Origin of the sequence: Nocardia sp. BSTN01, assembly GCF_015354405.1 — a bacterium.
GTDB lineage: Bacteria > Actinomycetota > Actinomycetes > Mycobacteriales > Mycobacteriaceae > Nocardia.
In genome coordinates this window covers 1-56148 of sequence record NZ_JADKYP010000030.1, presented here as the reverse complement: position 1 = coordinate 56148, position 56148 = coordinate 1, and the positions used below count along the sequence as shown (strand labels likewise).

Genomic DNA, 56148 nt, shown 5'->3' with positions numbered 1-56148 from the left:
GCGCCGACGCCCCGTTCGGCGGCTACAAGCAGTCCGGCATCGGCCGCGAACTCGGTGTGGCCGGATTCGAGGAGTACCTCGAAACCAAGCTGATCGCCACCGCGCAGAAATAGACAGCACGCGACCTCGTCGCGAATTATCGACAGGAGAAGACAACTCATGGCTCGTTTCACCGATCGCGTCGCGATCGTCACCGGCGCGGCGCAGGGCATCGGCGCCGAATACGCGAAAGCACTGGCCGGCGAGGGCGCCACCGTCGTCGTCGCGGATCTCAACGCGGACAAGGGAAAACAGGTCGCCGAGGAGATCAGCAGCGGCGGCGGCACCGCGGTCTTCCATCCTGTCGACGTCTCCGATCCGGAATCGGTCACCACGCTGGCCGACTACACGCGGAACGAATTCGGCTCGATCAACCATCTGGTCAACAACGCCGCCATCTACGGCGGGATGAAGCTGGACCTGCTGCTGACCGTGCCGTGGGACTACTACAAGAAGTTCATGAGCGTGAATCTCGACGGCGCGCTGAACATGACCCGCGCGGTGTGGCAGCACATGTCGAAGGGTGGCGGCGGGTCCATCGTGAACCAGTCCTCCACCGCCGCATGGGTGTATTCGAACTTCTACGGCCTCGCCAAGGCCGGGGTCAACAGCCTCACCCAGCAGCTGGCGGTCGAACTCGGCGGATCCAACATCCGGATCAACGCCATCGCGCCGGGGCCGATCAACACCGAGGCGACGCAGACCGTCACCCCCGGCTCGATCGTGAACGACATGGTGAATCGCCTGCCGCTCAAGCGGATCGGCACGCCGCAGGATCTGGTGGGTGCGTGCCTGTATCTGCTGTCCGACGACGCGGCGTGGGTCACCGGGCACATCCTCAACGTCGACGGGGGGCAGATCATCCGGTAGCGAGCGCTAGCGACGCCCGTCCCGCCACGGGACGGGCGTTTGCGCAGAAGTGTGGTGAACCGGGCTCGGCCGCAGCGCCTTCCGCGCTCAGAGGTCGGCGCCGTCGCGCCGGACGGTGACCGGTTCGGCCAGACGATTCTCGTCGCAGAGCAGCTGCAGGGTCTCCAGGGTTTCGTCCAGCCCTGGTCCCAGCCGCCGGCCGGGTGTGAACGTGGCCGGTAGGTGGCGCATCCCCTGGATCACGCCGATCGTGTCGTAATGCACCGCGCCGCCGGGATCACACCGGAAATCCGGCAGCCGATCGAGCACCGCGACCAGCATGCGCTTGAATACGGTGCGCGCCACATTGGATCCGATACAGCGGTGCACGCCCAGGCCGAAGCTGAAGTGGCGGTTGCCTTTCCGGTCCAGATCGAGGGTGTTGGGATCCGGGAACAATTCCGGATCGCGATTGGCCATCGCCCACGACAGCCACAGCCGCTCCCCCTCCTCGAGCCGGATGCCCGCGTATTCGCAATCCGCGGCGATGGTGCGGCCGTCGCCGGGTGCGGGAGTGAAGTAGCGGAGGAATTCCTCGGTCGCCGAGTTCAACAGCACCTCGCGTTCGGTGCTCATGATCGCCCGCTGATCCGGATGGTCCGAGAGCCATTCCAGCGCATGGGCGGTCAGCGCGGTGGTGGTGTCGAAACCGCCACCGATCAGCAGGCCCAGCATGCCCAGCAGTTCGATATCCGGCGGCGCGGTCCCGTCGAGCTCGAGCCGGGTCAGCGCCTCGATGATTCCCGGACGCGGATTCTCCCGCACCTCCGTGAGATTGATCAGCAGATCCAGCCCCATCGCCTCGTGCTGACGCCGAACCCGTTCGATATCAGGAGAATTGGGCGGGGTGTAGACCGAGGCGTGCGCGGGTTCGCAGTACAGCTGCCATTTGCGCAGCGGTATGCCGAGCATCGCCAGGGTGAGGACGGCGGGCACGATATTGGCCAGATCGTCGACGAAATCGATCCGCCCGCTCTCGATCCGATCGTCGAGGCTCGCCCGGACCACCTCGTCGACGAACGGCACCCAGCGCTGCACCGCGGCCGGTGACAGATAGGGATTGAGCGCTTGGCGCCACAACCGCTGTTCGGGCGGATCCATTTCGAGGATGCCGTTGCGGATGGCATTCCCGGTCTCGGGAAACGGAATGGTGATACCGCGATAGCCGCGGCGCTCCCCGTTCGGATCATGATCGCTCGACACGTTTTCCGACCGCGCGAGGCTGAACACCTCCCGGCTGCCGGCCGCCACCCAGTGCCCGCCGTAGGTCGGCGACCAGGCCAGCGGGCACCGCCGGTGCATGTCGGTGGTGATCGCGTCGAAGTTGTCGCGGTACTGCGGCGCATGGCGATCGAAGTCGTAGCGCGGCTGTCTGTGGTCGTCGGCGTGCACGGTCACGATGCTGTCCTCTCGGGCGTCCCCGGTCTCAGGCTCCGACTTATCAGAATAGTGGCGACGGCAATATTGCTCTCCAAATCCGAGAATGCTATTTCGGGCAAACTTGACGTCATAGGTATGCGCTACAGTGGCTCGCCGATACGATTCACAGCAGGGACGGGGGCACGGTCGATGTCGATGCCGACCACGACACAGCGCATTTCGACGAGCCGGGCGCGGTAGGCGATGGCCGCCGACGATCGCCCGGATTCCCCGCAGCAGCCACCGTCGGGCGAGTCGGGCCCGCCACCGGCGCCGCCGACCCGGGCCTACCCCGGTGGCGTGCCGGATCCCGGCGCGCAGCCCGGCGGCCCCGCACCCCAGCAACCGGCGCCGCCCACCCAGGCCTATCCGGGACAACCCGCCCCGCCGACGCAGGCCTACCCCGGACAGCAGGCGCCGCCGACCCAGGCGTATCCCGGTGGACATCCGGGCCCGCCGCCCGGGTCCGAGGATCCCACCGTCCATGCGGGACAGGGGTATCCCGCCGGGGTGCCGTATCCGGGCGATCCGAATCAGCCCCCGATGTATGGGCAGGCATATCCGCCGGGCGGCTATCCCGAAGGCGGATATCCGGGCGGGCAACCGTATGCGCAGCCGTATCCGGACCCGCAGTACGGTGGGCAGCCCTACCCGTATCCCGGTGCGCCGCAGCAGAATTCGGGTGGCGGCAAGGTGCTGGCGATCGTCGCGGCAGTGGTCGCGGCGGTCCTCGTGCTGGGCGCGGTCGTCGCGGTGATCGTGGTGCACAACCACAACAAGAACAGCGATACCGATGCGGCCGGCCAGCAGTCGACGACCACCCGCCCCTCGCCGACGTATTCGACCTCGACCGCACCCACCACCCGCGAGACCACCCGCTACGCTCCCCCGCCTCCGGCCACACCGGCCGACGTCTGGATCGCCGCAGGCTACGACGCCGACACCGGCAAGGTGACCTGGGCGCGCAGCACGGTCAGCTCCGACGACGCCACCAACCAGGTCCAAACCCGTTGCCCCGGTTGCGCACAGCCGGCGGCGTGGGCGCGCAACGCCTGCGTCGCGGTGGTCGTCGGCCAGAACAACGGCTGGGCCTCCACCTGGGGCACCACCGCGGAAGAGGCCGAATCCAAAGCCGTCACCAGCGCGCAGGACAACTACGGGGTATCGGGACCGTTCAACAAATGGTCCAAGTGCGCGACGGAGTAGGCGCGGCGCGGATCTCTTCCCAGCGTCGGGAGTAGAGCCTTCCGACGCCACCCTTATGCTTCCGGCAGTGATGTCGGTGGGACCACCGGGTCGGCGTCGGCGGCGCACACGACGTGTCGCCGAAGGTCGACGACCTCCCCCGTTCCGGGAAGTCCGGTCACCGACGCGTGTCGACTCTGCCTGGTTGAGAGCGAGGCCCCGATGAGCTCCGATGGCACCAGCCGACTGGGCGATCTGCACGAGCTCCCGGACTGTGCGCCGGCGGGCTTGAAAGCGCTTTTCAGCGCCGCGGAAGGGGTTATCCAAGAACAGGTTCGGCTGCTCGGTTCGGGCACGCCGTCGAAGGCACCCGACCTGCGCGGAATGTTGCGCGGCCAGGGAATCGCCGATCCCGAGGACGAGTCGGCGATGATCGACAAGTACAGCGATCACAAGAGCCAGATGCACACGGCGACGTCCGGCATCCAGCGCAAGGACGCGGGCATCGTGGTGCGAACCGCGGGCATCGGCGATGCCGTGACCGAGGCCTACGGGGCCGTCGATACCGCGGTGGGAGAACTCAACACGAAGATCGACGCGTCCTTCAAATCCGTGCGGACGGTGAAGGACAAGGACGGCACCTCCCACAAGGAATTACCCAGAGACATCATCGACGGCCTGTTCAAGGGCGTGTGGGAGACCGTCGGCACGACATACGACAAAGTCCACGGTGTCTCCGACCAGGCCGCGGCCGCGGCGCTGAAGATCAAGGGCGACGCCCCGCCGTCCTCCACCGGCAATCCGATACCGGCTGTGTCGCCCGGTTCGAGTCCCTCCGCGGGAGCCACTCCGGCGGGATACAACGGAAGCACTCCGTGGAGCGGCCAGTCCGGATCCATGGGTACCGCGATCATTCCGACCACGGAAAAGCCCACCGCGATGGCGATGATGAAGTACCTCATCGATACCTACCACTTCACACCGGCGCAGGCCGCCGGCATCGTCGCCAACGCGAAATTCGAGTCGGGATTCGATGTTTCCGCCACCGGCGACAACGGATCGGCGAAGGGCCTGTTCCAGTGGCGTTTCAACCGGCTTTCCGGCCTCCAGGCATTCGCGCAGAGGCCCGGTGAGAATATCGGCGACTGGCATACCCATCTGGATTACATGGTTCAGGAACTGCGCGGTGGCGACTATCAGCAGGCGAACAACGCCGTCACCGCGAACCCCAACGACGCCCGGACCGTGGCCGAGGCCTTCGACAGGTACTACGAGAAGAGCGCGGGCCTTTCGACCAACGACCGGCGCAATTACGCGGCAGGGCTACTCGAGGAGTACAACAAGTCGGCGCTCGCCGTGTGAGTCCGGCGGCGGGGCGCGGCCGAGAGGCGATCAGGCGACGATGACGGCGCGGCCGCGCAGGGTGCCCGCCGCGAGCCTGCGGTATGCCTCGGGACCGTCGTCGAGGATGAAACGTTCGACAGCGATATCGAGGACACCCTCGTGCGCCAGGTCGACGAGTTCGTTTGGGCACCTTCCTCCGGTACCTGACAGCGCACCGCGATCGCGCGGACGACCTCGGGCGACGCCGCGCGATCGAGGTGACCGCGGGGCGACCGCTGTCCTATTCCGCAGTCCGGATGCGCAGCGGCAGGGCGGTGTGGCGGCGGACGAGGATGCTCGGGGTCCACCGCGGGGGTGCGGAGAGCGCGATGTCGGTGCTGCGGTCGAGAAGGGCCGTGATCGCGGTGCGGGCTTCCAGTTTCGCCAGGGCAGAGCCGACGCAGAAATGCAGCCCACGGCCGAAGGCGGTGTGCGACTTGATGTTCGGACGGTTCAGCTCGACGGTGGCGGGTTCCGGGAAGATCGCCGGGTCGCGATTGGCCGCGCCCCACAGCAGCAGGAGGTGGCTTCCGGCGGGCAAGGAGACATCCCCGAGAACGGTGTCGGTGGTGACATGGCGATAGTGGCCGCGGAAGGGCGATTCGAGGCGGAGCACCTCGTCGAGGAAGGCGGGAATCAGGTGCGGGCCGGTGCGGAGCCGGTGCTGAATATCGCGGTGTGTGGCGAGGATTCGGGCCGCCGAGGCGATCAGGCCGGCGGTGGATTCGCCCCCGGCGCCGACCAGCTGGACGAGAATCAAGACCGCGACCTCCTCGGTGAGAGTGCCGGTACGGCACGCACGGGCCAGCGCGTCGAGCACGGTTCGCGGCGGGCCGTCGGGCATGCCCGCGCCCAGCGTCCGGCGCAGTTGTTCGTGGAGGTACCCGGCGAGCAGCGCTGCCGAATGCACCAGTCGCGGAAGACGTTGCGCGTCCACCACGGCGCCGAGCATTTCGGTGCTGTCGTAGGCCCACTCGAGCAGCTGGGGCACATCGTCGCCGGGCACACCGACCACCGCCGCGACCACGGCCAGCGGCAGCCGGTCGGCCATATCGGCGGCCCAGTCGATACGGCCGTCGCGGACGTGCTGCGACCAGAGTCGATCCACCAGATCCTCGACCGCAGGGCCGAGTTCCCGGATGCGCCCGGCCAGCACACTCGAGACGAGTTTGCGGTGGACGGCGTGGGACGGATCGTCGGCCGTGGCGAGAACATGGACCGCGTGACCGCCGCCGTCGAGGTCGAAGGCGGTCGGGGCGGCGCCCGGATGACGCAGCAGCACCGCGGTGAGGTGGGAGGAGAACTCGGCGGTGCGGGCAGCCGCTTCGGTGACGAGTTCCCAGGACGACACGAGGTGAAAGTCGGTACCGGGCACCCGGTAGACCGGAGCCCCGCCGCGCAGGCGGTCGTAGAGCGGATACGGGTCGTCGAGATGAGCGGACAGGAACAGTTCCGATCCGTCCGGCACGGTCGTGGTCATCGGTGAACTCCCTCGGGGAACGGGTGCGCTCACCGTGCGCGGGCCGGAGACGTGTGTCAATCGGCGTCGCATCATGAGACAGAAGGGAGACCTTGCTCATACACCGAGCTCTCCCCGGCGGATCGAGGCAGCGCTGTTTGCCCACTTGGAGGGCGTATACAAGCGGAGCCGCTCGTGAGACAATTTCGCTGTTTCGTCTCGGGACGAGACACCACAGACCGAAGGGACCATGTCCTGCGATGCGAACCACCGACGTCGATTGGCTTGCGGGAGGGGTGCGGCGCACCGTCGCTCGCTCGCGCATCGAAGCGGCAGCGGCCGACCTGTTCCTGGAACGCGGAATCGACCGGGTGAGCATCGACGATGTGGCCGAACGCGTGGGCTGCTCCCGGGCCACCGTGTACCGGCACGTCGGCGGGAAGCCGGAGCTGGTCCGGATCGTGACGGTGTCGGCGGCGCGAGATATCGCCGAACGGGTGGCCGCGACCGTGGCACCGTTGCGCGGCCCGCGGCGCGTGGTGGAGGCCGTCCTCGCCTCGCTCGCGGCGATCCGCGCCGAACCCACGCTGTCGGCGTTCCTGGCGGGGGCGGGCGCCACCGGCGACCACGTGGTGGCCATGCCCGAACTGCGCGGCATCGCCACCGCGCTCACCGGAATCGCCGGAGACGACGACGCGGCGGAGTGGATCGTGCGGGTGGTGTTGTCGCTGCTCACCTGGCCGCTGCCCGATGCCGCCGCAGAACGCCGGACGGTGGAGCGGTTCGTCGCCCCGCTCCTGATGCGTCCGGCCGGACCGGCACGGAAGGGATGAGAATGAGCGTCCCGCTGTTCGTCGGCCTCACCACCGTCGACCTCTCCTACGCCGTCGACGCCTATCCGGTCGAGGACACCAAAACCCGTGCGCGCGACCAATTTCTGGGCGCCGGTGGACCGGCCGCCAATGCCGCGGTGGCCTGCGCGATACTGACCGGCGGTGCCCGGCTGCTCACCGCCGTCGGTCAGCATCCGCTCACCGCGCTGATCCGCGACGATCTACGGTCCCACGGTGTCGAACTCGTCGACACGACGGCGCGGCGTACCGACCCGCCGCCGATCTCGTCCATCGTCGTCGCGGCCGGTGCCGGGACGCGAACCGTTGTCTCGCTGGACGGTTCGGGCATCGAGGTGTCCTTCGACGACGAATTCGCGGCCCTCGTCCGGGACGCCTCGGTGGTGCTCGTCGACGGACATCACCTCGAACTCGCCCTCGGCATCGCGCGGGTGGCGCGCGACGCGGGAATTCCGGTGGTGCTCGACGGGGGCCGCTGGAAGCCGGAACACGCGGAGTTGCTGCCGCTGGTCGACATCGCCATCTGCTCGGCCTCGTTCGCGCCGCCGGACTCCCGGGACGTGTTCGCCCACCTGCACCGGATCGGGGTCCACGCGGTCGCCGTCACGCGCGGGCAGCAACCGATCATGTACTCCGCCGACGGTGTTCGGGGCGAGATCACGGTGGAGGACGTGGACGGCGCGGATACGCTCGGCGCCGGGGACATCCTGCACGGCGCGTTCTGCGCGTACCACTCCCGCGGCCACGACTTCGTCGACGCGCTCACCCGCGCCGCCGCGGTCGCCACCCTGTCGTGCCGGTTCTTCGGTACCCGCGCGTGGGGCGACCGGCTCGGTGAATGGGCCGAATGAGGTGACCGCGCCGCGCATCGCGCCGGGACGGGCTGGAGTCGCACTAACGAATCAGCCGGTCAGATGCACGCCGTACCGGCTCACCGAACCGGGCGGATACGGTAGCCGCCGGGGACCGCGCGCAGCACGAGATCGGCCCGGTCCGCGGTCCGCGCGATGAGACGGGCATTCGCCAGGTCACTGCCGGCGACCATGGCCTGCGCGCGATCCGGTGATTTACCGCCGCGCCGATGCCGGCGCAGCAGGCGCTGTTCGATGACCGATTCCTCGGCATCGAGGTACCAGACCTCGTCGAGATATACCCGCACCTCACGCCACCCCGGCCGATCCAGCAGAAGGTAGTTCCCTTCCACGATCGCGACCCGTTCGCCGGTGAAGGTCACCGCATCGGGGATCGGGTCGTGGCGGGCTCGATCGTAGACCGGCCACGGCACCGGCACGCCGATCGCACTGTCGCGCAGCGTCCGAAGCCGCGCGACGAACGCCGCCACCTCGAAGGTATCGGGCTGCCCTTTGCGACCGAGCGCGCCGGAGTCACGCAGCTCTGCCGAGGTCCGATGAAATCCGTCCATCCCCGCCACCTCGGCGGACACCCCCCGACTCCGCACCGCCTCCGCCAAACCCTGTGCCAGCGTGGACTTTCCGGCTCCCGGCGGTCCGGCGACCCCGATCAGGTACCGGCGCCCGCCCGCACCCTCCGCGGCCCGCACGATCCGCGCCGCCAGCTCACCCGGGCCCATCACCTGCGCCGACACCGGACACCTCCTTCACCGCGCGGTCGATCTCACTTCCTGTCGGCGAGTACCGATCGACCATGATCCACGCATGACGTTCCCGCCGCTTCCGCACTGTGCCGGAGTCGATGACGGCCGCCCATCCGGAGATGTACCACGATCAGCCATCGGCCGCCTACACCCTGCCGATCCACGCGGCCGGTCCCTGATCGCAGGCCAGGCGTCCTGCCCTCGTCCGTGACAGCGGAAGGGAAGGCGGTTCGGGCTGTTCTCACTCCACCAGGATCACGAGCAATCGCCTGGGCCCGTGCACACCCTGCACGCGGGTCATCTCGATATCCACGGTGGCCGACGGACCGCTGATCCAGGTGGTCGGGCGGCGCGGGTCGAGACGCGGAACGACCTCCGGCAGTGCGGTTTTCACCTGTTCGGCGTGGACCACGCAGACGTGACAGTCCGGGACGAGGGTGGGCGCGCGGCGGCCCTGTCCGGCGTCGCCGTCCAGGACGATCGTGCCCGATTGCGCGATCGCCGCGGCGCAGGTGGTCACGACCGCGTCGACCGCGTCCAGTTCGAGCGTCGTCAGCGGCGGATCGTCGGTCACGACGCGGTGCTCGGAGCGGTCCGCCCACAGGGCCGTCCAGATGTCCGGCAGTCCGGGCGGCGTCAGCACCACCCGCGCCGACGCGTTCCGCAGCTCCCGGTCCACGGTCGCGGCGACCCCGGCCAGGGTGGTCCGACGCACTTGAGCGCCATAGCGTTCCAGTCGCTGTTCGAACAGCTCCAGGATCGCGCCACGATCGTCTGGGTCGACTCCCGGCGCGGTCCGCAGATAGTCGCGCGGCACGGCGACCGCGTCCACCGGTTCGCCGATGGCCTCGCGGACGCGTCGCAGAATCGTCTCGCGCGCATTCACGAGCCGCCCCCCTCGTCGTTGGCGCTCTCGTCGTCGTGGCGGCCGCCGTCGGTGCGCGCCCACCAGCGGCGAAACGATTCGGCGGGGATGTCGGGGACCCGCCGGCTGTCGGTCCACCCGCCCAGCGGACCGGGCAGATGCCGCTTCGGGACCGCGACGCCGATGCGCGCCGCCGAACGCACGGCCGCACCCCACAGCGCCGGATGGCTCATGAATCCCGCCATCGCGTCGAAGGCCGCCCGCTCGACCCGATGCTTCACCGCCGCCTCACCCTCGGCCACCCGATGGCGCAGGGCCAGCAGATTCCCGGTGATATCGATACGGACCGGGCAGACGTCGTCGCAGGCCCCGCACAGCGCCGACGCATACGGCAGCGAGGCGGTCTGCGGATCGTCGGCGCCCTTCAGCAACGGGTTGAGAATGGCACCGATCGGCCCCGGATAGACCGAACCGTAAGCCTGTCCGCCGGTGCGTTCGTAGACCGGGCAGATATTCATGCAGGCGCCACAGCGGATGCAGCGCAACGCTTCCCGCCCGAGCTCGTCGCGCAGCGCGCGGGTTCGGCCGTTGTCCACCAGGACCAGGTGGAAGACCGAGGGACCGTCCTGGGCGGTGACGCCGGTCCAGGTCGACACATACGGCGACATCCGCTCCCCCGTCGCGCTGCGGGCCAGCAACTCCAGATAGATCTCCAGATCGCGCCAGCTCGGAATCACCTTCTCGATGCCGGCCACCGTGATCAGCGTCTCGGGCAGGGTCAGGCACATCCGCCCGTTACCCTCCGACTCCACCATCACCACCGTTCCGCTCTCGGCGACAAGGAAATTCGCGCCGGTGATGCCGACCTTCGCGCGCAGGAACTTCTCCCGCAGATGCAGCCGCGACGCATCGGCGAGCGCCTGCGGATCGTCGGTCAGATCGTCCGGCGCGGGACGGCCGTGCTTGCCCATCTCGCGGCGGAAGATGTCGCGAATCTGGCTGCGGTTCAGGTGCATCGACGGCACCACGATATGAGAGGGCAGATCGTCGCCCAATTGCAGGATGATCTCGGCGAGATCGGTTTCGCGGGTGTCGATTCCGGCCGCCGTCAGCGCCTCGTCCAGGCCGATCTCCTCCGACAGCATGGATTTGGCCTTGACGATCTCCTTCTCGCCGGTCGCCCGGACCAGTGCGGTGACGACGGCGTTGGCCTCGGCGGCATCGGTTGCCCAATGGACCACTCCCCCAGCGCCTTCCACCGCACCGGCCAGTCGCTCCAGATAGATGTCGAGACGGCGCAGCACCTCGTCCTTGACCGCGGCCGCGGCGGTGCGCAGTTCCTCCCAGTCCGGTCGTTCGGCCACCAGGGCGTCGCGCTTGGCGCGGATGGTGTGGGTGGCACGGTGCACATTGGCGCGCAACCGGTCGTCCGCGGTCGCGGTCCGCGCGGCCTGCGGGAACGGCGGCCAGCCGACGAAACTCTTGCTCACGAGCGGGCTCCCGCGGCCACCGGCAGCCCGGGCATCGGCCCGTCGGCCTTCGTGCGCGCCAGGATTTCCACCAGATGCAGATCGCGCACCGCGGTCGCGTCGGCGGCCAGACGCCCGCCGATGTTCATCAGGCACGAATTGTCCACGGCGGTCACCACACTCGCGCCCGTCTCGCGCACGTGCGCCGCCTTGTCGGCGTTCATCGCGCCGGAGGCGGCGGCATTCTTCACCGAGAAGGTGCCGCCGAATCCGCAGCATTCGTCGGCCGCGGGCAATTCGACCAGATCGAGCCCGGCCACCGCGCGCAACAATCGGTAGGGGCGGTCGCCGATGCGTTGCACGCGTAGCGAATGGCAGGTCGGATGATAGGTCACCCGATGCGGGAAATAGGCGCCCACATCGACGACACCCAGATCGTCGGTGAGGAATTCGGTCAGCTCCCGGATTCTGGGCAGCAGCGCCTCGGCATCGCGGGCCAGCGCGTCGTCGCCGACCTGCTCGGCCACCACCCGGTAGAACTCGCCGGGCGCCGCGCCACACGAGGCCGACGGCACGACGATCCGGTCGTAGTCACCGAACACCGAGACGAAATGCCGGGCCATCTTCGCGGTGTCGGCCCGGTAGCCGGTGTTGGCATGCATTTGGCCGCAACAACTCTGGGCCATCGGAAAGTCGACCTCGACGCCGAGCCGGCGCAGCAACGCCACCGCCGCCCGGCCGGTTCCCGGATACATGACGTCGTTGACACAGGTGATGAACAATGCCGTACGCGCCGACATGCGGCCCCTCTCGTCACCGATGCCGCGGGCCGGGCACTGTTCTCGAGCGGCACCTCGATACGGATACTGGCGGACGATCCCGGCCAGAATACGCCGCACGCACCGCGGCGAGGCGGATCTACGGGCCGTGTGGGCCGCGGATCCGCCTCGCCGGCGGCATGCGTCAACTCACCGCATCCGCCCCGGTGAGCGGCGGCGGTTCGGAATCGAGTTCGGCCACTTCGGCATCGGTGAGCAGCCGGGACCGGATCAGGAACCGCACCCCCTCGGGAGCTTCGAGCGAGAACCCGCTCCCCCGCCCGGGAACCACGTCGACGGTCAGATAGGTGTGCTTCCAGTACTCGTACTGATCGGCGCTCATCCAGAACGGGGTATCGGCGCCGACCCGGTCGAGCAGTACATCCGAGGCGCCCACGCGGAATTCCCCGCGCGGGAAGCACATCGGCGCGCTGCCGTCACAACACCCGCCGGACTGATGGAACATGACCGGCCCGTGCTGACGAATCAGATCGTCCAGCAATGTCTGCGCGGCCTCGGTCAGGTCGACGCGGGTACCCATCAGAAGAAGCCGAGTTTGTTCGGCGAGTAGCTCACCAGCAGGTTCTTGGTCTGCTGGTAGTGATCGAGCATCATGCGGTGGTTCTCGCGGCCGATACCGGACTTCTTGTAGCCGCCGAAGGCCGCGTGCGCCGGGTAGGCGTGGTAGCAGTTGGTCCACACCCGGCCGGCCTTGATGCCGCGGCCCAGGCGGTAGGCGGTGTTGCCGTCGCGGCTCCACACGCCCGCGCCGAGGCCGTAGAGGGTGTCGTTGGCGATCGCGAGCGCCTCCTCGGTCGAATCGAAGGTGGTCACCGCGACGACCGGCCCGAAGATCTCCTCCTGGAACACCCGCATGTCGTTGGTGCCCTTCAGCACCGTCGGCTCGACGTAGAAACCGTTCGGCAGGCCGTCGACCTTGCGCTGGCTACCGCCGGTGAGCACCTCGGCGCCTTCTTTGCGCCCGATGTCGATGTAGGACAGGATCTTTTCGTACTGGTCGTTGCTCGCCTGCGCGCCGATCATGGTCTCGCTGTCGAGCGGATTGCCGCTGACGATCGCCTTGGTCCGCTCCAGGCAGCGCGCCATGAACTCGTCGTAGATGGAGGAGTGGATCAGCGCGCGCGACGGGCAGGTGCACACCTCGCCCTGGTTCAGCGCGAACATCACGAAGCCCTCGACCGCCTTGTCCAGGAACGCGTCGTCGGCGGCCATCACATCGGGCAGGAAGATGTTGGGGCTCTTGCCGCCCAGCTCGAGGGTGACGGGGATGATGTTCTCGCTGGCGTACTGCATGATCAGCCGGCCGGTGGTCGTCTCACCGGTGAACGCCACCTTCGCCACCCGCGGGCTCGACGCCAGCGGCTTACCGGTTTCGACGCCGAAACCGTTGACCACGTTGAGAACTCCCGGCGGAAGCAGATCGGCGATCAGCTCGACCACCTTCATGATGGAGGCCGGGGTCTGCTCGGCGGGCTTGAGCACCACCGCGTTTCCCGCGGCCAGCGCCGGCGCCAGCTTCCAGGTCGCCATCAGGATCGGGAAGTTCCACGGGATGATCTGACCGACCACACCCAGCGGCTCGTGGAAGTGGTAGGCGATGGTGTCGGCGTCGATCTCGCTGACGCCACCTTCCTGGGCGCGAATGGCCCCGGCGAAGTAGCGGAAGTGGTCGACGGCCAGCGGCAGGTCGGCGGCCAGGGTTTCACGCACCGGCTTGCCGTTGTCCCAGGTTTCGGCGACGGCCAGCTGGTCGAGATTCGCCTCGATCCGGTCGGCGATCTTGTTCAGGATGTTGGCGCGATCGGCGGCCGAGGTCGCACCCCACGCGTCGGCGGCACCGTGCGCGGCATCCAACGCCGATTCCACGTCCGCGGCCGAGGATCGCGCCACCTCACAGAAGGTTTCCCCGTCGACCGGCGACGGATTCTCGAAGTATCTGCCCTCGACCGGTGCCGTCCATTCGCCACCGATGAAGTTGTCGTAGCGGTCGGCGTAGGAGACGATGCTGCCTTCGGCGCCGGGCTTGGCGTAGATCATGACGGGTGCTCCTCGATGAGTCACGAAGGGTCGCATCACGACAGGGCTCGCCGTGATGTGGACCACTATGGGCCGCGAGGGTTGGCACAAGGTTGAACGCGGCGGGCGCGTCGCGATCAGCTTCGCAGCGCCCGATCGACTTCGCAGCGCCGATCAGCTGCGCAGTGCGCTGTGCAAACGCGCGGCGGCCACCGCGCGGCGCGCGTCGCGGGCGGGTAGCAGCCGCAGCGCGTGTTCGTGGATCTCGATGTCACCGGGCGCTTTCGCGCCGTAGTCCAGGGCGTATTCGGCCTCACCGGCCGACAGGACCGCGGTGCGGATACCGACTTCGAGGTGTTCGCGCCATTCGACGATGCCCGGTGTCTGCGAGCCCGGCAGCAGCGGGCCGCGATACAGCCGCACGGCGGTGGCGGTGTCCCCGGTCGCCAGGGCGGCGAGCATATCGGTGGCATCGCAGGACACCGGTGTGGTCAGCCGATAGACCCGATTGCTGATATCGCCGCCGGTGGCGCGGCGCAGATGTGAGACGTCGGCCTTGAGCGTGCTGGAACCGGTGGGCCGGTCGCCGTAGACGGCCAGCTGCAACCGTTCCGGGGTGTAGCCGTCGGGTTCGAGGGCCAGCAGGGTCAGGATTTCGAGCAGCCGGCGGCGCAACCGCAGCGGCCGCCCGCCCCTGGTCAGTCCGGCGGCGCCGAGACATTCCAGCCGCACGCCCGCGGCCGTATTCGCCACGCCGCCTTGCAGTTTCGCCTCCACCGCGGCGGTGAGCGACAACACCGTGGACATGGCCAGCGGATGCGAACGATCCCAGGTGGTGGACAGATCCAGCACGCCGAGCTGCCGGCCGCCCGCGTCCCGGATCGGCGCGCAGTAGCAGACCCAGCCGTGCAACGCTTCGACCAGATGTTCGGCGGAGAACACACTGCTCGGGCGCCCGGTGTGCAATGCCAGCGACAGCGCGTTGGTGCCCATGTGGTTCTCGTCCCAGCGACCGCCGGGGGTGAAGCCGACCCGCTCGGCACGCCGTCGCATCACCTGACCGCCGTCGGACCACAGGATGGTTCCCGCTTCGTCGGTGACGGCGGCGACGAATCCGGCGTCGTGGGTGATGCTGTGCAGTTGATCGGAGAGTTCGGCGATCGGTCCGCGCAGCGGCGAATCGGCCCATTTCGACGCGACATCGCCGGCCACGGCGGGCGCGCAGTCGGTGGCCGGATCGACGAACGCGCGCGATCGCACCCAGGACTGCGCCACATCGGCCCGGGGCTGCGCCGCATCGGCATCGGGAGCATCGAGAGAACACACGGCCGGGGTCGCCGGGAGCTCGCGCGGGCTCGGAACCCAACGCGCCCACTGCCGTTCCAGTGCCGCGCGTCGCCGCAGCAGAGCACTGTCCTGTCCTGATCGCATCCGCATCTCACCCGTCGCCGCTCGGTCCGCGCCATGCGTTCCGGCGGTACCTGGGGCCGGGCCGCACATCGTCGGCTCGGCCCCATTGTCCAGCAGGCCGCCCCGCCGCGGGAGCGAAACCGGCCGGTGCGCACCGTCGAACTCGGCTCAGATGGGCGTCAATTCGAACAGCCGGAACCGGCGCGTGCCCGCCAGACGCTGTTCCATGGTGTATCCGGGCCAATAGGCCACCGCGCGAGCCCAGGCGTCCTCACGCTCGGATCCGCTCAGCTGCCGGACCCGCACCTTGATTCGCCTTCCGCCACTGTGTATTTCGGCGTCGGAGGCGGCGGCCAGATTCGCCGACCAGGACGGATGTTCCGGCCGCCCCCAGTTGGACCCGATCAGCAGATATCGCTCGGGCCCGTCCGGCACGTACAGCAGCGACACCGTCCGTGGCAACCCGGATTTACGTCCGCGCACCGTCAGCTCCATCGACGGCAGACCCGCCAGGTCGAGTACGCCGTGCCGGCCGCCGGTGAGCCGGCGGATGACGCGTTCCAGCACGATCACGACCGGACCGGTGCGCATCACCCACGGGATGCGGGCGATCGCGCGTCCCAGGGCCGACAGTGGATTGCCGATACGTGAGCGACGAGTGCGGTCCGACATGCCGGCCTACTGCGGGGTCGCGGCGCGCTTGGGCAGTTTCCAGCCCGGCCGGGGGAAGTGGCAGGTGTAGCCGTTCGGATAACGCTGCAGGTAGTCCTGGTGCTCCGGTTCGGCCTCCCAGAAATCGGACGCCGGGGTCACCTCGGTGACCACCTTGCCCGGCCACAGCCCGGAGGCGTCCACATCGGCGATCGTGTCCAGCGCGACCGCCTTCTGCTCGTCGTCGAGATAGAAGATCGCGGACCGATAGCTGCTGCCGACGTCGTTGCCCTGGCGATCCTTCGTCGACGGATCGTGGATCTGGAAGAAGAACTCGAGCAGGGCCCGGTAGTCGGTGCGCGCGGGGTCGTAGACGATCTCCACGGCCTCGGCATGGCCCGGATGGTTGCGGTAGGTGGGGTGATCGTTGCGCCCGCCGGTGTATCCGACGCGCGTGGAAATCACACCCGGCTGCTTGCGGATCAGCTCCTCCATACCCCAGAAGCATCCGCCTGCCAGAATCGCCGTGCGCGTGTCGGTCACGCTTCCTCCTTCGAATCGGGTCCCCGCCCCAAGTCTCGCACCGGTACAACCCCGGTGGGGGCCCGAAAAATCCCGCCGCGGCGCCCGCCTCGCCCGCCTTCTGCCTACCGCATACCCGCTCGCCGCGGGTATTAACGGACTACCCCCGGTCGTACCCCGCGGTCGACTCGGAACCCGTTGGCGCCGAGACTATTTCGGTGTGCATCGCGACGCGGGTGCCGTCGGCGCCGGTGGTGATCTCGACATCGCGCACCAGAGCGCGCATGATCGACAGTCCCCGCCCGCGCACCGGATCCGGAACCTCCGCGCGAGGTTCCCAGCTGCCGTGGTCGACGATGGTCAGGTACAGGTCCGACCCGCTGATCTCCCCGCGCAGACCCACCATGCCGGCACCCTGGCGGTAGCCGTGCTCCACGGCATTCGTGCAGGCCTCGTCCACCGCCAGCAACAGATCGTAGATCTGTTCCGAGCCGATTCCCCCGCGCTCGAGCCAGGCCCGCAGATCGTGGCGCACCTCGGCGATCCGGTCGGCCTGCGACGGGAAATTCGCCTCGAAGGGGGCCACCCGTAGCGGGTGCGGCTCGCGTATCGCGGGCCCTGGGGCGGGGTCGCCCGGGGGATCTGGAAATCCGCTCATGTCCTCATTCCGATCGCAACCGATGATCTCCACTCGATGATCTCCTCGGCATCCGCGATACCCCCTTTCCCGCACGCCATGCGACGCCGTCGGCCTACCTCAGTCGCGCAGCGCTTTCTCGCGCAGCTGTTTGAGCGTTCTCGTCAGGATCCGCGACACCTGCATCTGGGAACAGCCGAGTTCCCGCGCGATCTGCTCCTGCGTCATTCCGCCGAAGAAACGCATGGTCAGCACGTACCGCTCCTTCTCCGGCAGGGCATCGATAAGCGGCTTCACCGTCAGAGTGTCGTCGATCGAGCCGAAAGTCGGATCCACGTCACCCAGCGTGTCGAGGATCGCATTCCCGGAACGGCTGTCGTCCTCCGAGGTAGGCGTGTCCAGCGATTGGGTCTGATAGGCGTTGCGGGCGATCAGCGCCTGCGTCACCTCACCCAGATCGGCGTCCATCTCCTCGGCGATCTCCCGCGCCCGCGGCATCCGGCCCAGCCGTTGCGACAGCGTCTCCACGGTCGGTCCCAGCGCGGTCTGGATCTCCTTGATCCGCCGGGGCACCCGCAGCGCCCAGGTGTGATCGCGGAAGTGGCGGCGCACCTCGCCCATCACCGTCGGCACCGCGAAGGCCAGGAACGGCGACCCCTGCGTGGGATCGAACCGGTCGACGGCCGCGACCAGGCCCACTCGGGCGATCTGCAGGAGATCCTCGAAGTTCTCGCCGCGCCCGCTGAACTTGCGCGCGATGTGCTCGGCCAGCGGCAGACACCGGTTGATGATGCGTTCGCGCAGCCGGTCGTGCTCCGGGTCGTCCTCGGGCAGGGCGGCGAGCTCGACGAACAGCGGGGCGACGTCGTCGTAACCGTCGGGATGGCGCGCGGTGCCCGAACCGTTCTCAGTCGACATCGGTTCCGCCACGTGCCCAGCGGAACTCGACGACGGTCGGGTGCCCGCCCACGGATGCGTCGTAGTCCGAACTCTCGGTCTTCACCCACTGGGTCAGCGTCGAGACGATATGCCAGCCGAAGCTGTTGGTATCCGGGCTGCCCGCGGTCGTGGTGACGGCGGCTACGCGCACGTCCATGGTGGTTTCGGTCGCGGTGAATGTGCAATCGATCACCGATTCGGCGGCCGCGTCCACGATCAGCGCGCTGACCACCTCGTCGACGGCCAGACGGATATCGGTGGCCTCATCGATACCGAAATCGGCGACCAGAGCGACGGTTTCGGTCAATGCCCGGACCATCATCAATTGCGCCGCATCGGCCGGTACCTGGAATCCGACCGCAGTGGTCCCCGCGTCCGGGGACACTTTCTCGACCATGCCCATTCGTTGCTCCCAAATATCGTGCCGCGAAACGATTTCACAGCGTACGCGAGCGCCCGCCCGGCGCCCTCCGATCGAAGTGAAGGCCCCCGTTCGGATCGCGCCGAAACGGGTATGTTGGTCAGCGGCGAATCGTCGCCACGCCGCGGACAGCGGCGCAGATCGAAATACGCCGGAGGTATCGAAGTGGCGAAATGCGGTACGAATCGCCTCGCGCTGGGGTCGACCCGATGAGCGGCGAACGGGTGTCGCCGCTGCTGCGCACCGAGCAGCGCACGGAAGGTTCGGCCGTGGTCGTGACCGTGGCCGGTGAAGTGGACATGAACTCCGCGCCGGAGCTGCAATCGGCCCTCGACCAGGCGCTGCAGGCCGAGCCCACGACCGTGGTGCTGGACATGACCGAGGTCGGCTTCCTCGGGTCGGCCGGGCTGAGCGTACTGCTCGCCACTTCGCAGTCCACCGCGACGGGAGGCCTGAGGGTGGTCGCGTCGCCCGCGGTGCGGCGCCCGATCGAGGTGACGGCGCTGGACGCGTTGCTGCGGCTGTTCCCGACGGTCGCGGACGCCCTGGCCGCGCCGGAGCAGACCACCTCGGCCTGATCCGGCGCCCATCCGGCGCGTTTCTCGCCGCCGGCTTCATCGCTGGCGTGGCAACCGGACGACCTGAACGAAGAATTCGTCGATGTGCTTGATCGCGGCGATGAATTGATCCAGGTCGACCGGTTTGGTCACATAGGCGTTCGCGTGCAGCCGATAACTGCGCAGAATGTCCTCCTCGGCCGCCGACGTGGTGAGCACCACCACCGGAATATGGCTGAGGTCCGGATCGGATTTGATCTTTTCCAGAACCTGGCGGCCGTCGTATTTCGGCAGGTTCAGATCGAGCAGAATCAGATCGGGCCGCGGCGCCTGCGCGAATTCCCCCTGCCGGTACAGGAAGTCGAGCGCCTCCTGGCCGTCGCGGGCGACGTGCAATGTATTGCCGATCTTGTTGTCCTCGAACGCCTCCCGGGTCATCAGCTCGTCGCCGGGATCGTCCTCCACGAGCAGGATGTCGATGGGCTGGCTCACCGGTGCGGTCATGCGTCGGCTCCTTCGGATACGAGTTCGGTGGATGCGGGTCCGGCGGCCTGCGTCGCCATGGTGAAGCGGAATCGGGCGCCACCGGTGTATTCGGTATCGATCCACAGATTGCCGCCGTGATACTCGACGATCTTCTTGCACAGCGCCAGGCCGATGCCGGTGCCGCTGTAATCCTCCCGGTTGTGCAGACGCTGGAAGATCACGAAGACCTTGTCCGCGAATTCCGGCGGGATACCGATCCCGTTGTCGGACACCGAGAAACGCCATTCGTCCGGATGATCGCCCGGCTCGCATTCGATGCGCACCACCGGCGCGGTGCCGGGGGTACGGAATTTCACGGCGTTGCCGATGAGGTTCTGCCACAGCATGGTCAGCAGCGTCGGCTGGCCCGAGATTTCGGGCAGCCGCTCCGGACGCTCGATCACCGCGCCGGATTCCTCGATCGCACCGGACAGGTTGTCCAATGCCGAATCCAGCATCGCGTCCAGTTCGACGACCTCGTCGCCCTCGATCACCCGGCCCACGCGCGAAAACGTCAGCAGATCGTTGATCAGCCGCTGCATCCGCTTGGCGCCGTCGACGGCGTAGTCGATGTACTGTTTGGCCCGCTCGTCGAGCTGATCGCCGTAGCGCTTCTCCAGTAGCTGGCAGAACGCGGCGACCTTGCGCAGCGGCTCCTGCAGGTCGTGGGAGGCGACGTAGGCGAACTGCTCCAACTCGGCATTCGAGCGGCGCAGTTGCACCGTCTGGCGATCCAGATCGTCGGCCTGCCGGGCGAGTAGTTCCTCCTGCGCCCGCGAGGACCCCAGTTCGGAGACGATGCGCACGCGCATCTCCTCGACCGCCTCGGCGACGGTCGCCAGGTCGGCCGGCCCGTGCGCCTCGATGTGATGATCGAATTCGCCGGCCGACACCCGCCGGGACGCTTCGGTGAGATCGTCGAGCGGGCGGGCGACCAGCCGCCGGATCAGCACGGTCAGCGCCAGGCCGGTGAGCAGGATGAGGACGACCACCGCGATCAGCACACCGTCGCGCAGAGTGCGCGCGTTGTCCAGGTCGTGGCGGTCCCGGGCGATCGCGGCCGCCGAATCCGCGTTCTGCACGGCGAACGTCGTGCGTATCTCGTCGAACAGGCCCTTGCCCCGGGTGACCATGGCGGCGGATTCGGCCGGCGACACCTTGCCGGCCGCCGCGATCATCGGCTGCACGTATTCGGTACGCCAGCGCTGAGCAGCGGCCTCGACGGCGTCCAGATCGCCGAGCAGCGTGGTGTGACCGGCGGCCACCTCACGCAACCGTCCCGCGGCGGCGGCCTCGTCGGCGACACCCTGGTTGTAGGGCTGCAGGAACTGCTCGTCGGCCGAGATCGCGTAACCGCGCAGGCCGGTTTCCTGGTTGATCAGGGCGGCCTGTAGCCGGTATGCCTCGGTCGCGGCGGGCTGGGCACGATCGAGCAGCCGGTCTTCGATGGCGTCGGTGCGGGAGATCATTTGCGCGGCGGCGATCGCACCGGCGATCACCACCACGAGCATCAGGGCGACGACCAGCTGAAACCACGTCTGTGCGGTGAGCCGGCCGACGATCCCATCGCGGTGTCGGACGTCGTTCACCGGGCCTGCTCACCCCCGTGCCAGCGCAGATAGACGATCGCCAGATCGTCGTCGAGTCCTCCGGCCGGGGCGGCCGCGGATTCGACCTGACCCAGCAGTTCGTCGAGATAGCGGGCCGGCTGTTCGACCGACACTCCCTTCGCCATCGCGAGCAGGCCGTCCTCGCCCAGCCAGTCGCCGGTGCCGGTACGCACCTCGAACAGGCCGTCGGTGAACAGCACCAGTCCGGTACCGGGGGGCACGGTCACTTCGGTGACCGGCCAGTCCGCGATGCCGGGCATGAAGCCGAGTGCCGGTCCGCCCGCAACCTCCAGCCATTCGGTGCCGGTCGGCGAATGCACGAGCATGCCGGGATGACCGGCCCGGATCACCTCCACGGCACCTCGGCCGGGCGGGGCGTACAGCGTGGTGAGCGTGGCGAACGTCTGAGGGCCGGTGCGCTCGGCGACCAGCACCTCCTCCAGCAGCTGCAGCTGACGAGGTCCGGTGATGCCGCTGAATACCAGTGTGCGCCAAGCCAATCGCAGGCCCACGCCGATCGCGGCCTCGTCCGGGCCGTGACCGGCCACATCGCCGATCAGCGCGTGCACCGTGCCGTCGGCCTCCTGCACGACGTCGTAGAAATCACCGCCGAGCAGCGAATGCGCGCGACCGGGGCGATACCGCGAGACCACATCGACGATCGGCGCACCGCGCAGCAGCGGTTTGGGGAGCAGTCCGCGTTCCAGGCGCGCGTTCTCCTGGGCGCGCATGGTGCTCGCGCGCAGGGCCGCGGTGGTGCGCTCGGCCTGCTTGCGCTGAATCGCATAGCGCACGGCCCGGCCGAACCACTCCGGCTCGACCCGGCCCTTCACCAGATAGTCCTGGGCGCCGGCGGCCATCGCGGCCAGCCCGGTCTGTTCTTCGTCCAGGCCGGTCATCACCACGACCGCGACCTGATCGGTGTATTCCCGCAACTGCGCGAGCGCGTCCAGGCCGTGGGAATCGGGCAGATTCAGATCGAGCAGCACGCAGTCGGGCAGGCCCGCGGCCAGCCACGCCCCCGCTTCGGCGAGCGAGCGCACATGTTCCAGGCGCACGCCGGGCGCCCCGTCGGCGACGAGCTCCTCGACCAGCAGGGCATCACCCGGGTCGTCCTCGACCAGCAGGATCGTCTGTCCGAGCGGCGACGCGGTGCCCAGCGGCGTGACGCCGTCGAGGGGTGGCCGCACGGTGGAACCGCGGCTCTCGTCTCGAACGGATGCGGAATTCGGACCCTCGGACGAGTGGCCCGCGGAACGGCTGGATACATCGCGAAACCGCGGGGTCTGTTCCGTCACCGCGACCGTGCGGGGGCGCGGAGCACCGTCGATGCGACGAATGCGCACGGTATCGGCCCGCAGCGCACCGGCTGCCTCGGACCGCGACGAGGGAACAGCAACCGTGCCTGGGACGGCACGCTTCGACAATGCTGCCTCCGATCAACGAAGTGGCGGCTCGAGCGCACGCCGACTTGCTCAGCGGCCCGTTTTTCGACCGTGAGGCTTGCCGATCCTATCGGAACCCGGCCGAACACGCTGCGCGCACCGGGGGGCAGGCCACGATCAGGACGTCGCGTCGGCACCGGCACGAGGCCGGAGAAGAGGCTGATGTACAACGGTTTTCGCTACGAGAGGCGCCGCCCCGCGCAGGGCGTCAGAGGTGCGCCGAAGGCGCAATTTCGCCGTCCATACCGCGACCACCGTCGCATGCACCGCGATGACGATCAGTGATACCGAGCCGATCACCATGAGCAACGCAACCACGACTGTCCCGGTCCTCTCGAAGTGGATGTCCTGTGTACCGACGACAAGATGCCCCGAAACCCTCATACCAAACAGATAACGCGCGCGGGGCACGTCACATCCCGTCCGACCTGGCGTAACACCCGACCGCCACACAGCGGATACTGTGAAGGTGAGTACGGAACAGTCGCCGCGCATCGCGCCGCTCCACCCCTTGACGAGCGTGCTCGGCGCACAACCTTGCGATCATGTCGGCTGGTTCCGATTCTGGTTCGCCGATCAGCGCTGGGAATGGTCGGACGAGGCGGCGCAGATGTACGGGTATCCGAGCGCCGACACCGAACCCACCACCGAACTGCTCATGTCGCACAAACACCCGGACGACCGGGAGGAACTGGCGGCCAGCATCGAGATCTCGGTGAAAACCGGCGAGCCGATCTGCGGTCAGCACCGCATCGTCGACACCGGCGGTGACACCCACGAGATCATCGTCGTCGGCGAACAGCTCACCGACGACGATGGCACGGTGGTCGGGGCCAGCGGATATTTCGTCGACGTCACCGAGACGATCGCCGAGGAGCGCAACGACGCGCTGTCGGAGGTGCTGCCCGAGGTGATCGAGTCGCGCGCGGTGATCGAACAGGCCAAGGGCGCGCTGACGCTGGCCTACGGCATCAGCCCCGAACAGGCGTTCCGGGTACTGAGCTGGCGTTCCCAGGAAACCAACACCAAACTGCGGGATCTGGCCGCGCAGTTCGTGCACGAGTTCCGCCGCCTCAACGGCGAGAACACCGCCCTGCGCAGTCGCGTCGACCATATCGTTCTGACCGCGCACCGCCTCATCTCGCACGACTGAGCGCACCGGTCGTCGCACCGGCCGCGGGGCTCGGCGCGACGACCTTCCCCGTGCGGTCAGGAGGCCGCGTCGGCGACGACGATCTCGCGGATCGGGCCGGTGCCGATGGCCGTCGCATGGGCGTCGATACGCACTTCGGTGCGGCCGCGGATGGCGCGATCGCAACGCTCGGCCAGGTCGTGGCGATCGGTGCCCGGTTCCTCGATCGGCAGCAGGACGAGTTCGGCGACGATCCCCTTGGCGCGCAGGACGCGGCGGGCCGAGTCGATGAAGGTGTCCACGCCGACGAAGCCGGGGACCGTCGACGTCTCGCCGGTGGGGTCCAGATAGCGCAGCCGGACCGGCTGGACCGGCGTGACGGTGTCGACCGCGGCCTGGAACAGGGCGGGGCGCAGCCGGCCGTGGGCGCGGCCACACCAGGTGGTGCCCTCGGGGAACATGCCGACCCGCTCCCCCGCCGCCAGTCGCGCCGACATCGCCGCGATCACCTCGGGCAACTGCCGCAACCGCTCCCGATCGATCGGGATCACGCGCATGAGCCGGGCCAGTTGCCCCAGCACCGGCCACGACACCAGATCGCCGCGGGCCACGAAGCCCATCGGCGAGACCGCCGCCAACGCCAGCACATCGGCCCATCCGACGTGCCCGGCCACCACCAGCAGACCGCGCCCGGAATCCGCCGGGCCGTGCACCGCACCCTCGTCGACCGCGCCACGCTCGTCGACGACTCGCAAAGCGATTCCGCAGCAGCGCAATACGGCCCGTGCGTACCGGCGATGCAAGCCCGTCCGCCGGGCAGCCGGCGTCACCACATTGACCACCGGAAACGCCACCAGCAACCCCACCACACCCGCGATCCGCGCCACACTCCGCACCGCACCCGCGGTATCGGGCACGGCCACACAGCCGGCGCCGCACGGACTCGCGGGCATCCACGCGTGGACTGCCGGCGGTTGCGCCATCGGCCGAGGATCGAACGGCGTCTGCGCCGCGCCGACGGGGTCGGCCACCGCCGGGCCGACGGTGTTCGCGCTGCTTCGTAAGTCGGTTGTCTCGGTCATCGTGCTCCTCCGCCCGTATCGCGGGCCCGCGCGGCATCGGCGTCCGCACGAGCGTCTGTGCTTTCCGACGCGCGAGCGTCCATGGCTCCCGCGGCGCTCCGCAGGCGTTCCAGGTAGCGGGTGTTGATGGTTTCCAGGCCCAGGAGGGCGACGAAATCCGCGACGCCGAAATCCGGGTCGTGGGCCGGTTCACCGCAGATCTCGGCGCCCAGGCGCAGATAACCGCGCAGCAGCGGGGGAAGTTTCGGCCGGGCCGGGGCGTCCAGTTCGTCGAGGCCGCGGCCGTCGACCACGACCGGGTGGTAGGGGCGCACGCGGCGAGCCGGATCACCTGCGTGCTTGCTCAGCAACAGATCCCGGACCGCGGCCACGTTGGCGCCGGGCGGATCGGCGGGCGTGTCGCGCATCGGCACCGAGACACAGCCCATCACCCAGTCGTAGCCGGTGAGCTGGATGTAGTGCAGGATTCCGGCCCACATCAGCGTCAGCACCGAGCCGTTGCGATGGTCCGGAACCACGCAGGCGCGGCCCATTTCGACGATCCGGCGACCCTCGGGGTCCATGGCGCTCAGATCGAATTCGGTCGCCGTGTAGTACCCGCCGGCCGCGCGCACCTTGTCGGGCGGCAGCATCCGATAGCAGCCGACGAAGTCGCCGGACGCCTCGTCGCGGACGAGCAGATGGTCGCAGTGCTCGTCGAACCGGTCGGCGTCCAGGCCGTCGGCACTGAAGGGAATATCGAATCCGGGTTCGCCGGCGAACACCCGGTAGCGCAGCCGCTGCGCGGCGCGGCGATGGTCGAGATCGGAGGACACAACCAGGGAGTACTGTGGCGCCGCCACCCCTGGGCCTGTCGTGCGGGTCGGGTTCAGCACGGACGATGGCGTCATGATGTCGATGAAGCCAGTCCGATTCGGCGAGGCGGCGACGTTCGAGTGTCGAGCGAATGCCAGTCCGGTGAACGAGATCCCCGTCACACCGAACGTTCACTGCGTCGTTCCCCCGAGTTGGCCCACTCGACCGAAACCGCCGCGCCGGAGCACCGGCGCGGCGGCGGTGAGCTGAGCAGCGGTTCAGGCGTTCTCGCGGGCGAAGCTGCGAGCGCCGACCACCATCAGCGCGACGGCGACCGCCACCGTCAGACCGGTGCCCAGATAGACCTCGGTGACCCCGAAATCACCGCGGAACAGTGCCCGCGCGGCCTCGACGGTGTGCTGGAACGGATTGACGTCGGCGACGATCCGCAGCCAGTGCGGCGCCAGGCTCATCGGCAGCAGGATACCCGACAGCAACATCAACGGCACCGAGACACTGTTGAGCACCGATGCCAGCGTGTCCTCCGAACGCGCCCACAGTGCCAGGGCATAGGAGCCAGAGGCCAGACCGGCGGCCATCACCGAAATCAGCAGCACCGAGGCGATCAGCCCGAAAGCGTTGGGGCGCAACGAGAACGCCGCCATCGCGACCGCGACCAGGACCAGCGCCTGCACGATCAGCACGACCATATCCTTGAGTACCCGGCCCACCAGTAGTGCGCCACGGTGGGCCGGGGTGACGCGCTGGCGTTCGATCACGCCGGCCCGTAGTTCCTGCACCATCGCGAACCCGGCGAACATGGACCCGAACAGCCCGACCTGGATCACCAATGCCGGCGTCAGTACCTTCCACGGGTCGGTATCGGCGCCCAGCGCCGGTGCGATCGCCTTCACCAGCGGACCGAACAGCACCAGGTACAGCACGGGCTGACTCAATCCGATGATCACCCACACCGGATTGCGCAGCTGGGTGCGCAGTTGCGACCAGAACACCAGCCCGGTCTCCCGCAGAAACCTCATTTTCCCTCCCGCAGCGAACGCCCGGTGACGGTGAGGAACACGTCGTCGAGGCTCGGTCGTTTCACGGTCAGCGCACCGGGCACGATGCCGTGCTCGTCCAGTGCGCGCAGCAGCGGCACGACGGCGGCATCGCCGCGCGCCACCGTCAGATGAACCAGTCCGTCGGCACGCAGTTTCGAGCGCAACTCCAGCACCGAATCGGCGATCTCGATCGCGAGATCCGCTTGCGCGTCGGCGATCTCGAGGCTGATCACATCGCCGGAGATCCGCCGTTTCAGCTCGTCCGGGGTACCGGAGGCGACGATGCCGCCGTGGTCCATGACCAGGATCCGGTCGCACAGCGCGTCGGCTTCGTCCAGGTAGTGCGTGGTGAGCACGATCGTCGTGCCCTGGGACCGCAACCGCCGCACGTGGTCCCAGAGGTTCGCCCGGCTCTGCGGGTCCAGTCCGGTGGTCGGCTCGTCCAAATAGACCAGCCGCGGCCGATGCACCAGGCCGAGTGCGATGTCGACGCGGCGGCGCTGCCCACCGGACAGTTCGCGGCAGCGGCGACGGCCGAGTCCGTCGAGTTCCAGTGTCCGCAGCAGATGTTCGGCACTGACCGTCGCCTCGGCCTTGCTCAGCCCGAAAAGCCTTGCCTGCAGGACCAGTTGGTCGATGACCAGCTCCTCGTCGTTGGTCATGCCGCCCTGCGCGACGTACCCGATGCGGGCCCGCACCTCGCGCGGGGCCAGGCGCAGATCGGCGTCGGCGATCCGCGCCTCGCCCGCGGTCGGCGCGAGCAGCGTCGCGATCATCCGCAGGGTGGTGGTCTTACCGGCGCCGTTGGGACCCAGCAGTCCCACGATCTCGCCTTCGCGGACCTCGAAGTCCAAGCCGTTCACGGCCTGCACCGGTCCTGTTTTCGTCGTGAACGTCCGTGCCAGCCCCCGCACCCGGATCGCCGAGGTGCGGGTGCGGTCACGAACGGTAGCCGTCGTTTCCATACCGCTCACGGTAGGAAGGACGGCTCAAATAGTCAAGCTTTACTATTCAGTCTTGATCAACGGCGGCTCCCGCCTGATCCCGCGCCTGGTCGAAGATCCTGTACGGCGCCGAAGACCAGACATCCAGCTCACCGTTCTCGATGCGCTGCAGGGTTTTTCGCGACCACTCCAGGTCGGCGCGAGTATGAGCGGCGGCCAGCGCCACAGCGTCGGCCACGTGATACGGCTCGGTTTCGGTCGGATCTCCGCTGCCGGACAGGATCCGCTGCTCCTCCCGCTCGAAGTAGCCCAGATCGGCCTCGAACTTCAGGATGCGGCTGCGCAATGCCGCGATCACATCGCCGCGCGGCGCGAACGGGAACAACGCCACCGCGGCGTGATACGGATGTTTCGGCTGCTCGGCCGACCACAGACCCTCCCGGATCAGATCGGCGAGTACCTTCTCCCCTTCGGATGTCAGCCGGTACGTGGTCCGCTCCGGTCGCGCGCCGTCCTGGCCCACACCCTCGACGGCGATGAGCCCGTCGCGCTCGAGGGTGTTCAGCGCACCGTAGACCGAGCCGGGTTTGACGTTGGCCCATTCGTCGGCATGCCAGGACAGCAGCTCACGCCGCACGTCGTAGCCGTGCACGGGTTGCAGCAGCCGCACCACGGCCAGTACCAGCAGTCGAGTCGTCGGAACAGCCATACCGAAAATTCTGCCCCCGCCGCCCGGCGGCCGCCGCCGCGACCCGGCCGATCACAACGGGTTATTCGAATCCCGTTCCGGCAGTGGGCGTTCGGTGATGACCGGGCGGCCCAGCGGATTGCGAACCCGGCGCTTGGCGGCCTGATAGACCTGAATCGTCTCCGCCGCCACCACATCCCAGGCGAAATCGGCGGTCAGCCGATCGTGAGCGGCGTAGGCGCGCTGCTGCGCCGCGATCGGATCGTCGAGCACGGCCGTCACGGCCTCGACCAGTCCGGTCACATCCGCCGGTTCGAAGGATGCCCCGGTGACCCCGTCGATCACCAGCTCACCGAGCCCGCCCGCGGTGGAGGTCACCAGCGGCGTTCCGGCCGCCGCGGCCTCCAGGGCGACGATGCCGAACGGCTCGTAGCGACTGGGCAGCACGATCGCGTCGGCACCGTGCAGCCAGCCCAGCAGTTCCGCATGGTCCAGGCGCCCGGCGAAATTCACCGCCCGCGCCACCCGGTGGACCCGCGCGCGCTCGCGCAACCATTCGAACTGCGTGCCCACACCCGCGATGGTCAGCGTGGCGCCCGGATGCGCGCGCCGGATCCGCGGCAGCGCGGCGATGGCGTCCTGGACGCCCTTCTCGTATTCGAGGCGGCCCACGTACAGCAGTCGCGGCGGGCCCGACCGCGGCGCGCGATCGCGAAATGTCCACGCCCCCACGTCGATTCCGTTGCGGATCACCGTCACCGGCACCAGTTCGGGGCCGTAGAGCTTGTCCACCTCGTCCTGCATCGAGGCCGAACAGGTGATGAGGGCGTCGGATTCGCGAGCCAGCCACCATTCGACCGAATGGACCTGCTTGTTGACCCGGCCCGAGACCCAGCCGCTGTGCCGGCCCGCCTCGGTGGCGTGGATGGTGGAGACGAGCGGCACGTCGTAGTACTCGGCGAGGGCGATCGCCGAATGCGCGACCAGCCAGTCGTGGGCGTGCACCACATCCGGCGTCCAGCCCTCGGCGATACCCGGTTTGCTCAGCGCGATACCGGCGCGGACCATCGCGTGCCCCATGGCCAGGGTCCAGGCGAGCATGTCCTCGCCGAAGTCGAAGGCGGGCGGATCCTCGGCGACCGCGACGACCAGCACCCGTTCCTCGATGAAGGTGTGGGTGGGATGCGTCGTGGCGTCGGTGCCCATCGGCCGGCGCGCGAGAACGACGACCTCGTGACCGGCGGCAGCCAGTTCGACGGCCAGATGATGGACGTGCCGGCCGAGCCCACCGACAACCACCGGTGGGTACTCCCACGACACCATCAAGATCTTCATGCCGATCCTTCTGTTGCTCCCGCCGAGCGGTGACCGACTGCGGGGATGTCCGTACCTCGCGCGTCGAGCCGTCGCGCGTCGAGAGCGGGGAAGAATCCGTCGGCCGCGTACCATCCTGCCGCCAACTGCCGTGCTTTGGCGAGTTGGCCCGCGGTGACCGCCGCGGCGATCTCGCGGACGGCGTGCGCGTGCTGATGCGCGCGGTCGCGAGCGTATCCGGCCGCGGAGTCCTTGCTGACCATGAACGCCCAGTCGCTCGACACCGCCAGAATCGCCTCGCGCAGCAGCTGATCGGCGACCGGATCACGCAGACCGTCGGACTGCGCGGCCATCTTGTCGAGCGTGTCCAGGGCCGCGCGCACGATCTCGGCGTTGAGATCGACCAGGTCGCGGACCTGATCCCCGGCCCACACCCGCCAGTCCTTTCCCGACCCCCACGACGAATCGGCCAGCTCGACCGGCGCGCCGACGAATCCGTCCGCCCGGGCGTCGGCCAGGGTACCGACGGTGACGCCGGCCTCGGGCAGGGCGCGCAACACCTGTTCCAGCCACTGCGGCCCCTCGTGCCACCAGTGGCCGAACAGTTCGGTGTCGAAGGCCGCCACCACCAGCGCCGGCCGGCCGATCCGCTCGGATTCGGTGATCAGCCGCTCGCGCACGGTCGCCACGAAATCGGCGACATCGCGCTCGATCGCCGCCGCGGCGGCCGCGGGATCGTAGGGCGCCTTGTCCGGACCCGCGACCTGCTTGCCGGTGACGCGCGCGGGTTTGAGGCCGGTCTCGTGGTCGTAATGGTGGAAGTCGCGGTAGTGGGCCTGGCCCGGGTAGCCCGATTTCGGCGACCACACCCGATAGCTGACCTGCAGATCCCGTCCGAAGGCGACCACGTCGCTGTCCCACACGGGGCGGCCGAGGGTGGTGTCGCCGCGCAGCGCCGGACCATCGACCATGAAATGCGTCACACCCGCTGCGGCATAGCCCTGTTCCATCCCCGGAGTGAAGCCACATTCCGGCGCCCAGATCCCCGCCGGGGTGTGTCCCCAGCGATGCCGCGCATCGGCCAGACCTTCGCGCAACTGGAAGTCACGCAGGCGTGCGTCGAGCAGAGGCTGGAACGGATGCGCCAGCGGACCGCCCAGTAGTTCGATCGCCTCGGCGTCGATGAGTTCCCGCCATACCGGCGAACCGCCGTGCCGCCACCGCTGTTCGAAATCGGCGAGGGCCTCCGCGGCCAGTGTGTGTTCGTAGCCGCCCAGTTCGCGCTTGCCGGCCATCGATGCCTCGTCGGCACGCATCTGCCAGTTCCCCAGCCAGTGATGCATGGCCGCCAGCGCGTGCGGATCGTCGAGCTGCGCGGCCAGCACCGGCGTGATGCCGAAGCTGAGCAGATGCGAACGTCCTTCCGCGGCAAGCGTTCTCAATACCCGGGCGACGGGCAGATAGGACGCCGCCCACGATTGATACAGCCATTCCTCACCCACCGGCCAGCGTCCGTGATGCACCAGCCACGGCAGATGGGAATGCAGGACCAGGCTGAACCGGCCCGGCACCGCCCGCGAATCGCTCACGGCTTCACCGCGATGGCGACCAGATCGAGGCTGGCATCGATCTCCGGATCCCACGCCGGGACGGCCGAACCGGGCGCCGGGCGCAGCTCGAAATCGTCGGTGCGCACCCCGGCCACCGCCGCGGTCAGTTCGGCCGGCCAGGGCTCACCGGCCAGCGCCCGTTCGATCTGCGCGTCGATGAACGAGCCGCCCCACTGTTCGTCGAGAGCCACCAGCGCCGGGCCGTGATGGACACCGGCCATCACGTCGACGCGGAATCCGGCCTGCTCCAGCAGTTCCGCGAGTTCGGCGGCGTTCAGCTCGCGAGTGTGGAAGGGGTTCAACGGCGTATCGCGACCGGGCGAGAAGGTGATCCGGTTCGGCGTGCTGATCAGCAACTGCCCGCCGGGGCGCAGCACCCGCAGGCATTCACGCAGGAATTGACCCTGATCCCAGAGATGTTCGATGACCTGGAAGTTCACCACCACATCGACGGAGGCGTCGTCGAGTGGCAGGTCGGCGAGATTGCCCTGGATCATCTCGACCCGCGGGTAGGCCGCACGAACGTGTTCCACCGCGCTGGTGTCGTAGTCCAGCCCGATCACCCGGGTGGCGACGTCGGCGATCATGTTCGCGCCGTAGCCCTCGCCGGAACCCGCCTCCAGAACCGTTGCCCCGCCGCAGCGTTCGAGCAGGCGCGCGTAGACGATCTCGTGTCGGCGGAACCAGTAGTTCTCCTCCGCGATACCCGGCACGGTCCGTTCGCCGGTCAGTGGCAGCGACTCCACCCCGGCAGACTCCCCGCTCACCGGGGAGGCGACAGCCTCACTCATTGGATCGACGTTAGCGGTTGCCTGTATCACACCGGCGTCCGGACCGGGCATGGAGAACATCACACCCTAAGTTACCCGTGAGTAACTTAATGTAGGGTAATCTCCCGGACGGAGCTTTAGATGTGACGGAGCTTTTCATGTGGACGTACGGCCACCCGATCGTGCGACCCCACCTCACGTGCCACCAGAACAGGAGGTCGACGAAGACCAATGCCGAACATCGTCGTACTGATCAAGCAGGTTCCCGACACCTGGTCCGAGCGCAAGCTCAGCGATGGTGACTACACCCTCGACCGGGAGGCCGCCGACGCGATCCTGGACGAGATCAACGAGCGTGCCGTCGAAGAGGCTCTGCTGATCAAGGAAGCCCAGGGCGGCGAGGTCACCGTTCTCGCCATGGGTCCCGAGCGTGCCACCGAGGCCATCCGCAAGGCGCTGTCCATGGGTGCCGACAAGGCCATCCACGTCAAGGACGACGCCATCCACGGCTCCGACGCCGTGCAGACCGCGTGGGTGCTCGCCGGTGCGCTGGGCCAGATCGAAGGCATCGAGCTCGTCATCGCCGGTAACGAGGCCACCGACGGCCGCGCCGGCGCCGTGCCGGCCATCATCGCCGAGTACCTGGGCATCCCGCAGCTCACCCACCTGCGCAAGCTGACCGTCGACGGCGACAAGATCTCCGGCGAGCGCGAGACCGACGAGGGCGTGTTCAAGCTCGAGGCGAACCTGCCCGCCATCGTCTCGGTCACCGAGAAGATCAACGAGCCCCGCTTCCCCTCCTTCAAGGGCATCATGGCCGCGAAGAAGAAGGAAGTGCAGACGTTCACCCTGGCCGACCTGGGCATCGACCCGTCGACCGTCGGCGTGGGCAATGCCGGCACCGCAGTCTCCGGTGTCACCCCGAAGCCGCCGCGCACCGCGGGCGAGAAGGTCGTCGACGAGGGCGAGGGCGGCAACCAGGTCGCGCAGTACCTCATCGGCCAGAAGGTCATCTGAGCCCACCGAGCGCAATCACCACAGACTTCAGGAGAAGCAACATGGCAGAAGTACTCGTGCTCGTCGAGCACGCCGAAGGTGCCCCCAAGAAGGTCACCACCGAACTCCTCACCGCCGCCCGCACGCTGGGCACCCCGGCCGCGGTCGTGCTGGGTGCGCCCGGTAGCGCCGACAAGCTGGCCGACGCGCTGACCTCGGCCGGTGCCGAGAAGATCTACGTCGCCGAGTCCGACGACGTCGAGGGCTTCCTGGTCACCCCGAAGGTCGACGTGCTGGCCGGTCTGGTCGAGTCGGCGTCGCCGGCCGCCGTGCTGGTCGCCGCGTCCGCCGAGGGCAAGGAGGTGTCGGGTCGCCTGGCCGCCCGCATCGGCTCGGGCCTGCTGGTCGACGTCATCGACGTCAAGTCCGACGGCACCGCCGTGCACTCGATCTTCGGTGGCGCGTTCACCGTGGACGCCAAGGCCACCGGCGACGTGCCGGTGATCTCGGTGCGCCCGGGCGCGATCGAGGCGGCCCCGCAGGCCGGCGCCGGCGAGAAGGTGACCGTCGAGGTTCCGGCTCAGGAAGAGGGCGTCACCAAGGTGACCTCCCGCGAGCCCGTCGCCGGTGGCGACCGTCCGGAACTCACCGAGGCCACCATCGTGGTCTCCGGTGGTCGCGGCGTCGGCAGCGAGGACAACTTCCACAAGGTCGTCGAGCCGCTGGCCGACGCGCTGGGTGCCGCGGTCGGCGCCTCGCGTGCCGCCGTCGACTCGGGCTACTACCCGGGCCAGTTCCAGGTCGGCCAGACCGGTAAGACCGTGTCGCCGCAGCTGTATGTGGCCCTGGGTATCTCGGGCGCGATCCAGCACCGCGCCGGCATGCAGACCTCGAAGACCATCGTCGCCGTCAACAAGGACGAAGAGGCGCCGATCTTCGAGATCAGCGACTACGGCATCGTGGGCGACCTGTTCAACGTCGCGCCGCAGCTGACCGAGGCGGTCAAGACCCACAAGGGCTGATCGAGACCCCTGCAGGGAGTACGGCTCGCCGAATCGGTACCTCGCGGTATCGGTTCGGCGAGCCGTCTGCGTTCGCGGGGGTTCAGTCCGGCGGACACGGCGCCTGGTTCCTGCCGACGGTGATGCCGATGACGGTCGGTATGCACAGCGCCAGTCCCCACGGCACCTCGACCCAGAACGGCCAGAAGTATCCGGCGCCGGTGGCCAGCCAGATCACGACGCACAGGATGTTGACGAAGACCCACGGCGTCCACATGATCAGCACCCAGGGCGGCACCCGACCGGCCCGCGCGGCGCCCGGCTGCTCCCGCACCGCGGGCAGATCCGACAGGACCGGCGACAACTCCCCGTAGGTGCGCGCGGCGTAGACCTGCTGGACCCGGTCGTCGAATTCGGCGAGATTCAATCGCCCCTCGTTCATCGCCGAGCGCAATCGCTCGACGATCTTCTCCCGGTCCGCGTCCGAGGCCCGCACGTGCTCGTTTCCCACGGGCCAAGCCTAGAGGCGACCCTCACCACGCGCCGGGGAACATCACCCGGAACCCGAACGGGCAGGCGGTAATCCGCTTGCGCTCCCCCGCCGCGCTCGGCCAGGCTGAGGCGGTGCCGACTCCGACCGGACCGCCGATCGCGCTCCCACCCGAGGTCGTCGAGACCGTGAAAACGTTCTTCGGCGCGCGCGGCCGGACCTGGCTCGCGGAGCTTCCCGAGCGGGTCGAGACCCTGTGCGCGCGCTGGCAACTGACGCCGCTCGGTTCCGCGTTCGCCGGTGGCACCCATTCCTATGCCGCTCCCGTCCGCCGCGCCGACGATTCGGAGGCGGTGCTGAAGATTCCGGTGGTCGACCAGGAGAACGTGGGTGAGGCGGCCGGGCTGTACTGCTACGACGGCGACGGGGCGGTCCGCCTGCACGACTACGATCCCGGCAGCGGCGCCCTGCTGCTCGAATGGGCGCGGCCGGGTACGCCACTGCTGGCGCAGCCCGGATTCCCCAGTATGGAAGGTCTGCCGGAACACGCGGACAAGGTCGATCTGGCCTGCCGCTTGTATCGGCGTCTGCGCCGCCCGCCCGTCGCACTTCCCGACGGTTATCCGGACATTCCCACCGTTTCCGCACTGGTCGCCGACTGGACGGTCCGCTTCGGACAGCCGAAATCCGAACTGGTTCACGCCGTTCCGTTCACCCTGCTGGACGCCGCGACGGCTCGATGCGCCGAACTGTCCCGGCCGCGGGAACCGCTGGTCGTCGTCAATCGCGATACCCACCTGGGCAATATCGTTGCCGCCGAGCGGGAGCCGTGGCTGCTGATCGACCCGAAACCGTATCTCGGCGAGGCCGCATTCGATATCGGCTTCCTGATCATGATTCGGATTCAGCGCTTGCCGACCGCCGAGCACGCGAAACGAATGGTCACCGCCACGGCCACGGCCACCGCCGTCGACCCCGGGCGCGCGTGGCGGTGGGCGTTTCTGCGGGCAATGGAGGAAATAGCCTGGGCCGTCGATGATCACGCAGCCGACGACCTGCGGTTACACCTCGCCGTCGCCACCGCGCTGCACGCCGTCGCGGCGTCTTTCGAGGTGAAATCGAGGCGCGGCGAACCCGCCGCGTCCGAAACACCGGCGATGAACATATTCCCTACCGAGCCGTAGATAACGAATCGGTCGCTGCCACCCGGAATTGCTGCTATCTTTGCTGTCGTCGGGTGCTGGGGCCGATCGGGATCCTCCACCGGTAGGTCGATGGTGAATTCGCCTGTCCGGTAAGCGCTTCGAGGTCCCATTCAGGTTAGGTGCAGTATCATCCTGCCTGCCGCGTTCCCGCCGTCCGACCTGAGTGTTATCCCGGCCGCGTCGTTCGCGGCCGTCGAGTAGGGAAGGACGAAGCGGCCGGAAATCCGGCACCGAGGGAACTGATGAATCAAGCTACCGCCGTGACTCTTTCGTGGATCCTCGCCGCAATTCTGATACTGACGATCGCGGGAGCTCTGTATGCCGCGTATTACGCGTCGCAGCAGCGCGCCCGCGCCCGCAGTGCCGAGGCGGAATTGCGCGCCCACGAGGACGAGCTCGAACATTTCACGAGCACCACAATGGGTTTGGTGGCCGACTCCGTGCGCCGCGCCGAATCGACGGTCGAATTGCCCGCCATCGACCGCGGCGGTTCTCGCTTCGCCCAGCTGCTGCAGCGGCTGACCGAGCGTTACGCCGACGACCTGCACCGAGTGGCCGCCGAAACCCATGAACGCACCAGCCACGAGCTGGATTACGAGAAGCAGCAGGCGATCTCCGCCACCGAGGCCAGCATCCGCGAACAGGTCGAGAACGCCTCCCGCGAGGCGACCAGTGCCGCGGTGCGCGCGTTCGGCACCTCCGTGGTCAGTCTGGGCGCCGACGTCGGCCAAGTGGTGAGCGCCGCGCTGCGCCAGCACCGCGGTGACGACGTCTACGAGACGCTGATCCGCATCGACCACAGCGTCCAGCAGATGATCCGCCAGGCGCAGTCGTACGTGATCGTCTGTGGTGGTCTGCCCGGCCGCCGCTGGCCGCAGCAGTCGCTGACCGACATCGTCGGCGGCGCGATCGGCCGCGTCCGCGACTTCACCCGGATCCGCCCGCAGCAGCTCGACCGCGTGATCATCAGCCGTGCGGTCGAACCGCTGGTGCACACGCTGGCCACGCTGCTGGACAACGCGCTGCGGTACTCGCCGCCGACCTCGTTCGTGGACGTCACCTTCCAGGAGGGCCACCACGGCCTGACGGTGATCATCGACGACGCCGGTGTGCGGATGAATCCCGAGCAGATGGAAGAGGCCCGCCAGGTCCTCGCCGGCGAGCGCACCGTCGACATCCATCAGCTGGGCCCGACCCCGCGGGTGGGTTTCCCGGGCATCGCCGCGCTGGCCCGCCGCTACGGCTTCACCGTGTACATCGACGGACCCAATATCTACGGTGGTATGCGCGCGATGGTCTACGTACCCGAGGGACTGCTGGCCGCGCGGCCCGACAACCTCGAAAGCGTCACGGCGCCGCCGATTTCCACACCGATCGAGGTCGCCGCGGCACCCGCCGCGGTCGCGAGCGGCAATGTTGCCCCCGCACCGGTGAGCCCCGCCCCGGTGAGCCTCGCCCCGGCGCCGGCCGCCCCGGTCGCCGAGGCCGAACCGTTGCCGGCCGCGGACCCGACACCGACCGGTCAGTCGTCCACGGTGCACGAGATCACGCCGGGCGGGCTGCCGCGCCGGCGGCGGCGCAGCGTGGCGTTGCCCGCCTCCGCCCGCGGGCCCCGCACCGATACCGGACAGCCGCATACCGATACGGGCCTGCCCCGCGTCGATATCGCCGAAGCCTGGCAGACCGGTTCCACCAGCGGACGTGCAGCCGCACATGACAACTCCGAAGGGATGACATCCTGATGGCCACACCCGGCACCACTGTGACCGACGGCGACAACAAGCTGTCGTGGATGCTCGAGGATCTGACCGTTCCCGGCGTCCGATTCGCCGTACTACTGTCCGAAGACGGCCTGCGCATCGCACACGTCGGCGCCATCTCCCTCGACGACGCCGAGCGCTTCGCCGCGGCGGCGTCGGGCCTCAGATCCCTGGGCAAGGCCCTCAGCGAATTCTGTGGCCCCGCGAATTCGGTGCGGCAGAACATGACCGAGTACGACGAGGGCATGATCTTCATCACCGCGGCCGGTGAGGGCGCCCTGATCGGCGTCTCGACCATGCCCGACGTCGACGTCAGCATGGTCGCGCACCGGATGAACGAACTCGCCGTCAGAGTCGGCCGCGAACTCGGCAGCCTGCCCCGCCACAGGCCCGGTAGCGATCGGGCATGAGCAAGCACCGGCGCGATCCCGACCTGGTCCGTGCCTACGTACGCACGGGCGGACGTACCCGTGCGAGTCGTTCGGTCGACCTGGTGACACTTGTTGTGGCAGCACAGGATCCGACGCCCGGTGCCAGTCCGGACGCGCGCCGGGTTTTGAACGTCTGTAGTCGGCACGCTGCACTGTCGCTCGCCGAGGTGGCCGCATATCTCGACCTGCCGCCCTCGGTAGTGAAGATCGTGGTATCGGACCTGCTCGACAGCGGCCATCTGGTCAACCCGACCCCGGCGGATTATGTGCCGGAGGTCGCCCTGCTCGAGGAGGTACTGAATGGGCTCCGCGCTCTCGCCGTCTGAGCGCCCGACTGCCCTGTCCGAACGACCCGCCGCTGTGACCGACCGTACGGTCGACTATGTACCGGAAACGGTCACGCGGTCGGTGAAGCTATTGGTTGCAGGCAATTTCGGCGTCGGTAAGACCACGTTCGTCAGCAGCGTCTCGGAGATCCGTCCGCTGCGCACGGAAGAGACCATTACCGAGGCCAGCGTCGGTATCGACGACATGGCCGGACTCCCGGGCAAGCAGACCACCACGGTGGCCATGGATTTCGGGCGCATCACGCTCAATCCGCAACTGGCGCTGTACCTGTTCGGTACGCCGGGGCAGCGCCGATTCCTGCCGTTGTGGGAGGAGCTCGCCAACGGCGCACTCGGTGCGCTGGTGCTGGTCGACACCCGCCGCATCGACAAGGCCGACGAGGTGCTGTCCATCCTCGAGGAACGCGGCGTGCCGTATTCCGTGGCCATCAACGAGTTCGACGGTGCGCATCGCTTCCCGCTCAGCGAGATCCGCGATGCGCTCGATCTGGAACCGGGTACCCCGCTCACCGCGCTGGACGCGCGTGACCGCGGCACCTGCCTGCGCTCGCTGATCACGCTGGTGGAATTCCTGTTCCACCGGCTCGAACCGCGGTCCTGAACGTTTCCGACCCGAGCAACGCCGCACCGGCCTCCGGTGCGGCGTTGTTCATATCAGGAGCTGTGCAGGGCGGCCAGCAGGGTGACCAGGATCGGTGAGCGCCGGACATCGCTGCGGAGCACGGCCGATACCGGAACGCGCAGCGGCCGCCCCGCGAGTTTCAGGGTGGCGATACCTTCGGTGGCACTGTCGGCGTACAGGATGGTCCAGGCGTCCGGCCGGTTGATCAATTCCATTGTCGCGGTGTGGTCCGGGGGGATCGGCGGACCGTAGCTGGGCCGGGTCGGCAGTTCGGCGAACGCGTGCCGGACGACGTTGTGCAGAAGCACCTGTTCCGCCTCCGGCGGCAGCAGGAGCGGATATTTCCCCAACTCGGCCAATGTCACATCACCGCGGCCGGCCAACGGGTGGGCGGTGGAGGCGGCGATGACGAGGTCCTCCACCCACAGCTGTTCGACCGTGAGACCGGGCTGTTCGACACTGCCCCTGATGAGAGCGAGATCACAGTCACCGTCTGCGACCGCGGCGATGCGCTGCCGGAAAGGCTTGATCACGAACTCGATTTCGGCACCCGGATGCGCTTCGCGTGCTCCGGCTATCGCCGATAGCGATCTTGTTGCGAAAGACATGTTCGCCGCCAGGCGAATGCGCGGCCCCGAGTCGCGTACAGCTGCGCGAATAGCGGATTCGAGGCTCAGCATTTGTTTCGCAAGGGGAAGTAGCCGAATAGTTGCCTCAGTCGGCACAACCGAGCGCGTGGAGCGTTCGAAGAGCTGAACACCAAGATCATGTTCGAGCCGCGCGATTTGATGACTGATAGCCGATTGCGATATGAAGCAGCGCACAGCGGCGCGACTGAAGCTCAACTCCTCGCACACCGCGACGAAGTAGGTGAGCTGACGCAGTTCCATCAAGATCTCCATTCATGAATGATCTAGATAAGAGTCATCAATATTATGCGCCCTGACCCCCGAAACATCCAACCTATGAATCGCGTTTACTCATGACAGAAGGAGGCTGTCATGCAAGACGTGGATGCGGGAATCGAAACCACCGATGTGGTCATCGTGGGTTCGGGGTTCGGCGGGCTCGCCGCCGCGAAGCAGCTCAGCAAATCGGGAATCAATTACGTGCTCATCTCGGCGACGCCGGAACATCTGTTCCAGCCGCTGCTCTATCAGGTAGCGACGGGTGTGCTCCCGTCCACCGATATCGCCCCGCCGATCGCGCAGATCCTGCGCCGGCACAAGGGCTCGGATGTACGGCTGGGCAAGGTCGTCGATATCGACGCCGATGCCGCCGTACTCACCTACGACACCGAGCAGGGCCCGCGCAAGATTCGCTACGGCTCGCTGATCGCGGCCACCGGGGCCACCCAATCGTATTTCGGCCGCGACGATTTCGCGGAGAAGACGTTCTCGCTCAAGACCATCGACGATGCCAAACTGCTGCGCGCGCAGATCGAGCGCGTGTTCGCCGAGGCGGCGAAGGCCGATCCGGAAACCCGTGAACGGCTGCTGAGCTTCGTGGTCGTCGGGGCGGGCCCGACCGGCGTCGAGGTCGCCGGCCAGCTCAAGGAGCTCGCGAAACGCCACTATCACCAGGAGATCTCGGTAACCCTGGTCGAGGGTGCCGGCGCGGTGTTGCCGCCGTTCGGCGGCAGCCTGTCGGAGTATGCGCGCGAATCGTTGAGCCGCAACGGCGTCGAGGTCCTGCTGGACACCTTCGTCACCGATATCGAGGCCGGCAAGGTGACGGTGAAGACCAAGGACGGTGTCGAGCGCGGTATCGGCGCCGAGACCGTGGTGTGGTCGGCGGGTGTGGCGGCCGGCGGATTCGCCACGCTGCTGGCCGAGGCCACCGGCTGCGACACCGACCGCGCCGGACGGCTTCTGATCAACCCGGACTGCACGGTGGGCGGGCACGCCGATATCTACGCCATCGGCGATATGACGTCGCTGAACGGCTATCCGGGCCAGTCGCCGACGGCCATGCAGGAGGGCCGCCACGTCGCTGACATCATCCGCCGCAAGAAGCAGCCCGGCACCCCGTTCGTGTACTGGGACAAGGGCTCGATGGCCGTGATCAGCCGGTTCAGCGCGGTCACCAAGCTCAACGACCGCATCAAGTTCACCGGCACCGTCGCCTGGGCCACCTGGCTCGCCGTCCACCTGGTCTATCTGGTCGGCTTCCGCAACCGCTTCGTCGCGGTCCTGTCCTGGCTGGTGGCGTTCATCGGCACGGGCCGCCCGGGCTTCGACGAGAGCGACAAGCCGCGGGCGACGACGGTTCCCGAGAACCGGCAAGCGGCTTAGCGTCACTCCCACCGACGTTCCACCTTCCGGCCCGCGCCGACGATGCGGGCCGGAACGCGCGGCCTCGGAGTCTCACGCCGCTCGCTCGACTTCCGCGTCGGTGGTGGCCATGGCGAACAGATCCTCGGCGAGGACATCGGGATGTACGCGCCGAATGTCGTCGGGTTCCACCGTGGCGAAGCGGCCGGAATCGAACAGCTGTTGCGCCGCACTGTTTTCGATGAGGCGGGTGATGAGCAGAGCGCCCACCCGCACTCCGCTCGGGCGGACCTGCTGATCGATCGAGTGCAGATAGTTGAGCAAGGCCGACTGCGGCACGCTCGAACTGGCCAGCGCCGCTTGTGGTTCGCGCACCGATCCCCCCTGAGCGATGAGGACGGCGCCGGAGCCGCGGGCCGACATCGCGGGCAGCAGCGCGTGCATGATGCGCACCGGCGTGGTCAGGTTGATCGGCAGCCAGCTGCGCAAGGTGTCCGCGTCCAGCGACAACGCGTCCACCGGGAGCCGGCTCACATCACCCGGGCTGTAGATCACAACGTCCGCAAGCCCGTGCCCCGCCCGCAATTCGGCGAGTACGTGGTCGATCCGAGCGTCGTCGGTGAGATCGGCGAGCAGCACATCCACCTCGATCTCCTCGGCCGCGAGCCGGGCCCGCAACCGTTCGAGCGTCTCGGGGTTGCGCGCGATCAATGTCACCGAATAGCCCGCACGGCCGAAACGCAGCGCCGCCGACAATCCGAGCGCGGGACCCGCACCGAACACTGCCAGATGTGGCATGGCCGAACCTCCATAACTCGAGATGGCACTCAAATTGAGCACCCCCTCAAGTTAAGGCCAAGTCGAGTGGGTTTTCAAGTTGTTAGTGTGAGGTCATGGCCGAGCAGGTGGCGAGTACCGGGGATACGATCGTCGGCGCGCGTCCGCGGCGTCGTGATGCCCGGGACAACCGGGACAAGATCGCCGCGGCGGCCCGGCGGCGGTTCACGGCCGAGGGCCTCGACGCCTCGCTGAATCAGATCGCACGCGACGCCGGAGTCAGCATCGGCACGCTCTACAACCACTTCCCCACCCGCGAAGCGCTGATCGACGATGCGCTCCTGGACCTGGTCGTGGCGTCGGGCCGCAGCGCGGAGGAGGCATTGCGGGCGGAGGACCCCTGGATCGGCCTGGTCGACCATCTCACGAAGCTGGCGCAGTGGCAGGCGAACGACCGCGGCTTCACCGATATCTGCGTGTACTCGCTGCCCGCCGACAGTCCGATCGAAGTGGCGAAACATCAGGGCCACATTCTGTTCCGGCAACTGGTGGCCCGGGCGCAGGAGGCCGGGCAGCTGCGTAGCGACGTCACCGAAACCGATCTCGGTCTGCTGCTGTGGTCGGTGGTGCGCGCGACCGATGGCGTACGCGACGTCGCACCCGAGGCGTGGCGCCGGCATCTGACGGTCCTGCTCGACGGCTTACGCGCCGAGGCCGCCCACCCCCTGCCGGGCAGCGCGCTCGACCCCGAACAGGTCCGCGCGGCAATGACTCTCGGCTGAAGAACTCTCGGCTGAAGACCCCCGGACACAGCAGTCCCCGGTAGTCTCCATCGATACCTGAACGTCAGTCGTCGCTGATCGTTCGGGATATTCGACTGGCTTGCCGGGGGCCTGGCCAGATCCTGGAAACCACCTCGCCGGTCGTTCGACGTCTCGTCCGACTACGTGATGATTTCCGGTGTTCCGGTGTATCACCTAGTTTCCTCCTGATTTTTCTCCAGTCAAGACCTCGAGAAGGAAAAACTACAGCTTGGCGAGCACTTTTTGGACGGTGAGCCAGGTGCGGGTGGTGATGTCCTTGCCGTAGACGGTCTCGAGCCACGCCATGTGATTGGGAGTCCCCGCGACGGAGTTGTCGAGGACCGCCAGCAGAGCTCGCGCCGGTTCGTCGAAGCGCACGATCCGCACGGCCGACTCCAGGTCGCGGGGTAGTTCGGGCGGTGCGGCGCCCGCGCGATCCTTCACGAACGTCGCGGTGAGGTAGGTGCCGCGGCAGTGCGTGAGGCCGGGAAAGGGATCCGAATCGACCAGTTTCTGCACTTCGTCGCGGCTGCGGATGATGGTGCCGCCGGCGATGCCCAGCTCCGCCTGCAACGCCGCCTGAATACGCGATTCCATTGCGGCGATATCGGTTTCGGTGCTGCCGAAGACGATGTTCCCGCTCGCCAGCACCGACCCGACGCCCTCGTAGCCGAGTCCCTCGAAGACCGCCCGCACCTTCTCGTTGCGCATATTCGGATTGCTGGGCATGATCCCCCGCAACCAGGCCGCATACCGGTTCATGAGCGGAAGGCTACCCGGCGCCACCGACAGGAACGCCGGTTCCGCGGCCGGAGGATCGGGCTATCCGGCGGACGCGTCCGGCAGGCGTTCGTAGGTCAGATGGGCGAGGCTCGTGCCGACCGTGCGAACGCCGGTGAGCCGCACGTGGCGCGGCGATACCGGTGCCGAGCCGCCGGTGTGCGCGAAGAGCCGGCTCCCCGCACCCATCACCACCGGAAATACCGCCAGTCGCACCTCGTCGACCAGGCCGTGGCCGGTCAGCGCGTGGACCAATTCGGTACTCGCGTAGACCCGGATCTCGCCGTCGACGAGGTGTCGCACTCTCGACACCTGCTCGGCGAGATCGCCCCGCAGCACGGTCGTGTTGTTCCACTCGGGATCCGGCAGCGTCGCGGACACAACGTATTTCGGCAGACCGTTCATGCGGTCCGCGGTCGCGCCGGTGCGCCGCGGATACCGGGCAGCGAAGTATTCGTAACTGCGCCTGCCCAGCAGCAGTGCCTGGGCGTCCAGCACATCGTCGTGAATCAGCCGGGCCCATTCCGCGCGGTCCTCCGGTGACAGCGCCGCACGCCAATCCGCACCGCTGAAACCCTCCTCACCGGTCGGATCCTGGGTCACTCCGTCGAGCGATACGTTTTCGAAGACGACGATCTTTCCCATGGCGGTACTCCTCTGTGGGTGGCGGGACTTCTACAGAGACAGACACCGCAGCATCGGCCGAAATGGTCGCGTCCGGACCGACACATTCACTGTCGCCGCGGTGTCCATATTCGTGGAGGTATGACATGACGGACGGAGATGACGACGCGGTGGCGATCGGCGATCTGATGGCCCGGGCGCGGGCAGGCGACAGTGCGGCCTTTCGGGCATTGACCGCGCCGTACCGCGCGGAGTTACAGCTGCACTGCTACCGGATGCTGGGCTCGCTCCAGGATGCCGAGGACGTCCTGCAGGACACGATGCTGGCCGCGTGGCAGGGCATCGGCGCATTTCAGGAACGCTCCTCGCTGCGCACCTGGCTGTACCGGATCGCCACCAACCGGTGCCTCAACGCGCGCCGGGCCACGGGCCGGCGCCGGGCGAAGGAGTGGGACGTGCCGAACGTGGAACCGCCGGAGCCCTCGAGGCTGGGCGAGGTCGTGTGGTTGCAGCCCTGTCCCGACGCGCTGCTCGAGCAGGCGCCGCCCGGCCCGGAGGCCCGCTACGAGCTGAGCGAGTCCGTCTCGCTGGCCTTCGTGACCGCACTACAACTGCTGCCGCCGCGCCAGGTCGCCGTCCTCGTCCTGCGCGATGTCCTCGGTTTCCGCGCGACCGAGACCGCCCGGATGCTCGACACCACCGTCGACTCGGTCAACAGTGCCCTCGCCCGGGCCCGCGCGGCACTCGAGCGGCGCCGCCCGATCGGCCGATCACCGGCACCGGGGTCGGCCGACGAGGCCGCGATCGTGGCGAGATTCGCGCACGCGTGGGAATCGGCCGATGTGGACGCGCTCGTGCGACTGCTGACCGACGACGTCTTCATCTCGATGCCGCCGATTCCGTTCGAATACGTGGGCCGCGAGGTCGCCGCCCGCTTCTGCGCCGGAATCTTCGCTGCCGGGCGGCGTTTCGATCTGGTTCCGACGCGCGCCAACGGCCAACCGGCGTTCGGCGCCTATCTGCGCGGCCCGGACGGCAGCAGTCACGGCACCGGCCTGTACGTCCTGTCACTCACCGGCGGGCGCATCGGTGCTCTGACCCGATTCGAGAGCACAGTGCTGCCGTGGTTCGGACTGCCGCGCACGCTACCGAGCCGATAGCGGTACGACGGGAACGCCCGTTCGCCGGATCAGTCCGATCCGGCGCCGACTCCCGCCTTCTTGCGTTCGATATCGGCCAGGGCGGCGGCATGCCGGGCCCGCTCCTCGGCGGCGTCGTCCCAGGCCTTCTTGCGGTTCTTGACCACCCGGGCGGGAGCCCCGACGGCGATGCTGAAATCGGGGATCTCCCCCTTCACCACGGCATGGGCGCCGAGCACGCAGCCGCGGCCCACCCGGGTCTCGCGCAGCACGGTCACCTTGGCCGCGATCCAGGTGTCGGGGCCGATGCGGACCGGGCTCTTCACGATGCCCTGATCCTTGATCGGCATCGTCACATCGTCCATCCGATGGTCGAAGTCGCAGATGTAGCACCAGTCCGCGACCAGGGTCGACTCGCCGATCTCGATATCGAGATAGGTGTTGACGACGTTGTCCTTACCGAAGACCACCTTGTCGCCGATGCGCAGCGAACCCTCGTGGCAGCGCAGCGCGTTGCCGTCGCCGATGTGCACCCATTTGCCGATCTCCATCCGGCCGAGCTCCGGCGTGGCGTGGATCTCCACATTGCGACCGAGGAAGACCATGCCGCGCAGCACGATATGCGGATTCGCCAGCCGGAATTTGAACAGCCGGTAGTACCGCACCAGGTACCACGGCGTGTACGCCCGATTGGCGAGCGCCCAGCGCAGCGACGCCACGGTCAGAAAGCGCGCCTGCTCCGGATCCCGGCGGCGCGAACCCCGCCAACGCGAACGCAACGGTGCGCCCCACATGCTCGTCACGGGCCAGCTCCCTTTCCTCGGGCGACGGTTACCTCGGTGGTCACCTGATCGAGGTACCAGCGTACTTTCGCACCGCGGGCGCGCGCTTGCGCCCCGGGAAATCGGATCGCGGACACTCCCCGGTGGCCGGGTGGCCGGTCGCATTCTCACCCAGCACGCTGTCACGGCGGTGAATGTTCTAGTCTCGTGCAGGCCCGTTACGAACAGATGGGAGTCCAGCAGGTGCGAAGCGGCAGCCGGCGACCCGAGCGCAGCGAGCACGACCGCGGCGGACACCACCCGACGATCTTGCGCCACTCGGTGATTCGGGGAGGCGCCCCGAGGCGCGTCATCGCGGCGGTGGGCACCCTGGGCCTCCTGATCCTGACCGGATGCGGCAGCAGCACCATCGACGACATCAAGGTCGGTTCCGGCAAGGGCTGGCAGTCGGCGTTCCACGACGCCCGCAACAGCGGCGCGAGTTCGGTCACCGGCGCCCGTCATCTCAGTCTGAGCTGGTCGCGGCCGATCGGCGGCCCGCTGGCGAACGCGACCACGATCGGCCCGGACGGCCAGCTGTTCGTCACCTCCCGCACCACCACCGACTGTGTCGGCAAGCCGGGGACCACCGGCATGATCTTCTCGTTCCAGATGCCCACCGGGCGCAAGCGTTTCTGTAACGCGCTGGGACCGGATGCCGTCGCGGCGGCCTCGGCCGTCGACGGGGCGAGCAATGTGTATGTGGGCGACGACGGCGCGGTGTTCTCGTTCAACCCGCTGGGGCAGCCGCGCTGGCGCACTCCCGTTGCCGGCGTTCCGGTCTCGGTGCAGTTCACCCACGACGGCACCGTGTTGTCGGTGTCGCAGTCCGGTCAGGTCGACGTCCTGGACCGCCAGACCGGCGACCGCGAGGTGTCGACCTATCAGGTGCTGGGCGATCCCGACTTCCTCTCCCACCCGAATGTGGCGCGCCCGCCGGACGGGCAGGGCATCGACGACTGCGCCGTCGGCGGTCCGCAGTGCGCGGTGGCGAATGTGTCGGCGCTCGACCCGAATTCGGGCCGGTTCTATCTGACCGCGTGGCGCACCGGCGCCCCCACGGCGTCCCTGGTGGCGCTGCACTACGCCGACAAGAAGGTCACCCAGGACTGGAGCGTCGACATCCTCACCGACGGCAGCGCGACGAGCCCGGCACTGGCGGCGGACGGGAAGACGCTGTACGTGGGTGACAACAGCGGACGGCTGCTCGCCGTCGACACCGCCGACGGCCACACGAAATGGACACAGCCGCTGGGCTTCACTCCGCGCGGCGGCATCTCCGTGCTCGACGGCCTGCTGATTCCGGCCGGCGACGACGGACATCTGATGGCGTTGCGCGACAACGGCGACCGCGTCGACATCGCCTGGGAGCGCAAGGATCTCACGCTGCGCGGCCGTCCGGTGCAGACCGCCGGCGACACCGGCTACGTGGTGGTGCCGATGGGTGAGGCGCTGCATCTGCTGACCTTCGACACGAAGTCGGGTAAGACGATCGCCTCGGCCCCGCTGCCGAGTGCGCAAGGTACGACGGTGTCCACCGCGATCGGGCCCGACGGCCAGGTCGTGGTCGGCACCCGGATCGGCGAACTGTTCGCCTTCACACCGGACCGCTGACCTCCCCGCTCACCGGGCGGGCGGGGTTTCGCAGACGAATGCCGTTGCGGTCCGGTCGATCCGGGTGATCACCACGGTGTGCGGGGTGCTGCCCCGGGGTTTGATCCGGCGGCGCAGCGCATCGGGATCGACGTCGACGCCGCGAAGCAGGATCTCGAGCGGACCGCAGTCGCGACGGTGCAGTTCGCCGCGCAGCGCCTTCTCCCGGAATTCCAGCCGATCCAGAATGCGGAAGCCGCGCACCCCCGGCGGCACGGTGTCGCCGGTAAGGTAGGCGATGCGCGGATCCAGTTGCCAGAGGCCGTATCTCGCGGCGTAGTGACGGACCAGACCGGCCCGGACCACCGCGCCGTCCGGGTCGACGAGCCAGGTTCCGGGCTCGCGTTCGGGAAGGTCGTCGGGCTCGGCGTCGGTCAGCGACCACGACGAACCGTCGCTACGCAACACCGTGGCCCGCCTGGTCACCCCGGATTCGGTGAGTCCGCGCGACCACAGGCAGGCTTCGCGGACGGCGCCGTCGAGGGAGACCACCTCGACCTCACCATCCCAGAAGAGCCCCTCGTAACCGTCGGCGGCCGCCCGGTCCGCTCGCGCGGGCAGGGGTTGCGCGTCCGGCCGCCGCAGCGCGAAACGGTCGAAATCCAGTCCGGGAGCGCACTTCACGACCAGATCGCGGTCACGATGGGCGGCCAGCAGCTGCGGCAACGGTGGTTGCAGCCGATCCGGATCGTGGGTGCGCCGGCCTCCCGCGCGCCGCGCCGGATCAGCGATCACCACGGTGCCGGTACTGCACGGCCGCAGCGCATCGGCCTGCAGCAGAGCGACATTCGGCGCGTCGGCCAGATTGTGCGCGGCCATCGCCAGCCGCACCCGGTCCAGATCGCTCCCCAGCACCGCCGGGCATTCCCGCCGCAGCGCGGCCAGTTCCGCGCCGACCGAGCACGTGACGTCGTGGACGGGACGCCCCGCCAGCCGCCGGGCCCGGTGTCGCGCAACGAGACTCGGCGTCGCCTGCTGCAGAGCGTCGTCGGTGAACAGCCACTCGGCCGCGTCGTCGAGTTTGGCGGCCGCCCGCCGGCGCAGCCGCACGGTCTCCACCAGCGCGGCTGTGCGGTCACCGTAGTCGCGCCGCAGAGTTTCCAGATCCCGCAGCATCGTCGCGGGAGTCAGCGCGAATTCCCCGGCCTTCGGCAGTGCTTCCCGGCCGGCCGCGCTGTCCAGATAGGCGACATCCCCCGCTGTGAACGAATATCCCATCAGCGCGGCCCCGGGCGTCCGCGCGAGACCGGCTGCGCCGCAACCCTTGTCGCGCGGGCGGAGGCTTCGCGCCGGTAGGACACCGACACCGGTTGCGCGGTCTCGTCCCGCGATCGAGCGCGGAACGGCGCACGACAGCGCGCTCCCCGGACCGCCTCCGGCCGCGAAGGCATGAAGACACTCTGCCGGCCGAACGGGAGCCGGCCGATCGGGCTGCGACCCGGCAGGGCCACCGCCGACGGCCGGAGCACGCATCCCACGCCCGTCGAGACGGTCCACGCCGGACCGGCAGCGTTGCCGGTCCGCACGCGAAACAGCCTGCCGCCCACTACTTTCCGGCGGCGCCCGGCTTGACGCCGGTGATCATGGCGTTGTAGAAGAACTGGCGCGGCACCACGTGGCGCAGCACCTTCTCGTCGAGCTTGCTCAGACCGAGCCACGCCTTGTACTGGGCCATCCGGTAGCGCCAGGTCAGCTTCTCCTCCGGCACCGCGGCCTCGAAGGTGCGCACCGGCCAGCCCCACAGCGCGGCGGCGAATTCCTCGGTCTCGGCGTGCACCTGCACCGCACCCGCGCTACGGGCGATCTGCTCGAGTTCGGAGGGATCGAAGGTGTGCAGGTCGACGACGGCCTCCAGGGCCGCGGCCCGCGACGACTCGTCCAGTTCGGCCTGCGGTCGCCGCCAGTCGGACAGGAACGGCAGCTTGGTGACCTCGGTGGTGACCTTCCAGGTGATCTGGCCCAGTTTGCGGGCGTAGAGGTTGCCGATGGTGGTCGGCTCACCGGCGAAGACGAAGCGGCCGCCGGGCTTCAGCACCCGCAGGCATTCCCGCAGCGCCTGCTCCACGTCCGGAATGTGGTGCAGCACAGCATGTCCCACGACCAGGTCGAAGGTGTTGTCCTCGTAGGGGATGGTCTCGGCGTCGGCGACACGGCCGTCGACATCCAGCCCCAGATTCTGCGCGTTGCGGGTGGCGACCTTGACCATGCCCGGCGACAGGTCGGTCACCGAACCGGTTTTCGCCACCCCGGCCTGCATCAGATTCAGCAGGAAGAAGCCGGTGCCGCAACCGAGTTCGAGGGCCCGCTCGTACGGCAGCGGCGCATTCGGGGCGACGGCGTCGAAGCGGCCGCGCGCGTACTCGATGCACCGCTCGTCGTAGGAGATGGACCATTTGTCGTCGTAGGTCTCCGCCTCCCAGTCGTGGTAGAGGACCTGCGCAAGTTTGTTGTCGGTGAGCGCGGCCTGGACCTCGGCCTCGGTGGCGTGCGGGTTCGGCGCGGGGTCGTCAAGACGTGCGGTCATGGTCGCACAGCGTATCGAGTGATCACGCGGAGTGGGTCAGCGGCCCAGGAATTCCGCGGCACCCGGACCGGACGCCGAATAAGAACGTGTTCCTACGCTGCGGTCTTCGGTGTCGAACAGCTCAGCCCACTCGGCGCGGGCGCGGTCGAGGCCGTGCGGACCGGCCTCGAAGACCCGTTTCGCGGCGGCCAGCGCGCGGGCCGGACCGGTGGTGAACTGCCGCGCCCACCGCAGCGCCGCGCCGAAGACGTCGTCGGGAGCGACCACTTCGTCGACCAGCCCGATCGCCGCGGCCTCCTCGGCATCGACATAGCGGCCGGTGTACACCAGATCCTTGGCCTGGCCCGGGCCCACGAGCAGCCCCAACCGGCGGATGCCGGCCACCGGGATCAGGCCCGCCCGGATCTGCGGCAAGCCCAGCTTGACGTTGTCACCGATCAACCGGCGGTCGGCGCCCAGAGCGAGCTCGAGTCCCGCGCCGACCGCGTACCCGGTGACGGCGGCGATCGTCGGCTGCGGAATCCGGGCCAGACAACCCAGCGCCTGCTGCAGATCCGCGGCGACGGCACCGGCCTGGCCGGTCGTCCAGCGCGCGAGTTCGGCGACGTCGTCGCCCGCGCTGAAGATTCGCTCGTCGCCGTAGACGATCACCGCCCGCACCTCGTCGTCCGCCGCGAGGGCGTCGGCGGCCGCCGCCAGCTCCAGCGCCAGCTGCAGATCGATGAGATTCAGCGGCGGCCGGGCGAAACGCAGTACGGCGATTCCCGCCTCGACACGGTCCACGGTCACGAATTCGGCCACAGCGGCGAGCCTACTGTGCGTGGCGCGACACCTCCGACGTCGGGATGTTCGCGCCGGTTCCGCCCGCCGGACAGCGCGTCGCCGTCCGGGCTGCCGCTAGCGCGACGGGACGCTGGCCGACCCGACCCGCGAGGCGAAACGGTCCCCTGGTACGAGCCCGCCGCACGGCGACCGGTGCCGGGTAGCAGCTCGCGACTCGGCCCCGTGCCCGTGGCCGGGTGAGTTCGGTCGTACTGCCGGCTCAGTCTCGCTTCGAACCCTGCAACCGGGACGCGTCCGGCATGTCGGCGAAATACCGGTGGTTGTTCGGGAATTGCAGCATCGGCTGACCGTCGACCGGTTCGAAGATCGGCATGATCGGGCTGATCGCACGATCGGCCGCGAGAATCTCTGCCGTGGAGGCGAATTCGGCGATCGAGCTCAGCTGCGTCCAGGTCGGCGGCAGTAGGACGTCCTCGCCGGCCCGCCAGCGATCCAGCGCCTGCGCCGGGGTCCGCCACGCGACGTCGTGTGCCTCGGTCGTAGCGCCGTCGGCGCGCTGCCCCTCGGGCAACACCGCGACGAAGAAGTAGGTGTCGTAGCGGCGCGGTTCCACCACCGGGGTGATCCAGTTGTCCCACGGGCGCAGCAGATCCGCGCGCAACACCAGATTCTCGTTCGCCAGGAAATCGCCGAACGACAGTTCGCGGCGCTCGAGCTTCTCCCGGGCACTGCGGTAGGCGGCGGTGTCGGAGACGACGGTGTCGGCGGTCGGTCCCGCCAGCAGCACACCGCATTCCTCGAAGGTCTCCCGGACCGCGGCACACACCAGCGCCTGCGCGCGAGAGCGGTCGACCCCGAAACGCCGGCCCCACCACGTCGGGTCCGGCCCTGCCCAGCCGATTTCCGCATCCGCGTCGGAGGGGTCGACACCACCACCGGGAAAGACCGTCATGCCGGCCGCGAAGGCCATCGCCTTGACCCGTCGTTGCAGGAATACCTCCGGTCCGGATGCGCCGTCACGCACGAGCACTACGGTCGAAGCGTCCTTCGGCGCCGGTGGCTCGGCCGGGGTTTCCGCAACAGATTCACTCACGATCGCACCATAACGCGCGCTCGGTTCCGATCGGCAGCAGGTGTCCGAAAGCGGCACCGGCGCACGCCGCGCGATCGGGGTTCAGGCGCGGTGGCGGCCGAAGCGTTGCGAGCGCCGCGCGAAATACCGTCCGTCGATGCGATCGAGGGCGATGGACTGGCGGAAGGCCTCGCTGAGATTCTCCGCGGTCAGCACATCCGAAAGCAGGCCCTGCGCGATCACATCGCCCTCGTTGAGCAGCAGTGCGTGGGTGAAGCCGGGCGGAATCTCCTCGACGTGATGGGTGACCAGCACGGTCGCCGGAGCATCCGGGTCGGCGGCCAGATCGCCCAGTTGCTCGACCAGTTCCTCGCGGCCACCCAGGTCCAGCCCGGCGGCCGGCTCGTCGAGCAGCAGCAGTTCGGGATCGGTCATCAGGGCGCGGGCGATGAGGACGCGTTTGCGTTCGCCCTCGGACAGGGTTCCGTAGGCGCGGTCGGAAAGGTGTTCGGCGCCCAGGCTTTCCAGGATGTCGACGGCGCGGTCGGTGTCGACCTCGTCGTAGCGTTCCCGCCAGCGGCCCATCACGGCATACCCCGCCGACACCACGAGATCCGACACCGTTTCGTCCAGCGGGATCCGGCTGGCCACCGCCGCCGATGACAGGCCGATGCGCGGGCGCAGTTCGCTGATGTCGGTCTTGCCGAGCACCTCGCCCAGCAGCGTGGCCGACCCCGAGGTCGGATACAGCTCGGCGGCGGCCATCCGCAGCAGCGACGTCTTCCCGGCGCCGTTGGGGCCGAGCACGACCCAGCGTTCGTCGAGCTCCACCTGCCAGGTGACGGGACCCACCAGGGTGTGGCCCGACCGCCGGACGGTCACCTCGTTGAAATCGATGAGCAGATCGGGATCCGGTTGCGGCACGAGCTCCATCTTTGCCGACGCGCTCGATCCGTTGCCAACGTGGTCGGTGTGCACGCTATCCGTCATAGTCGGCCTCCCGCTCCCCCACGATCCGAATCGACCATTGCCACAGTGACATTCCGCACGTTTGGCACCCTACGGGGCTCGACACCGCCATGGCGCGCCGCGCCTTCACTCGGTGTGCGATGGATGATCGCACCGCGCTACGCCGCGTCGTCGAGCGGGCTGATCGGCGGCGCCGCCGCGATCACCGTCATCGATCCGGGTGCGACTTCGGTGAACCCGGCATCCCGAACGGCGGCGATGGTCTCCGGCCCGTCGCTACCGTTCACTCGGGCGCACAGGCGGGCCCACTGATCCGGCTCCGCATCCCGGACGGCGCAGCGGAATCCACGCTGCGCCCAGGCGAAGGCTTGTTCCACCGGCAGCGCACCGGCCAGCAACATGCTCGCGTGACCGACCTGCGCCGCCGCCTTGCCGACGGTCATGCCCAGGGCCGAATTCACCCACAGCACAGGCAGTTCCGGATCCGGCGGGCCGGGCTCGTCGTGTTCGAGGTCGGTGCCGCCGATCTGCAGTTTGCGGATGCGCGGGTCGACCTCGCCCACCGGACCGGGTACCAGGGCGCGGGCCTCGGCACCGTCCACCTCGACCGTGACGCCGTCCACCTCGCCGGCCGCGAGCCACTGCGCGCCACGGGCACGGCGTGCGACCTTCCGGATACGCGAGCGCTTCCACCCGAGGTAGCGGCCCTGCCACTCGCCGTCCGGACCCACCCGCGGGTCCAGGCAGAGCGCCACGGCCGCGGCGGCCGCCGCCTCCAGTACCGCACTGCGCAGCGGCGGTTCGGCTTTCGGAATGTGCAGGACCATCTGCATCGCCTGCACCTGCGCGGGATCGTCCGGGTCGCCGCCGCCACCATAGCCGAGTGCGAGCTCCGCATGCCGGGCGCGGAAACCCGCATCCAGCAGGAGCGGCGGTGCGGCGCCGGGGCCGGGCGCGTCGAGCTCGGGTTCGGTCATCAGCTCAGCGGCACCCGGCGCAGCAGACCGTCACGAGCGTCCGCGGCCTCGACCTCGTCGCGGGTGACACCGAGGATGAAAAGCACCGCGTCCAGGAACGGATGCGACAGCGCCGTGTCGGCGACCTCCCGCAGTGCGGGCTTGGCCTGGAAGGCGATACCCAGGCCGGCCGCGTTGAGCATGTCGATATCGTTGGCGCCGTCGCCGACCGCGACGGTCTGTTCCATCGGCACGCCGGCCTCGGCCGCGAAACGCCGCAGCGCGACCGCCTTTCCCGGCCGGTCGACGATTTCGCCGATGACCTGGCCGGTGAGCTTGCCGTCGACCACCTCGAGGGTGTTGGCGTGCACGAAATCCAATTCCAGTTCGTGCGCCAGCGGTTCGATGACCTGCCGGAAGCCACCCGAGACCACGCCGCAGCGGAATCCGAGCCGGCGCAGGGTGCGAATGGTGGTCCGCGCGCCGGGGGTCAGTTCGATCCGCTCGGCGACCTGGTCGATCACCGTCTCGTCCAGTCCGGTGAGGGTGGCGACGCGCTGGCGCAGCGATTCGGCGAAGTCGATCTCCCCGCGCATCGCGGCCTCGGTGACCTTGCGGACCTCCTCCTCGACACCGGCGTGCGCGGCCAGCATCTCGATCACCTCGCCCTGGATCAGGGTGGAGTCGACGTCGAAGACGATGAGTCGCTTGGCCCGCCGGGCCAGACCCGCGCGCTCGACGGCGACGTCGACCTTCTCCTTCGCGGCGACCTCGGCCAGCGCCGTGCGCAGGCGGGTTTCGGCCAGCGCGTCCTCGGTAGCCGGTGCGGTGACCATCAATTCGAGGCCGGTCACCGGATAGTCGGCGATGCCGCGGATGGAGTCGATGTTCACCTCCTGCGCGGCCAGCGTGCGGGCGATCGTGCTGAACGCGCGAGCGGTCACCGGGCTGCCGAGCACCACCACCGCGTGTGTGGACAGCGGCGCCCCGGAGACCGAGTTGGCGCCGATCTCGACATCGACCTGCATGCCGACGGTCGCCATCGCGTCCTCGAGCTGATCCTGCAGATCCTCCGGATCGCCGGGACTCGTCACCAGCACACCGAGGGTCAACCGGCCCCGGATCACGACCTGCTCCACATCCAGCAGGCTCACGCCGTGCCGGGACAGCGCCGCCAGCAGCACCGAGGTCACGCCCGGTTTATCGGGTCCGGTGACCGTGATCAGCACCGTCGTCTCGGTGGCGGTGCCACGATCGGACTCGGACGTGCCCACGCGCAACTCCATCTCTTCGTCACAGCTCCTCGCGCCGGCGATCGCGGTCCGCCGACGGCCAGCAGACATTCTCTCAGGTCGGGTGCGGCCACCGGCGCGCACCGGTCACCGGAGGCGCCGCCGCAGCCCGGCCCGGCGCGGCACCCCCGAAACGCCGAACGCGGCGGCCGTCGCACTGGACGGCCGCCGCGCCGGGACTTCGCTACTCGATGCGGGGTACTAGCTCGACACCTTCTCGAGCTCGGCCACGTGCTGGGACTTCGAGCCCCAGCCCACGTGCGCCTCGGCCCGCATGCGCTCCACCATGTGCGGGTAGTGCAGCTCGAACGCCGGACGCTCGGAGCGGATCCGCGGCAGTTCGTAGAAGTTGTGCCGCGGCGGCGGGCAGGTGGTGGCCCACTCCAGCGAGTTGCCGTAACCCCACGGGTCGTCCACGGTCACGACCTCGCCGTAGCGGTAGCTCTTGAAGACGTTCCAGATGAACGGCAGCGTCGAGGCACCGAGGATGAAGGCGCCGATCGTGGAGACCGTGTTCAGGGTGGTGAAGCCGTCGGTCGGCAGGTAGTCGGCGTACCGGCGTGGCATGCCTTCGGCGCCCAGCCAGTGCTGGACCAGGAAGGTGGTGTGGAAGCCGACCATGGTCGCCCAGAAGTGCCACTTCGCCAAGCGCTCGTCCATCATGCGGC

At 68.5% G+C, this 56148-nt stretch carries 58 protein-coding genes and 1 pseudogene (1 of these 59 only partly in view); 19 read left to right on the top strand and 40 right to left on the bottom strand.

Going from position 1 to position 56148, the window contains the following annotated elements:
• Both IRT45_RS22535 and IRT45_RS22530 read left to right on the top strand, forming a co-directional pair.
• Positions 1–113 carry the 3' portion of an aldehyde dehydrogenase gene (locus IRT45_RS22535; RefSeq protein ID WP_194807808.1) on the top strand. 1360 nt of this gene lie to the left of the window's left edge, so only the last 113 of its 1473 coding nucleotides appear in the window; its start codon lies beyond the left edge, outside the window; its stop codon occupies positions 111–113.
• A 46-nt stretch (positions 114–159) separates the two neighbouring features.
• Positions 160–909 carry an SDR family oxidoreductase gene (locus IRT45_RS22530; RefSeq protein WP_194807807.1) on the top strand — a complete coding sequence of 250 codons (750 nt, stop codon included), beginning with the start codon at positions 160–162 and terminating at the stop codon, positions 907–909.
• An 87-nt stretch (positions 910–996) separates the two neighbouring features.
• Here IRT45_RS22530 and IRT45_RS22525 read toward each other — a convergent pair whose 3' ends face one another.
• Positions 997–2349 (bottom strand): cytochrome P450, encoded by a 1353-nt coding sequence (locus IRT45_RS22525; protein WP_375540138.1) that lies wholly within the window; start codon positions 2347–2349, stop codon positions 997–999.
• A gap of 222 nt (positions 2350–2571) precedes the next feature.
• Between IRT45_RS22525 and IRT45_RS22520 the strand changes: the two genes are divergently transcribed.
• Together IRT45_RS22520 and IRT45_RS22515 are read left to right on the top strand one after the other, a co-directional pair.
• Complete coding sequence (locus IRT45_RS22520; protein ID WP_228534781.1) at positions 2572–3573, top strand: DUF4189 domain-containing protein; 1002 nt, start codon at positions 2572–2574, stop codon at positions 3571–3573.
• 201 nt (positions 3574–3774) lie between these two features.
• A complete protein-coding gene (locus tag IRT45_RS22515; protein ID WP_194807805.1) occupies positions 3775–4914 on the top strand; it encodes a phage tail tip lysozyme in 1140 nt (379 codons plus the stop codon).
• 30 nt (positions 4915–4944) lie between these two features.
• On the opposite strand, the pseudogene IRT45_RS37110 reads toward IRT45_RS22515, so the two are convergent.
• Positions 4945–5076 (bottom strand): annotated as a pseudogene (locus tag IRT45_RS37110) (NAD(P)-dependent alcohol dehydrogenase); the annotation flags it as partial.
• A gap of 100 nt (positions 5077–5176) precedes the next feature.
• Entirely contained in the window at positions 5177–6415 is a 1239-nt protein-coding gene (locus IRT45_RS22510) for a cytochrome P450 (protein ID WP_194807804.1), read from the bottom strand.
• A 239-nt stretch (positions 6416–6654) separates the two neighbouring features.
• On the opposite strand from IRT45_RS22510, the gene IRT45_RS22505 reads away from it, so the two are divergent.
• Both IRT45_RS22505 and IRT45_RS22500 read left to right on the top strand, forming a co-directional pair.
• Positions 6655–7227, top strand: a complete 573-nt coding sequence (locus IRT45_RS22505; RefSeq protein WP_194807803.1) for a TetR/AcrR family transcriptional regulator — start codon at positions 6655–6657, stop codon at positions 7225–7227.
• Positions 7228–7229: 2 nt separating this feature from the next.
• On the top strand, positions 7230–8096 hold the full coding sequence (locus IRT45_RS22500; RefSeq protein ID WP_194807802.1) for a PfkB family carbohydrate kinase: 867 nt from the start codon (positions 7230–7232) through the stop codon (positions 8094–8096).
• An 80-nt stretch (positions 8097–8176) separates the two neighbouring features.
• Here IRT45_RS22500 and IRT45_RS22495 read toward each other — a convergent pair whose 3' ends face one another.
• From IRT45_RS22495 to IRT45_RS22440, 12 genes are all read right to left on the bottom strand, one after another.
• On the bottom strand, positions 8177–8851 hold the full coding sequence (locus IRT45_RS22495) for a nucleoside triphosphate hydrolase (RefSeq protein ID WP_309241102.1): 675 nt from the start codon (positions 8849–8851) through the stop codon (positions 8177–8179).
• A gap of 250 nt (positions 8852–9101) precedes the next feature.
• Entirely contained in the window at positions 9102–9746 is a 645-nt protein-coding gene (locus tag IRT45_RS22490; protein WP_194807801.1) for an LUD domain-containing protein, read from the bottom strand.
• Entirely contained in the window at positions 9743–11215 is a 1473-nt protein-coding gene (locus IRT45_RS22485; protein WP_194807800.1) for a lactate utilization protein B, read from the bottom strand. The genes IRT45_RS22490 and IRT45_RS22485 overlap by 4 nt, the downstream gene beginning before the upstream one ends.
• Positions 11212–11994 (bottom strand): (Fe-S)-binding protein, encoded by a 783-nt coding sequence (locus tag IRT45_RS22480; RefSeq protein ID WP_194807799.1) that lies wholly within the window; start codon positions 11992–11994, stop codon positions 11212–11214. The genes IRT45_RS22485 and IRT45_RS22480 overlap by 4 nt, the downstream gene beginning before the upstream one ends.
• Positions 11995–12157: 163 nt before the next feature.
• Entirely contained in the window at positions 12158–12553 is a 396-nt protein-coding gene (locus IRT45_RS22475; RefSeq protein WP_194807798.1) for a DUF779 domain-containing protein, read from the bottom strand.
• Complete coding sequence (gene adh, locus IRT45_RS22470; protein ID WP_036504035.1) at positions 12553–14070, bottom strand: aldehyde dehydrogenase; 1518 nt, start codon at positions 14068–14070, stop codon at positions 12553–12555. Before adh ends, IRT45_RS22475 begins: the two co-directional genes overlap by 1 nt.
• 153 nt (positions 14071–14223) lie before the next feature.
• Positions 14224–15480 (bottom strand): transcriptional regulator, encoded by a 1257-nt coding sequence (locus IRT45_RS22465; RefSeq protein WP_194807797.1) that lies wholly within the window; start codon positions 15478–15480, stop codon positions 14224–14226.
• 147 nt (positions 15481–15627) lie between these two features.
• Positions 15628–16131: a nitroreductase family deazaflavin-dependent oxidoreductase gene (locus IRT45_RS22460; protein WP_228534780.1), complete on the bottom strand. Its 504-nt coding sequence runs from the start codon at positions 16129–16131 to the stop codon at positions 15628–15630.
• 6 nt (positions 16132–16137) lie between these two features.
• Positions 16138–16605 carry a peptide-methionine (S)-S-oxide reductase MsrA gene (gene msrA, locus IRT45_RS22455; RefSeq protein ID WP_255535590.1) on the bottom strand — a complete coding sequence of 156 codons (468 nt, stop codon included), beginning with the start codon at positions 16603–16605 and terminating at the stop codon, positions 16138–16140.
• A gap of 187 nt (positions 16606–16792) precedes the next feature.
• Positions 16793–17290, bottom strand: coding sequence for an ATP-binding protein (locus tag IRT45_RS22450; RefSeq protein ID WP_194807796.1), 498 nt, complete (start codon positions 17288–17290; stop codon positions 16793–16795).
• A gap of 99 nt (positions 17291–17389) precedes the next feature.
• Positions 17390–18187: an RNA polymerase sigma factor SigF gene (locus tag IRT45_RS22445; protein ID WP_194807795.1), complete on the bottom strand. Its 798-nt coding sequence runs from the start codon at positions 18185–18187 to the stop codon at positions 17390–17392.
• Positions 18177–18605, bottom strand: a complete 429-nt coding sequence (locus IRT45_RS22440; protein WP_228534779.1) for an ATP-binding protein — start codon at positions 18603–18605, stop codon at positions 18177–18179. The genes IRT45_RS22445 and IRT45_RS22440 overlap by 11 nt, the downstream gene beginning before the upstream one ends.
• 233 nt (positions 18606–18838) lie before the next feature.
• Between IRT45_RS22440 and IRT45_RS22435 the strand changes: the two genes are divergently transcribed.
• Positions 18839–19207, top strand: coding sequence for an STAS domain-containing protein (locus IRT45_RS22435; protein ID WP_194807793.1), 369 nt, complete (start codon positions 18839–18841; stop codon positions 19205–19207).
• Positions 19208–19243: 36 nt separating this feature from the next.
• Here IRT45_RS22435 and IRT45_RS22430 read toward each other — a convergent pair whose 3' ends face one another.
• The 3 genes from IRT45_RS22430 to IRT45_RS22420 all read right to left on the bottom strand — a co-directional run bounded on the left by IRT45_RS22430 (position 19244) and on the right by IRT45_RS22420 (position 22511).
• Positions 19244–19690: a response regulator gene (locus IRT45_RS22430; protein ID WP_036504039.1), complete on the bottom strand. Its 447-nt coding sequence runs from the start codon at positions 19688–19690 to the stop codon at positions 19244–19246.
• Positions 19687–21222: a sensor histidine kinase gene (locus tag IRT45_RS22425; RefSeq protein ID WP_194807838.1), complete on the bottom strand. Its 1536-nt coding sequence runs from the start codon at positions 21220–21222 to the stop codon at positions 19687–19689. Before IRT45_RS22425 ends, IRT45_RS22430 begins: the two co-directional genes overlap by 4 nt.
• A gap of 74 nt (positions 21223–21296) precedes the next feature.
• Positions 21297–22511, bottom strand: a complete 1215-nt coding sequence (locus tag IRT45_RS22420) for a fused response regulator/phosphatase (protein ID WP_309241100.1) — start codon at positions 22509–22511, stop codon at positions 21297–21299.
• Positions 22512–23235: 724 nt separating this feature from the next.
• On the opposite strand from IRT45_RS22420, the gene IRT45_RS22415 reads away from it, so the two are divergent.
• Positions 23236–23919 (top strand): PAS and ANTAR domain-containing protein, encoded by a 684-nt coding sequence (locus IRT45_RS22415; protein ID WP_309241099.1) that lies wholly within the window; start codon positions 23236–23238, stop codon positions 23917–23919.
• Between the two features lie 56 nt (positions 23920–23975).
• On the opposite strand, the gene IRT45_RS22410 is transcribed toward IRT45_RS22415, so the two are convergent.
• The 8 genes from IRT45_RS22410 to IRT45_RS22375 form a co-directional block, all read right to left on the bottom strand.
• Complete coding sequence (locus IRT45_RS22410) at positions 23976–24980, bottom strand: 1-acyl-sn-glycerol-3-phosphate acyltransferase (RefSeq protein ID WP_228534778.1); 1005 nt, start codon at positions 24978–24980, stop codon at positions 23976–23978.
• Positions 24977–25870, bottom strand: a complete 894-nt coding sequence (locus IRT45_RS22405) for a GNAT family N-acetyltransferase (protein WP_194807791.1) — start codon at positions 25868–25870, stop codon at positions 24977–24979. The genes IRT45_RS22410 and IRT45_RS22405 overlap by 4 nt, the downstream gene beginning before the upstream one ends.
• 183 nt (positions 25871–26053) lie before the next feature.
• Complete coding sequence (locus tag IRT45_RS22400) at positions 26054–26815, bottom strand: ABC transporter permease (protein ID WP_194807790.1); 762 nt, start codon at positions 26813–26815, stop codon at positions 26054–26056.
• Positions 26812–27801: an ATP-binding cassette domain-containing protein gene (locus IRT45_RS22395; protein ID WP_194807789.1), complete on the bottom strand. Its 990-nt coding sequence runs from the start codon at positions 27799–27801 to the stop codon at positions 26812–26814. The genes IRT45_RS22400 and IRT45_RS22395 overlap by 4 nt, the downstream gene beginning before the upstream one ends.
• Before the next feature lie 46 nt (positions 27802–27847).
• Positions 27848–28489 carry a PadR family transcriptional regulator gene (locus tag IRT45_RS22390; RefSeq protein ID WP_194807788.1) on the bottom strand — a complete coding sequence of 214 codons (642 nt, stop codon included), beginning with the start codon at positions 28487–28489 and terminating at the stop codon, positions 27848–27850.
• Positions 28490–28540: 51 nt separating this feature from the next.
• Complete coding sequence (locus IRT45_RS22385) at positions 28541–29803, bottom strand: glycosyltransferase family 4 protein (RefSeq protein WP_194807787.1); 1263 nt, start codon at positions 29801–29803, stop codon at positions 28541–28543.
• Positions 29800–31371, bottom strand: coding sequence for a glycoside hydrolase family 57 protein (locus tag IRT45_RS22380; protein WP_309241098.1), 1572 nt, complete (start codon positions 31369–31371; stop codon positions 29800–29802). Before IRT45_RS22380 ends, IRT45_RS22385 begins: the two co-directional genes overlap by 4 nt.
• Positions 31368–32183 (bottom strand): bifunctional 2-polyprenyl-6-hydroxyphenol methylase/3-demethylubiquinol 3-O-methyltransferase UbiG, encoded by an 816-nt coding sequence (locus tag IRT45_RS22375; protein WP_194807786.1) that lies wholly within the window; start codon positions 32181–32183, stop codon positions 31368–31370. The genes IRT45_RS22380 and IRT45_RS22375 overlap by 4 nt, the downstream gene beginning before the upstream one ends.
• Positions 32184–32393: 210 nt before the next feature.
• Between IRT45_RS22375 and IRT45_RS22370 the strand changes: the two genes are divergently transcribed.
• Both IRT45_RS22370 and IRT45_RS22365 read left to right on the top strand, forming a co-directional pair.
• Entirely contained in the window at positions 32394–33179 is a 786-nt protein-coding gene (locus IRT45_RS22370) for an electron transfer flavoprotein subunit beta/FixA family protein (protein WP_036504046.1), read from the top strand.
• A 41-nt stretch (positions 33180–33220) separates the two neighbouring features.
• Positions 33221–34180, top strand: a complete 960-nt coding sequence (locus tag IRT45_RS22365) for an electron transfer flavoprotein subunit alpha/FixB family protein (RefSeq protein WP_194807785.1) — start codon at positions 33221–33223, stop codon at positions 34178–34180.
• An 82-nt stretch (positions 34181–34262) separates the two neighbouring features.
• Here the strand turns inward: IRT45_RS22365 and IRT45_RS22360 are convergent, their stop codons facing one another.
• Complete coding sequence (locus IRT45_RS22360; protein ID WP_194807784.1) at positions 34263–34670, bottom strand: DUF1707 domain-containing protein; 408 nt, start codon at positions 34668–34670, stop codon at positions 34263–34265.
• A 113-nt stretch (positions 34671–34783) separates the two neighbouring features.
• On the opposite strand from IRT45_RS22360, the gene IRT45_RS22355 reads away from it, so the two are divergent.
• The 5 genes from IRT45_RS22355 to IRT45_RS22335 all read left to right on the top strand — a co-directional run bounded on the left by IRT45_RS22355 (position 34784) and on the right by IRT45_RS22335 (position 38993).
• Complete coding sequence (locus tag IRT45_RS22355) at positions 34784–35833, top strand: aminoglycoside phosphotransferase family protein (RefSeq protein ID WP_194807783.1); 1050 nt, start codon at positions 34784–34786, stop codon at positions 35831–35833.
• Between the two features lie 281 nt (positions 35834–36114).
• Positions 36115–37596 (top strand): ATP-binding protein, encoded by a 1482-nt coding sequence (locus IRT45_RS22350; protein WP_309241097.1) that lies wholly within the window; start codon positions 36115–36117, stop codon positions 37594–37596.
• Positions 37596–38024 carry a roadblock/LC7 domain-containing protein gene (locus IRT45_RS22345; protein WP_194807781.1) on the top strand — a complete coding sequence of 143 codons (429 nt, stop codon included), beginning with the start codon at positions 37596–37598 and terminating at the stop codon, positions 38022–38024. The genes IRT45_RS22350 and IRT45_RS22345 overlap by 1 nt, the downstream gene beginning before the upstream one ends.
• The gene (locus IRT45_RS22340; RefSeq protein ID WP_036504052.1) at positions 38021–38371 is read left to right on the top strand and encodes a DUF742 domain-containing protein; all 351 of its coding nucleotides are present in this window, start codon (positions 38021–38023) and stop codon (positions 38369–38371) included. The genes IRT45_RS22345 and IRT45_RS22340 overlap by 4 nt, the downstream gene beginning before the upstream one ends.
• The gene (locus IRT45_RS22335; protein ID WP_083871019.1) at positions 38346–38993 is read left to right on the top strand and encodes an ATP/GTP-binding protein; all 648 of its coding nucleotides are present in this window, start codon (positions 38346–38348) and stop codon (positions 38991–38993) included. Before IRT45_RS22340 ends, IRT45_RS22335 begins: the two co-directional genes overlap by 26 nt.
• 53 nt (positions 38994–39046) lie before the next feature.
• On the opposite strand, the gene IRT45_RS22330 is transcribed toward IRT45_RS22335, so the two are convergent.
• Positions 39047–39904, bottom strand: coding sequence for a LysR family transcriptional regulator (locus IRT45_RS22330; RefSeq protein WP_194807834.1), 858 nt, complete (start codon positions 39902–39904; stop codon positions 39047–39049).
• A 111-nt stretch (positions 39905–40015) separates the two neighbouring features.
• On the opposite strand from IRT45_RS22330, the gene IRT45_RS22325 reads away from it, so the two are divergent.
• A complete protein-coding gene (locus IRT45_RS22325) occupies positions 40016–41308 on the top strand; it encodes an NAD(P)/FAD-dependent oxidoreductase (protein ID WP_194807780.1) in 1293 nt (430 codons plus the stop codon).
• Positions 41309–41380: 72 nt separating this feature from the next.
• Here IRT45_RS22325 and IRT45_RS22320 read toward each other — a convergent pair whose 3' ends face one another.
• Positions 41381–42085: an SDR family oxidoreductase gene (locus tag IRT45_RS22320; RefSeq protein WP_194807779.1), complete on the bottom strand. Its 705-nt coding sequence runs from the start codon at positions 42083–42085 to the stop codon at positions 41381–41383.
• 95 nt (positions 42086–42180) lie between these two features.
• Between IRT45_RS22320 and IRT45_RS22315 the strand changes: the two genes are divergently transcribed.
• Positions 42181–42846 (top strand): TetR/AcrR family transcriptional regulator, encoded by a 666-nt coding sequence (locus tag IRT45_RS22315; RefSeq protein WP_194807778.1) that lies wholly within the window; start codon positions 42181–42183, stop codon positions 42844–42846.
• 243 nt (positions 42847–43089) lie between these two features.
• Here IRT45_RS22315 and IRT45_RS22310 read toward each other — a convergent pair whose 3' ends face one another.
• Positions 43090–43629, bottom strand: a complete 540-nt coding sequence (locus IRT45_RS22310; RefSeq protein ID WP_194807777.1) for a DUF1697 domain-containing protein — start codon at positions 43627–43629, stop codon at positions 43090–43092.
• A gap of 60 nt (positions 43630–43689) precedes the next feature.
• The gene (locus tag IRT45_RS22305) at positions 43690–44292 is read right to left on the bottom strand and encodes a dihydrofolate reductase family protein (RefSeq protein ID WP_194807776.1); all 603 of its coding nucleotides are present in this window, start codon (positions 44290–44292) and stop codon (positions 43690–43692) included.
• 125 nt (positions 44293–44417) lie between these two features.
• Here IRT45_RS22305 and IRT45_RS22300 point away from each other — a divergent pair, with 125 nt between their 5' ends.
• Complete coding sequence (locus tag IRT45_RS22300) at positions 44418–45431, top strand: RNA polymerase subunit sigma-70 (RefSeq protein WP_228534776.1); 1014 nt, start codon at positions 44418–44420, stop codon at positions 45429–45431.
• Positions 45432–45460: 29 nt separating this feature from the next.
• Here the strand turns inward: IRT45_RS22300 and IRT45_RS22295 are convergent, their stop codons facing one another.
• Positions 45461–46204 carry an acyltransferase gene (locus tag IRT45_RS22295; protein WP_194807832.1) on the bottom strand — a complete coding sequence of 248 codons (744 nt, stop codon included), beginning with the start codon at positions 46202–46204 and terminating at the stop codon, positions 45461–45463.
• Between the two features lie 348 nt (positions 46205–46552).
• Between IRT45_RS22295 and IRT45_RS22290 the strand changes: the two genes are divergently transcribed.
• Positions 46553–47845: a PQQ-binding-like beta-propeller repeat protein gene (locus IRT45_RS22290; RefSeq protein WP_309241096.1), complete on the top strand. Its 1293-nt coding sequence runs from the start codon at positions 46553–46555 to the stop codon at positions 47843–47845.
• A 9-nt stretch (positions 47846–47854) separates the two neighbouring features.
• Here the strand turns inward: IRT45_RS22290 and IRT45_RS22285 are convergent, their stop codons facing one another.
• The 8 genes from IRT45_RS22285 to IRT45_RS22250 all read right to left on the bottom strand — a co-directional run.
• Positions 47855–49102 carry a class I SAM-dependent methyltransferase gene (locus IRT45_RS22285; RefSeq protein ID WP_194807775.1) on the bottom strand — a complete coding sequence of 416 codons (1248 nt, stop codon included), beginning with the start codon at positions 49100–49102 and terminating at the stop codon, positions 47855–47857.
• A 328-nt stretch (positions 49103–49430) separates the two neighbouring features.
• Positions 49431–50408 carry a class I SAM-dependent methyltransferase gene (locus IRT45_RS22280; protein WP_194807774.1) on the bottom strand — a complete coding sequence of 326 codons (978 nt, stop codon included), beginning with the start codon at positions 50406–50408 and terminating at the stop codon, positions 49431–49433.
• A 36-nt stretch (positions 50409–50444) separates the two neighbouring features.
• Positions 50445–51209 (bottom strand): enoyl-CoA hydratase-related protein, encoded by a 765-nt coding sequence (locus IRT45_RS22275; RefSeq protein ID WP_194807773.1) that lies wholly within the window; start codon positions 51207–51209, stop codon positions 50445–50447.
• Positions 51210–51450: 241 nt separating this feature from the next.
• Complete coding sequence (locus IRT45_RS22270) at positions 51451–52284, bottom strand: NUDIX domain-containing protein (protein ID WP_194807772.1); 834 nt, start codon at positions 52282–52284, stop codon at positions 51451–51453.
• Between the two features lie 81 nt (positions 52285–52365).
• On the bottom strand, positions 52366–53196 hold the full coding sequence (locus IRT45_RS22265) for an ABC transporter ATP-binding protein (protein ID WP_194807830.1): 831 nt from the start codon (positions 53194–53196) through the stop codon (positions 52366–52368).
• A gap of 194 nt (positions 53197–53390) precedes the next feature.
• Positions 53391–54209, bottom strand: coding sequence for a peptidyl-tRNA hydrolase (locus IRT45_RS22260; RefSeq protein ID WP_194807771.1), 819 nt, complete (start codon positions 54207–54209; stop codon positions 53391–53393).
• A complete protein-coding gene (gene serB, locus IRT45_RS22255; protein ID WP_227995335.1) occupies positions 54209–55462 on the bottom strand; it encodes a phosphoserine phosphatase SerB in 1254 nt (417 codons plus the stop codon). The genes IRT45_RS22260 and serB overlap by 1 nt, the downstream gene beginning before the upstream one ends.
• A gap of 219 nt (positions 55463–55681) precedes the next feature.
• Positions 55682–56148 (bottom strand): cbb3-type cytochrome c oxidase subunit I (locus IRT45_RS22250; protein ID WP_194807770.1); only part of this gene is annotated, 467 nt, incomplete at its 5' end.

Coding starts and splice junctions, on each gene's coding strand:
- IRT45_RS22335 (WP_083871019.1), top strand. CDS start 38,346: ATGGGCTCCGCGCTCTCGCCGTCTGAGCGCCCGACTGCCCTGTCCGAA.
- IRT45_RS22435 (WP_194807793.1), top strand. CDS start 18,839: ATGAGCGGCGAACGGGTGTCGCCGCTGCTGCGCACCGAGCAGCGCACG.
- IRT45_RS22370 (WP_036504046.1), top strand. CDS start 32,394: ATGCCGAACATCGTCGTACTGATCAAGCAGGTTCCCGACACCTGGTCC.
- IRT45_RS22295 (WP_194807832.1), bottom strand. CDS start 46,204: ATGTGGGGCGCACCGTTGCGTTCGCGTTGGCGGGGTTCGCGCCGCCGG.
- IRT45_RS22285 (WP_194807775.1), bottom strand. CDS start 49,102: ATGGGATATTCGTTCACAGCGGGGGATGTCGCCTATCTGGACAGCGCG.
- IRT45_RS22400 (WP_194807790.1), bottom strand. CDS start 26,815: ATGAGGTTTCTGCGGGAGACCGGGCTGGTGTTCTGGTCGCAACTGCGC.
- IRT45_RS22280 (WP_194807774.1), bottom strand. CDS start 50,408: ATGACCGCACGTCTTGACGACCCCGCGCCGAACCCGCACGCCACCGAG.
- IRT45_RS22265 (WP_194807830.1), bottom strand. CDS start 53,196: ATGGAGCTCGTGCCGCAACCGGATCCCGATCTGCTCATCGATTTCAAC.
- IRT45_RS22480 (WP_194807799.1), bottom strand. CDS start 11,994: ATGTCGGCGCGTACGGCATTGTTCATCACCTGTGTCAACGACGTCATG.
- IRT45_RS22530 (WP_194807807.1), top strand. CDS start 160: ATGGCTCGTTTCACCGATCGCGTCGCGATCGTCACCGGCGCGGCGCAG.
- IRT45_RS22460 (WP_228534780.1), bottom strand. CDS start 16,131: ATGTCGGACCGCACTCGTCGCTCACGTATCGGCAATCCACTGTCGGCC.
- IRT45_RS22330 (WP_194807834.1), bottom strand. CDS start 39,904: ATGGAACTGCGTCAGCTCACCTACTTCGTCGCGGTGTGCGAGGAGTTG.
- msrA (WP_255535590.1), bottom strand. CDS start 16,605: ATGGAGGAGCTGATCCGCAAGCAGCCGGGTGTGATTTCCACGCGCGTC.
- IRT45_RS22260 (WP_194807771.1), bottom strand. CDS start 54,209: ATGACCGAACCCGAGCTCGACGCGCCCGGCCCCGGCGCCGCACCGCCG.
- IRT45_RS22425 (WP_194807838.1), bottom strand. CDS start 21,222: ATGCTCGTGGTGGTGATCGCCGGTGCGATCGCCGCCGCGCAAATGATC.
- IRT45_RS22405 (WP_194807791.1), bottom strand. CDS start 25,870: ATGACGCCATCGTCCGTGCTGAACCCGACCCGCACGACAGGCCCAGGG.
- IRT45_RS22505 (WP_194807803.1), top strand. CDS start 6,655: ATGCGAACCACCGACGTCGATTGGCTTGCGGGAGGGGTGCGGCGCACC.
- IRT45_RS22465 (WP_194807797.1), bottom strand. CDS start 15,480: ATGCGATCAGGACAGGACAGTGCTCTGCTGCGGCGACGCGCGGCACTG.
- IRT45_RS22395 (WP_194807789.1), bottom strand. CDS start 27,801: ATGGAAACGACGGCTACCGTTCGTGACCGCACCCGCACCTCGGCGATC.
- adh (WP_036504035.1), bottom strand. CDS start 14,070: ATGATCTACGCCAAGCCCGGCGCCGAAGGCAGCATCGTCTCCTACGCC.
- IRT45_RS22310 (WP_194807777.1), bottom strand. CDS start 43,629: ATGAACCGGTATGCGGCCTGGTTGCGGGGGATCATGCCCAGCAATCCG.
- IRT45_RS22305 (WP_194807776.1), bottom strand. CDS start 44,292: ATGGGAAAGATCGTCGTCTTCGAAAACGTATCGCTCGACGGAGTGACC.
- IRT45_RS22445 (WP_194807795.1), bottom strand. CDS start 18,187: ATGTCGACTGAGAACGGTTCGGGCACCGCGCGCCATCCCGACGGTTAC.
- IRT45_RS22410 (WP_228534778.1), bottom strand. CDS start 24,980: ATGACCGAGACAACCGACTTACGAAGCAGCGCGAACACCGTCGGCCCG.
- IRT45_RS22440 (WP_228534779.1), bottom strand. CDS start 18,605: ATGGTCGAGAAAGTGTCCCCGGACGCGGGGACCACTGCGGTCGGATTC.
- IRT45_RS22430 (WP_036504039.1), bottom strand. CDS start 19,690: ATGACCGCACCGGTGAGCCAGCCCATCGACATCCTGCTCGTGGAGGAC.
- IRT45_RS22300 (WP_228534776.1), top strand. CDS start 44,418: ATGACGGACGGAGATGACGACGCGGTGGCGATCGGCGATCTGATGGCC.
- IRT45_RS22345 (WP_194807781.1), top strand. CDS start 37,596: ATGGCCACACCCGGCACCACTGTGACCGACGGCGACAACAAGCTGTCG.
- IRT45_RS22450 (WP_194807796.1), bottom strand. CDS start 17,290: ATGAGCGGATTTCCAGATCCCCCGGGCGACCCCGCCCCAGGGCCCGCG.
- IRT45_RS22325 (WP_194807780.1), top strand. CDS start 40,016: ATGCAAGACGTGGATGCGGGAATCGAAACCACCGATGTGGTCATCGTG.
- IRT45_RS22520 (WP_228534781.1), top strand. CDS start 2,572: ATGGCCGCCGACGATCGCCCGGATTCCCCGCAGCAGCCACCGTCGGGC.
- IRT45_RS22390 (WP_194807788.1), bottom strand. CDS start 28,489: ATGGCTGTTCCGACGACTCGACTGCTGGTACTGGCCGTGGTGCGGCTG.
- IRT45_RS22510 (WP_194807804.1), bottom strand. CDS start 6,415: ATGACCACGACCGTGCCGGACGGATCGGAACTGTTCCTGTCCGCTCAT.
- IRT45_RS22320 (WP_194807779.1), bottom strand. CDS start 42,085: ATGCCACATCTGGCAGTGTTCGGTGCGGGTCCCGCGCTCGGATTGTCG.
- IRT45_RS22315 (WP_194807778.1), top strand. CDS start 42,181: ATGGCCGAGCAGGTGGCGAGTACCGGGGATACGATCGTCGGCGCGCGT.
- IRT45_RS22475 (WP_194807798.1), bottom strand. CDS start 12,553: ATGGGTACCCGCGTCGACCTGACCGAGGCCGCGCAGACATTGCTGGAC.
- IRT45_RS22365 (WP_194807785.1), top strand. CDS start 33,221: ATGGCAGAAGTACTCGTGCTCGTCGAGCACGCCGAAGGTGCCCCCAAG.
- IRT45_RS22375 (WP_194807786.1), bottom strand. CDS start 32,183: ATGAGTGAGGCTGTCGCCTCCCCGGTGAGCGGGGAGTCTGCCGGGGTG.
- IRT45_RS22385 (WP_194807787.1), bottom strand. CDS start 29,803: ATGAAGATCTTGATGGTGTCGTGGGAGTACCCACCGGTGGTTGTCGGT.
- IRT45_RS22515 (WP_194807805.1), top strand. CDS start 3,775: ATGAGCTCCGATGGCACCAGCCGACTGGGCGATCTGCACGAGCTCCCG.
- IRT45_RS22340 (WP_036504052.1), top strand. CDS start 38,021: ATGAGCAAGCACCGGCGCGATCCCGACCTGGTCCGTGCCTACGTACGC.
- IRT45_RS22500 (WP_194807802.1), top strand. CDS start 7,230: ATGAGCGTCCCGCTGTTCGTCGGCCTCACCACCGTCGACCTCTCCTAC.